Source organism: Kitasatospora sp. NPDC001261 (genome assembly GCF_042896795.1).
In the GTDB taxonomy this organism is placed as follows: Bacteria; Actinomycetota; Actinomycetes; order Streptomycetales; family Streptomycetaceae; genus Kitasatospora.
On the sequence record NZ_JBIAXP010000001.1, the window covers coordinates 130,220 to 185,755 of the forward strand.

The window sequence follows — 55,536 nt, forward strand, 5'->3', positions numbered from 1 at the left end:
GCCCACCCGGGGGGGGGGGGCCCCCCCGGGGCGCCCCCCCGGGGGGGGCCCCCGGCCCCCCCCCCCGGGGGGGGGGGCCGCCGCCCCCCGCCCCGCCCCGGCTTCGTACGTATCGGCCGAGCGGCTCAGAACCCGCCGGTCTGCTCGTCCCGGCGGCGCTGCCAGCGCTGCTCCACCCGGTCCATCATCCCGGCCTTGCGGCGCGGGGCGGCGGCCGGACGGGCTCCGGCGCCCTGGCCCGCGGGACCGCGGCGCCAGCCGGTCACGGCGAACACCGCGCACCCGAGCATCACCAGGAAGCCCACGACGCTGACCCAGATCTGATCCGGTACGACCATGCCGCCCATCAGCAGGCCGATGCCCACCACGAAGCCGGCGACGGCCAGGTAGACCCGCCGACGGGTGTAGGTGCGCAGCCCGGTTCCCTCAAGCGCAGACGCGAATTTGGGATCTTCGGCATACAGCGCTCGCTCCATCTGGTCGAGCAGTCGCTGCTCGTGCTCCGAGAGCGGCACGGAGTCCTCCTACTCGTCGGTCGCGGGTGCGACCGGTCCGCCCACCCCGGTCGGGGAGGCAAGTCCAATCAGCCTTGGGGCACACGGTCGGACGCCCGTGCGGGGGACCCGGCCCGTGTCGTCCATATGCCCCACGCGTCCGGCTGTCATGCTTTCCGGCTTTACCCAGATCATACGGTCCGTGGGCCCGTTACGGGGTGGTCTGCGCCGCGTGGGACGGGCCACTTCGAGCGGGGACGGCCGCATCGGAGTCAACGCGCCACGCCCCGGACAAGTGCCCGATCGGATGGAATCGTCCCGGACCTGGGGAGGTTTGCCGCCGGGCGGCACCGCCCGGCCGCCGCCGGGCCCGGAAACGGGCGGGCCGCCGAGGGGTCACGGCGCGGGAACCGGCGGGCCTCCGGGGCGCGAACCACCGCCGTACGGCGGGCAAAAAAAACCGTACGACGGCGGAGGCGCGCGTGATGGGGCGCGCGGGCCGGGAGGGGCGCCTCAGGCCAGGGTGGCCAGCAGGTGCAGCTGGGTCGCCACGGCGTGGAAGGCGGGCTGCGCGGCGGCGGCCTCCTCCAGCTTCAGCAGCGCGTCCAGCGCGCCCGGCTCGGTGTCCACCAGCACGCCGGGGACGAGGTCGGAGAAGACCCGTACGCCGTGCACCGACCGCACCCGCAGGCCCGCGGCCTCGGCCAGCCGGCCCAGCTCCTCGCCGGTGAAGCGGCGCGGCATCGGATCCTGCTCGCCCCAGCGGCCGTCGGCGGCGGACAGCACGGTGCGGGCCTCGGTGAAGTGGCCGGCCAGTGCGCGGGCCAGCACGGCGCCGTTGCGGTTGGCCGCCAGCAGGCTGACCACGCCGCCCTTGCGCAGGGCGCCCGCCAGGCTGCCGAGCGCCTCGGCCGGGTCGTCCACGACCTCCAGCACGCCGTGGCAGAGCACCGCGTCCACACTGCCGGGGGCGACCAGCTCGGGCAGGGTCTGGGTGTCGCCCTGGACGGCCCGCACCAGGTCCGTCACACCGGCCTCGGCGGCCCGGCGCTCCAGGGCGAACAGGGCGTCCGGGCTCGGGTCGACCACGGTGACGCGGTGGCCGAGCTTGGCGACCGGCACCGCGAAGTTCCCGGTGCCGCCGCCGGTGTCGACCACGTCGAGCACCGGCTGGTCCAGCTCGGCCGACCGCTTCTCCAGGGCCGCCCGGACCACCTCCCACACCACGGCGGTACGCAGGGCACTGCGGGGACGCGTCGGGTACAAGGTGGGACTCCTTGGCACGTGCAGTTCGATCAGGTTGCCTCCACCTTAGAGCCTGTCCCAGGGATCCTTGCCGGGCCCACGACGCCGTCCGACGGGAGCCGGGGCGGGGGCGGCGCGGCGTGCAGGCCGAGCAGGCGCTCGACCAGGCGCAGGAAGAGGGCGGAGTTGCGGACCAGGTCGTCGGCGTCGCGGGCCGAGGCGGCGCCCCTGATCCCGGCCTCGGCGGCGGCCCGGCGGCGGGCGCCGGCACCGTAGTAGACCGCCCACTCGGCGAGCTCCGGGGCCACCTCGGGCAGCACCTCCCAGGCGCTGCGGATGGCCTTGCGCCGGCGCGGGCTCTTCTCCGGGCGGCCGCGCACCGCCAGGACGGCCGCCACCGTGCGCAGCGCGGCCAGGTGGGCGGTGGCGTAGCGCTCCAGCGGGTCCTCCAGGGCGCGGGCCCGGGTGAGGGTGCGGTGGGCGTCGGCGAGCAGGTCGAGGGCGGCCGGCGGCGCGGCGACCCGGCGCAGCACGGGGTGGACGTCGGCTCCGGCGGAGCGACCGGCGGACGGGCCCGGGAGCTGCGGCGGGGCGGCGGAGTGGAGGCGGGCGGTGACGGGCTCAGGACGGCTGACGGTCATGGTCTCCCCCGTTCCGAGGCAGCGCGCGGACCGGGTGGTCCGTGCCCCTCCATCGTGAACGGCACCACTGACAATCCGGCCGGGCCGGCCGCGCCCCGGGCGGCTCCGGAAGGGCGTCCGGAAAAGGCGTAGCGGCGGCGGGCGCGGTCCTCCCCCGGTTCCGCGCCGCCGCCGTGCCGTCGCTCCGCCGCTCCCCCGTGGTCGGCGGTGGCGAGCTCCCCCCTCGCGGCCGGTCTCCCCCCGGCCCGCTCCGCCGCCCCGTGTCGGCGGTGCGGGGACCGTGACCAGCCCCGTGGCGGTCCGTCCGCCGCCTCCCCGGGCCGGTTCGGCCGGGGGACGGACGGATCCGCCGCCCGGGCGGGCCCGGCGCCCGACGCGCCGCCCTCCCGGGTGCCACCACTCTCCCGTCTCCGCAGGTCGGGGGCCATCCGCTGACGTACTCAACCGCGGATCTGAGTATTTGTACTCAGTGCGCCCCGGCCCGTCCCGGTCCGGCCGGCCGCCGGAACCGGCGGGTGCGTCCACGGCGTCCCGGGTGCCGGGTACGGTACGGCGGGGCCGGGCGGTACCGGCCCACCAGACGACCAGGGGACGCGATGACGAGGAGGGGGACGCGATGACGGTCCTGCCGCTGATCTTCACCAGCGGACTGGCCAGCGGCATCAACGCCTACGCGGTGGTGCTGCTGCTCGGCCTGCTGGGCAGGTTCGCCGACGCGGACTCGGTGCCGCAGGCGCTGGAGCGCACCGACGTGCTGGTCGTGGCCGCGGTGCTGTTCGCGCTGGAGGCGGTGGCCGACAAGATCCCGTACGTGGACAGCGTCTGGGACGTCGTGCACACGGTGATCCGGCCGGTCGCCGGCGCCACCGTCGGCGTGCTGATCGCGGGCAACGACCCCGGCTCGCTGAGCGAGGTCGCGGCCGGCGCGATGGGCGGCGCCTCGGCCCTGGTCAGCCACCTGGTGAAGGCCTCGCTGCGGATGGCCGTCAACACCTCCCCCGAGCCGGCCAGCAACATCGTGGTCAGCATGGCCGAGGACCTCTCGGTGGCCGGCCTGATCACCCTGGCGATCTTCCACCCCTGGCTGGCCGCCTCGGTCGCCGCCGTGGTCCTGGCCGCCGGGCTGCTGCTGGTCTGGCTGGCGGTCAGCCGGATCCGCGCCTTCCGGGCCCGCCGCCGCGAACGCCGGGCCGCCCGGGCGGCGGCGGGGAGCGCCTGAGACTGGTCCTAGGATCAGGTGCCATGGCAAAGATCGTCGTCATCGGCGCAGGAATGAGCGGGCTCGCGGCGGCCTCCCGGCTGGCGACCCTCGGCCACCGGGTGACGGTCTGCGAGGCGGGCGGCACCTACGGGGGCATGGTCGGGCGGTACGAGCGCGAGGGCTTCGCCTTCGACACCGGGCCCGGCCTGCTCACCCTCCCGGCGGTCTACCGCGACCTCGCGCTGAAGACCGGCAAGGAGCCCCTGGAGCAGCTGGTCGAGCTGGCCCCGGTCGACCCGGAGAGCCGGCACCTGTTCCCCGACGGCACCGCCGTCACCCTGCCGAACGCCTCCCGCGGCGGCGTCAGCCAGGCGCTGGACGCCGCCTTCGGGGCCGGCTCCGGCGCCCGCTGGAGCGCGGTGATGAACCACGGCCGGACGGTCTGGGAGGCCACCCGCCGCCCGCTGCTGGAGGAGCCGCTGCCGGCCGAGCGCGGCGTCCTGTCCCCGGCCGACCGGGCCCTGGTGGGCACCGACCCGTACCCCGTCCCGCCGCGCACCGGCCTGGCCCGGCTGCGCCGCGCGCGGCCGTGGTCCCTGGAGCACGTGGCCGCGCGCGAGCTCGACGGCCACCCCGGCCTGACCGCCCTGCTGTGCGAGCCCGCGCTGCGGTACGGCTTCACCTCGGCCATGGCACCCGCCGGGGCCACCGTCCTGCCGTACATGGAGCAGTCCTTCGGCGTCTGGTACGTCCGGGGCGGGCTGCGGGCCCTCGCGGACGCGGTGTTCCGGCGCTGCGAGCTGCGCAAGGTCGCGTTCCGCTTCGACACCCCGGTCACCCGGGTGGTCGTCGAGGGCGGTCGGGCGACCGGGGTCGAGACGGCGGACGGCCGGATCGACGCGGACCTGGTGGTCTCCGCGATGGACACCGACGCCTTCTACCGCCACGGCCTGGCCGAGTGGCCGGGGCTGCCGCCCGAGGAGTGGGAGCCGGTGGAGGTGCCCGGCCGCTTCAGCGTGCTGCTCGCCCTGCGCGGCCCCCGGCCCGAGGGCACCCCGCACCGTACGGTCGTCCACGCGGCCGACCCCGCCGCCGAGGCGAACGCCCTGACGCTCTCGGCGCCGCCCTGCGAGCGCCCCACCGTCCAGGTGCTGCGCCCGGACGACCCGGCGCTACGGCCTGACGACGACCACGAGAGCGTGGTGCTGACCGCGACCGTCCCGGCCCAGGACGAGGTCGACTGGACCGTCCCCGGGTTCGCCGACCGCTACGCCGACCGGCTGCTCGCCCACGTGGACGCGGCCGGCCTGGGCCTGCGCGAGCGGATCCTGTGGCGGGTCGTGCGCACCCCGGAGGACACCCGCCGGGAGACCGGCGCGCTGTTCGGCGCGGTCGCCCGCCCGGCCCTGGCCGGCTCCGCGGGCTCCTGGCTGAAGGCCGCCAACGAGTCCCCCGTCCCCGGCCTCTACCTGATCGGCGGCAACGCCCACCCCGGCGGCGGCCTCGCCCGCGTCGGCATGTCGGCCTGCATCACCGCCGGCCTGATCGGCCCGGCGTAACGGCCCGGTCGGGCCGGTCAGGGCCGGTCAGCCCTGCTGGTGCCAGGTGTTCTGCTGCTGGTAGCCGTGGTTCTGGTCGTACATCGGCTGCTGCGGGATGCCCTGGGTGTGCGGGTCGGGCTGGGGCTGCCACTGCTGGGGCTGCTGCTGGGCGGTCTGGTCCCAGGCCTGCTGGTGCTGCGGCTGCTGCTGGTAGCCCGCGTACGGGTCCTGCTGCTGGTGCTGCTGCGGGTAGCCGCCGTACGGGTCGGGCTGCTGCTGGGGGTAGCCGCCGTAGGTCTGCTGCTGGTCGTAGGCGTAGGCGGGCTGCTGCTGGGTCTGCCACTGCTGCTGGTCGTAGCCGGCCTGGTAGGCGGGGGCGTACGGGTCCTGGGGCTGCTGCTGGACCTGCGGCTGCTGCTGCTCGTAGTACCCGGGGGCGTAGACGCCGTCCTGGGCGAGCTCCTGCATCTCGAAGGCGGCGGTCTGCTCGACCTCCGGCACCTCGTCGGGCGCCGGGGAGGGCAGCGGGGTGGGCAGCGGCGCGGGGGCCGGGGTCTCCTCGACGGGGCTGACCTCGCCGACCCGCTTGCGGGCGACCGCGGCGGCCGCCACCGCGGCGGCGCCGCCGGTGAGGGCGCCGAGCAGCGGCACCTTGGCGAGCGGGCCGGGCAGGCTGCCGTCGGGCTTCCGCAGGGACCAGCCGGTCTGGTGGCCGCGCTTGACCGAGAGGGTGACGAAGGCCTGTCCGACCGCGAACAGCGCGGCGCCGGCCCCGATCACCACGACCGAGCCGAGGACCATCCCGGCGGCCACGCCCAGGAAGCCGGCCAGGGCCAGGACCCGCCAGTGCAGCGGTGCCCGGTTCTGCAGCAGCACCTCCGCGACCAGCCAGAGCGCCACCACCGCCAACGCGACGTACAGCAGCAGGTATCCGATGCCCATCCGCCCCGCTACCTCCAGTCGCGTACCCGCGCGTGTGCGCCGCGCGTGTGCGGCGACTGTACCGGTTCAACGGCCGGGGTACCGCATCGCGTTCCCGCCGCCCGGGCACCGGCCGCACACGACCGAGCCCGCCACCGTCGGTACGGTGACGGGCTCGTGAACACCCGGCGTCGGCGCGGCGGGAGCAGGCCCCCGCAGCGCCCGCTCAGCGCTGGTGCAGTCCCAGGTTCTGGTAGATCTCCAGCGTCGCCGTCGAGTGGTTCAGCGTGATGAAGTGCAGACCCGGCGCGCCCTCGGCGAGCAGGCGCTCGGCCATCGCGGTGGCGTGCTCCATGCCGATGGCCCGCAGCGCCGCCGGGTCGTCGATGGCCGCCCGCAGACGGGCCTCCAGGTCGACGGGGAAGGCCGAGCCGCTGAGCTGCGGGAAGCGCTCCAGCTGCTTGGCGTTGGTGACCGGCATGATCTCCGGGATGATCGGCGTCTCGCAGCCGGCGGCCGCCACCCGGTCGCGCAGCCGCAGGTAGTCGTCCACCTCGAAGAACATCTGGGTGATCGCGTAGTCGGCCCCGGAGCGGATCTTCGCCACGAAGTGCCGGATGTCCTCGTCCCAGTCGGTCGAGCGCGGGTGCATGTTCGGGGAGGCCGCGACGCCGACGCAGAAGTCGCCGATCCCCTTGATCAGCTCCACCAGCTCGTACGCGTAGGTGACGCCCTCGGGGTGCTTGACCCACTCGCCCATCGGGTCGCCGGGCGGGTCGCCCCGGACCGCGAGGACGTTGCGCACGCCCTGGTCGGCGTACTGGCCGATGATGTTGCGCAGCTCCGCGATCGAGTGGTCCACCGCGGTGAGGTGGGCGACCGGGGTCAGGGTGGTCTCGGTGGCGATCCGGCCGACCATGTTGACGGTGCGCTCGCGCGAGGAGCCGCCGGCGCCGTACGTCATGCAGACGAAGTTGGGGTCGAGCGGTTCGAGCCGGCGGATGGCGTCCCAGAGCTTCTGCTCGCCGGCCTCGGTGCGGGGCGGCATGAATTCGAAGGAGAAGGAGCGCTTGCCGGCCGCCAGGAGTTCGCGCACCGTCAGTGCGCGATCCGTTCTCGTGGAAGCGATTCCGAGTGCCATGCTGGCAGGCTATCCGGCGTTCGAAGGGGCCGGACAACCGTATTCCATCTATTGAGACAACTGATGGAAGACGTTCCGTTTCGCCCCGGAACGGCTCCGCCGCCCCTCCCCCGCACCCCGGGCCGAGCCGCTCGCACAGCCGTTCCCGGCCGCACCGCTACGCTTGCTGCACCCCAGAGAACCAGCGGAGCCCCATCGTGACCTCGTCCAGCACCCGGCCGGCCAGCCCCGGTTCGGCCCTCAGTGCGGCCACCAGTGCGGCCGGCAACGCGGCCGGCAGTGCGGCCAACCCCATGGACGTGGAGGACGTCCGCACCCGTGTCAACGCGGCGCTCGCCGCGTTCATGGACGGCCAGTCCGTGCTCCTCGACAAGATCTCGCCCCAGCTGGCCCCCGCCGCCGACGCGCTGCGCGACTTCCTGCTGGACGGCGGCAAGCGGCTGCGCCCGGGCTTCTGCTACTGGGGCTGGCGCGGCGCCGGCGGCCCGGCCGCGGGCGCGACCGGCGAGGCGATCGCCAACGCGGCCGCCGCCCTGGAGCTGCTCCAGGCCAGCGCCCTCGTCCACGACGACCTGATGGACCGCAGCGACACCCGCCGCGGCCTGCCCTCGGTCCACCGCCGCTTCGAGGCGCTGCACCGCGACAGCGGCTGGCGCGGCGACCGCGAGCAGTACGGCGCCTCGGCCGCGGTGCTGCTCGGCGACCTGCTGCTGATCTGGTGCGACGAGCTGTTCCTGCGCTCCGGCCTGGAGCCCGCCGCCGTGCTCGCCGCCAAGCCGGTGTTCGACCTGATGCGCACCGAGGTCATGCTCGGCCAGTACCTGGACGTGCTGGAGCCGGTGGCCGGCGACTCGACGGACGAGGGCGCGCTGGAGCGGGCGCAGACCGTCCTGCACTACAAGTCCGCGAAGTACACCATCGAGCGGCCGCTCCAGGTGGGCGCGCTGCTGGCCGGCGCCGGGCCGGAGCTGGTCGAGGCGTACGGGGCGTTCGGGCTGCCGCTGGGCGAGGCCTTCCAGCTGCGCGACGACCTGCTCGGCGTCTTCGGGGACCCGGCGGTCACCGGCAAGCCGGCCGGGGACGACCTGCGCGAGGGCAAGCGCACCCTGCTGGTCGCGCACGCGATGCGGGGCCTGCCGGCCGCCGACGCCCGGCACCTGGACGAGCGGCTGGGCGCGCCGGACCTGGCGGCCCCGGAGGTCGCCGAGCTGCGCGGGCTGGTCGCCCGCAGCGGGGCGCCGGAGCTGGTGGAGCGCCGGATCGAGGAGCTGATGCGGCAGTCGCTGGCCGCGCTGGAGGCGGCGCCGCTCGCCGACGAGCGGGCCCGTACGGTGCTGCTGGCACTGGCCGAGGCCGCCACCGTCCGCAAGTACTGAACGCACTGACGGGCGGCGACGGCCTCGGGCCGGTCCTACGGGTCCTGCCGGTCCTGCCGGTCCTGCGGGTCCTACCGGGATCCGGGACGCTCAGAGCGCGGCGCGCACCCGGCGGGACAGCTCGGCGGCGGCCGCCCGGGGGTCCGCCGCGGCCGTGATGGCCCGCACCACGACGACCCGGCGGGCACCGGCGGCGAGCACCTCGTCCAGGTTGCCGAGGTCGATCCCGCCGATCGCGAACCACGGCCGGTCGGTGTCCTGCTTCGCCGCGTACGAGACCAGGCCGAGGCCCGGGGCCGGGCGGCCCGGCTTGGTCGGGGTCGGCCAGACCGGGCCGGTGCAGAAGTAGTCCACCCCGGGCTCGGCGATCGCCGCGTCCACCTCGGACTCGGCGTGGCAGGAGCGGCCGATCAGCACGTCCTCGCCGAGGATCGCCCGGGCGGCCGGCACCGGCAGGTCGTCCTGGCCGAGGTGCAGCACGTCCGGCCGGGCCGCGTGGGCGACGTCGGCGCGGTCGTTGACGGCCAGCAGCTTGCCGTGCCGGCGGCAGGCGTCGGCGAAGACCTCCAGGGCCTCCAGCTCCTGCCTGGCCTCCAGGCCCTTGTCGCGCAGCTGGACGATGTCCACCCCGCCCGCCAGCGCCGCGTCCAGGAACTCGGCGAGGTCGCCCTGCTCCCGGCGGGCGTCGGTGCACAGGTACAGCCGGGCGTCGGCGAGCCCGGCGCGCGGCGTGTCCGCCGCCATCAGATCAGCATCGCCTGGGCGCGGCGCTTCACCTCGGTGCCGCGGTTCTCCCGCAGCGCCTGGATCGGGCTGCCGGGCAGCGACGGGTCCTCGGTGAAGAGCCACTCCAGGATCTCCGCGTCGTTGTACCCGCAGTCCCGCAGGACGGTCAGGGTGCCGGACAGGTGCTTGACCAGGCCCGGGCCGTCGATGAACGCGGCCGGGACCTGCAGCGACTTGTTGGGGCCGCGCCGGACGGCGATCAGGCCGCCGTTCTTGACCAGGTCACGCACCTCGGTGACCCGGACCCCCCACTGCTCCGAGATGTCGGGCAGGTACATCCAGTCGGTGACCAGGGATTCAATCTTGCTTTCGATCTCACTCACGCCACCAGACTGCCACCTCCGCGGCCCACCGCGCACCAGACCTGCCCCGCGCCTACCCCGCGACGGCCGCCTTCAGCGGTACCGCGGGGTCGGCCGCCCGGGCCGGGTCCAGCGCGGTGCCGCGCTCGATCAGCCGCCGCCCCTGGGCCAGGTCGCGCGGCCGGTCGACGGTCAGCAGCGCGCTCGGCACGCCGTCGCGCAGCCAGAGCACCGACCAGTCGGCGCCCCGCGGGTCGCCGCGCCGGACCAGCTCGTCGCCCTCGGCGTGCCGGCCGGCGTACTGGACCATCCGCCCGAACTGCTCGGACCAGAAGTACGGCACCGGGTCGTAGGCCGGCGCGTCCGCGCCCAGGACGGCGGCGGCCACCGCCTCGCCGGACCGCAGCGCGTGGTCCCAGTGCTGGACGGCCAGCCGGGCACCGGCCCGGGCCGAGGGGTAGCTGACGCAGTCGCCGGCCGCGAAGACGCCGGGCACCGAGGTGCGCAGCCGCCCGTCCACGACGACGGCGCCGGTCGCGTCCAGCTCGACCCCGGAGCCGGCCAGCCAGCCGGTCGCGGGGCGGGCCCCGATGCCGACCACCACCTCGTCGGCGGGCAGGTGCGAGCCGTCCGCCAGCAGCACCGCGCCGGGCTCGACGGCGGCCACGCCGACCCCGCAGCGCAGCTCGACCCCGGCCTCGGCGTACCAGGCGGCCATCGCCGAGCCGAGCTCCGTCGGCAGCGCGCCGGGCAGCGGCGCCGGGCCGGCCTCGACCACCGTCACCTCGCAGCCCGCCGCGCGGGCCGCGGTGGACACCTCGGCGCCGATCCAGCCCGCGCCGACCAGCACCAGCCGCAGCCCGGGGCGCAGCAGCGCGCGCAGCGCCAGGGCGTCGTCCAGGGTGTGCAGCAGGTGCGCCCGCTCGGCGCCGGGCAGGGCGCGCGGCACGGCGCCGGTGGCGATCACCAGCGAGCCGTACGGGAGGTCGCCGCCGTCGGTGTGCAGCACGCCGGGGGTGAGGCCGGTGGCGCGGCGGCCGGTGAGCAGCTCGATGCCGAGCTGCCCGTAGTCGATGTCCAGGGCGGTGGAGTCGGCCTTGCCGAGCAGCACGTCCTTGGAGAGCGGCGGCCGGTCGTACGGCGCGTGCGGCTCCTCGCCGACCAGCGTGATCCGCCCCTGCCGGCCGCCCTGCCGCAGCTTGAGGGCGCACTGCGCCCCGGCCAGCCCGGCTCCGACGACGACCACCCGATCCGTTCCGCTCAGCTCTGCCACGCCCGCCACTGTACTCAGCGCGACGCGGCGGCCTCCGGGCCGTCCGCCCCGCGTACGGGCCTTCGGCCGGGCCGACCCCCGGCGTTAAGGTGGGAGGACCACACGGGAGCCCGGCGGACCGGGCTGAGAGGCGGGCTGACACGGCCTGCGACCGTCCGAACCTGATCCGGGTCATACCGGCGAAGGGAGAAGAGCAGCCTTGTCACGCTTGCCATCAGGCACCCATGCCGACGTGCTGGTGATCGGCGGGGGCGTCATCGGCCTCGCCGTCGCCTGGCGCACCGCGCGGCGCGGGGCGCGGAACGTGATCGTGGTCGACCCCGCCCACGGCGGCGGGGCCGCCGGGGTCGCGGCCGGGATGCTCGCCCCGGTCACCGAGCTGCAGTACGGCGAGGAGCCGCTGCTGCGCCTCGGGATGGCCTCGAACGAGCGGTACGAGACCTTCGCCGCCGAACTCTCCGAGGCGAGCGGCGGCCTGGACACCGGCTACCGCCGCTGCGGCACGATCGCCGTCGCGCTGGACTCCGACGACCGCGAGGAACTGCGCGAGCTGTACGCCTTCCACCAGCGGCTGGGCCTGGACTCGACCTGGCTGACCGGCCGGGAGGCCCGCAGGCTGGAGCCGATGCTGGCCCCCGCCGTCCGCGGCGCCCTGCACGCCGCGGACGACCACCAGGTGGACCCCCGGCGCCTGCTCACCGCCCTGGTCGCCGCCTGCGGGCGCGCGGGCGTCCTGCTGCACCGCGCCGAGGCCGTCGAGCTGCTGGTCGAGGACGGCCGCGCGACCGGCGCCCGGCTGAGCACCGACGAGACGGTGACCGCCGACCAGGTCGTGCTCGCCGCCGGCCCGCACAGCCACCGGCTGCCCGGTCTGCCCGAGGGGGTGCTGCCCGCGATCCGCCCGGTGAAGGGACAGGTGCTGCGGCTGCACGTGCCGGAGGCCTACCGGCCGTTCCTCTCCCGCAACGTCCGCGCCGTGGTCCGCGGCCGACACCTGTACCTGGTCCCCCGGGAGAACGGCGAACTGGTCGTCGGAGCGACCACCGAGGAGCAGGGCTACGACACCACCGTCACCGCCGGCGGGGTGTACGAACTCCTGCGGTACGCCCACGAGTTGGTCCCGGGGATCACCGAACTCCCGCTGCGCGAGACCTCGGCCGGGCTGCGCCCCGGCTCGCCGGACAACGCCCCGCTGCTGGGCCCGACCCCGCTGCCCGGGCTGGTCGCCTCCACCGGCCACTACCGCAACGGCGTGCTGCTCACCCCGGTGACCGCCGACCTGGTCTCCGAGTACCTGGTCACCGGTGAAGTCCCCGAGCTCGCAAGGCCGTTCACCCCCGCCCGGTTCTCCTCCGAATCCCCCGTCGCGAAGGCCTCCGCATGACCGAGATCGCCCTGACCGAGAACGCCCCGAACGAGCACGCCGTGAACGAGGACGCCCCGGACCCGGTCGCCCCGGCCGAGATCGCCCTGACCGTCAACGGCGAGCCCCGCCGGGTGCCCGCCACGACCACCCTCGCCGAGCTGGTGGCCTCCGTCAGCGCCGCCAACACCGGCGTCGCCGCCGCGCTCAACGAGGCCGTGGTGCCGCGCGGTTCGTGGCCCGGGACGGCACTGGGCAGCGGCGACCGGATCGAGATCCTCACCGCCGTCCAGGGAGGCTGAACCATGGCCGACGATCTGCTGACCATCGCCGGGACGGCCTTCTCCTCCCGACTGATCATGGGCACCGGCGGCGCCCCCAGCCTGGAGGTCCTGGAGCGCGCCCTGCTCGCCTCCGGCACCGAGCTGACCACCGTCGCGATGCGCCGGGTCGACGCCACCACCCAGGGCTCCGTCCTGGACGTGCTGACCCGCAACGGCATCCGGGTGCTGCCCAACACGGCCGGCTGCTTCACCGCCGGCGAGGCCGTGCTGACCGCCCGGCTGGCCCGCGAGGCGCTCGGCACCGACTGGGTCAAGCTGGAGGTGATCGCCGACGAGCGCACCCTGCTGCCCGACCCGATCGAGCTGCTGGACGCCGCCGAGACGCTGGTCGACGACGGCTTCACCGTCCTGCCGTACACCAACGACGACCCGGTGCTGGCCCGCAAGCTGGAGGACGTCGGCTGCGCGGCCATCATGCCGCTGGGCTCGCCGATCGGTTCGGGCCTGGGCATCCGCAACCCGCACAACTTCCAGCTGATCGTGGAGGGCGCGGGCGTCCCGGTGATCCTGGACGCGGGCGCCGGCACCGCCTCCGACGTGGCGCTGGCGATGGAGCTGGGCTGCGCCGCGGTGATGCTCGCCTCCGCGGTGACCAGGGCTCAGGACCCGGTACTGATGGCCGAGGCGATGCGGCACGCCGCCGAGGCGGGCCGGCTCGCCCACCGGGCCGGCCGGATCCCGCGCCGCTTCCACGCCGAGGCCTCCTCCGCGATGGCCGGCCGGGCCGACCTGGACACCCGCGAGCACCCGGCGTTCTGAACCGTCGCGCATGTCACAAGCCGGTCCCGGAGGCGGTGTCCGCCGGGACCGGGCGGTCCCGCACCCTAGACTCTCCGAGTGGACATGGCACTGCACGACCCCCTGATCGGCGCCCTGCTCGACAACCGGTACCGGGTCGAGCAGCGGATCGCGACCGGCGGGATGTCCACCGTCTACCGGGGCACCGACACCCGGCTGGACCGGGTGGTCGCGCTCAAGGTGATGCACCCCTCGCTGGCCGGTGACGAGGGCTTCACCGCCCGCTTCATCCGCGAGGCCAAGGCGGTCGCCAGGCTCACCCACCCCAACGTGGTCAACGTCTTCGACCAGGGCGCGGACGGCGGCCACGTCTTCCTCGCCATGGAGTACGTGCCCGGCCGCACCCTGCGCGACCTGCTGCGCGACCGCGGCGCGCTGTCCGTCCGGGCCGCGCTGGACGTGCTGGAGCCGGTGCTCGCCGCGCTCGGCGCCGCCCACCGGGCCGGGCTGGTCCACCGCGACGTCAAGCCCGAGAACGTGCTGATCACCGAGGGCGGCCTGGTCAAGGTCGCCGACTTCGGCCTGGTCCGGGTGCTCGGCAGCGCCGACGGCGCGCCCACCTCGACCACCACCGCGACCGGCGGCACCGTCATGGGCACCGTCTCCTACCTGGCCCCCGAGCAGATCCTCCCGGACGCCCCCACCGACCAGCGGGTGGACGTCTACGCGTCCGGCATCCTGCTGTACGAGATGCTCACCGGCCGCCGCCCGCACACCGGCGACAACCCCGTCCAGGTCATGTACAAGCACCTGCACGAGGACGTCCCGGCCCCCTCGCTGGTCGCCCCCGCCGTCGGCCCCGAGCTGGACGCGATAGTGGCCGCCGCCTGCGCCCGGTCCGCCGGCGCCCGCCCGTACGACGCGGTCGAGCTGCTCGCCGCCCTCCAGCGGGTGCGCCGCACCCTCGCCCCGGCCGCGCTGGACGCCGAGCCGCCGGCCTCCACCCGCCCCAGCCCGCGCTACCCGACCAGCGAGCCGACCTCGGTGATCCAGCCGCTGCCGCGGCCCGCCGAGGCCCCGCCGACGGAGCGCACCAGCGTGCTGGACATGCCGCCGGAGCTGATGGACGAGCTGCTCGCCGAGCCGCGCCCGTACGACGAGCCGACCCCGGTGCACCGGCGCCGGCCCCGGCCGGGCCCGCTGCGCCGCCTCCCCCGCCGGACGCTGGTCTGGACGGCCGCGCTGGCCGCGCTGGTGCTGGCGATCGGCGGCGTCACCTACGGGATCTCCGAGGGGCTGTACGGCTCGGTGCCGGGCGTGCTCGGCAAGGACCGGGCCGAGGCGCAGCGGGTCCTGGACAAGGAGGGCCTGCACGGGAGGTTCGTCGAGGTGTTCAGCGAGTCCGTCCCGTCCGGGCAGGTGATCGCCACCGACCCCGGGGTGGGCGCGCGCACCCGCAAGAGCGACAGCGTCACCGTCACCCTCTCCAAGGGCCCCAAGCGGATCGCGGTGCCGGACCTCACCGGGAAGAGCGCCGCCGACGCCGCCGCGGCCCTGACCGGCGCCCAGCTGACCAGGGGCGGCGTGACCGAGACCTACGACGACACGGTGCCCGAGGGCTCGGTGATCAGCAGCTCGCCGGCGGCCGGGCAGCTGCTGCAGGAGAACAGCGCGGTGTCGCTGGTGGTCAGCAAGGGCATGGTGCCGGTCCCGAACGTCACCGGGATGGGCAAGGACGAGGCGCAGAAGGCGCTCCAGGCCGCGGGCTTCACCATGCAGACCAGCGGCTGGGACGTGTTCGGCGCGGTCACCTCCTCCGGCCAGAGCCCGGCGGCGGGCGAGCGGCGCCCGCAGCGCAGCGTGGTGACGGTCAAGTTCTCGCTGTTCTAGGCCCCGGGCGGGCTCAGCGCAGCGGCCCGTCGCCGGGCTCCTCCTGGTAGGAGTAGCGCTGCTCGCCCCAGGGGTCGGCGAGGTTGTGGTAGCCGCGCTCCTCCCAGAAGCCGCGCCGGTCGGCCCGCATGTACTCGACCGCGCGCACCCACTTGGGGCCCTTCCAGGCGTACAGCCGCGGCACCACCAGCCGGACCGGGAAGCCGTGTTCGGCGGTGAGCGCCTCGCCGTTGCGGTGGGTGGCGAGCAGCGTGCGCGGGTCGGCGAAGTCGGCGAGGCGCAGGTTGGCGCTGTAGCCGTACTCGGCCCAGACCATGACGTGGGTGACGCCCGGCGCCGGGGGCACCAGGTCGAGCACGGCGGCGGCCGACACGCCCGTCCACTCGTTGCCGAGCACCGAGAACTTGGTCACGCAGTGCAGGTCCCCGACGACGGTGCTGCGCGGCAGGGCGCCGAAGGCCTCGAAGTCCCAGCTGTGCTTCTCCGCCGAGGCGGTGGCGCCGAACACCTGGAGGTCCCAGGTCAGCGGCTTGAAGCGGGGCACCGGCCCGTAGTGCAGGGCGGGCCAGCCGCGCTGCGCGCGCTGTCCCGGGGGGAGCCTCGGGTCAGACGGCGGAAGCGGTTCGTGTTTCGACTGACCCATGGATCCATGGTGACAGACGGCGGACGAGCCTCGGCGCGCGCCCCTTTGCGCGGATCCGCGCCCCTGCCCGTACGGCCCAGCGGTCGGCCGCCCACCAGCACGTTTCACCATGAATCGGATATTCCGACACATGTCCTAGTGAGTGTGAACTTACTGGAATTTCCTCCCAAAGCGGTGCCAGGATGCGCAGCGCAGGACTCAGTACCGGACCCACCGCAGGACTTCACGCAGGACTCAGCGCAGGACACACGGCAGCACGAGTGCAGGAGGCATCACCATGCAGGGCGATCCCGAGGTCATCGAGTTCCTCAACGAGCAGCTCACCGCCGAGCTGACCGCGATCAACCAGTACTTCCTGCACGCCAAGATGCAGGAGAACTTCGGCTGGACGAAGCTCGCCAAGTACACCCGGCACGAGTCCTTCGACGAGATGAAGCACGCCGAGACGCTCACCGACCGGATCCTGTTCCTGGAGGGGCTGCCCAACTACCAGCGGCTGTTCCACGTCCGGATCGGCCAGACGGTCAAGGAGATGTTCGAGGCGGACCGCCAGATCGAGGTCGAGGCGATCGACCGGCTCAAGCGCGGGATCGTGGTGATGCGGGCCAAGAACGACGTCACCTCGGCGAACATCTTCGAGGACATCCTGGCCGACGAGGAGCACCACATCGACTACCTCGACACCCAGCTGGAGCTGCTGGAGAAGCTCGGCGAGGCGCTCTACCTCGCCACGGTGATCGAGCAGCCGGAGTCCTGAGGACGCGGCCCGCTCTGGCCACCCGGCCCGGTCAGGCCGCCCGGTTCGCCCGGGTCACCCGCAGCGGGACCACCGGGGCGGCCTCCGGGGCCGGAGCCGACGGCGCCGCCGGGTCCTCCGGGTCCGCGAGGCCGAGCTTCGCGGCCAGCCGGGCGGTCGGGCAGGGGCGGGCGCCGTGCTCGCCGAGCAGCGCCTGGATGCGCCGCACGCAGGACCCGCAGTCGGTGCCGGCCCGGCAGCCCTTCGCTATCTGGCGCGGGGTGTTGGCACCGCCGTCGATCGCCTTCTTCACCTGGTCCTCGGTGACCGCATGGCACATGCACACGTACATCGCGGTCTCTCCCGGGAGTGAAGCGGAGTGGATCTTGACTAAGGTCAGCCTTAGTTCACTGAGGCTTACCTTACCCGGCGAAACGGGTACGAAAAAGCCCCTCCGGGCTCGGGGACACCGAATCCGGAGGGGCCTTCGTCACATCGGACGGGCACCGGACCTACTGGCCGCGGTACATCTCCGCCACCAGGAACGCCAGGTCCAGCGACTGGCTGCGGTTGAGCCGCGGGTCGCAGGCCGTCTCGTAGCGCTGGTGCAGGTCGTCCACCAGGACCTCGTCGCCGCCGCCGACGCACTCGGTGACGTCGTCGCCGGTCAGCTCCACGTGGATGCCGCCCGGGTGGGTGCCGAGCGCGCGGTGCACCTCGAAGAAGCCCTTGACCTCGTCCAGGACGTCGTCGAAGCGGCGGGTCTTGTGCCCGCTGGAGGCCTCGAAGGTGTTGCCGTGCATCGGGTCGCAGATCCACACCGGCCGGGCGCCGGAGGCGGTGACCTTCTCCACCAGGGTGGGCAGGTGCTCGCGGATCTTGCCCGCGCCCATCCGGGTGATGAAGGTCAGGCGGCCGGGCTCGCGCTCCGGGTCCAGCTTCTCGATCAGGGCGAGCGCGTCGTCGACCGAGGTGGTCGGGCCGAGCTTGACGCCGATCGGGTTGCGGATCTTGGAGGCGAACTCGATGTGCGCGTGGTCCAGCTGCCGGGTGCGCTCGCCGATCCACACCATGTGGCCGGAGACGTCGTACAGCTCGCCGGTGCGCGAGTCCACGCGGGTCAGCGCGGTCTCGTAGTCCAGGACCAGCGCCTCGTGCGAGGAGAAGAACTCGACCGCCTTGAACTCCTCCGGCACCACGCCGCAGGCGCTCATGAACGCCAGGGCGTTGTCGATCTCCCGGGCGAGCTGCTCGTAGCGCTGGCCGGCCGGCGAGTTGCGGACGAAGTCCTGGTTCCAGGCGTGCACCTGGCGCAGGTCCGCGTAGCCACCGGTGGTGAAGGCGCGCACCAGGTTGAGCGTCGCGGCGGACGCGTTGTACATCCGCTTCAGGCGCTCGGGGTTCGGGATGCGGGACTCGGGGGTGAACTCGAAGCCGTTCACCGAGTCGCCCCGGTAGACCGGCAGGGTCACGCCGTCGCGGGTCTCGGTCGACTTGGAGCGCGGCTTGGAGTACTGGCCGGCGATGCGGCCGACCTTCACCACCGGCACCGAGGCCGCGTACGTCAGTACGGCGGCCATCTGGAGCAGCGTCTTCAGCTTGTTGCGGATGTGCTCCGCCGAAACGCCGTCGAAGGCCTCGGCACAGTCACCGCCCTGGAGGAGGAAGGCCTCCCCGCGCGCCACGGCTCCGAGCCGGGCGCGCAGCTGGTCGCACTCGCCGGCGAAGACGAGCGGCGGATAGGACGCGAGCTCGGCAAGGGTCTTGCGCAGAGCCTCTTGGTCCGGCCATTCAGGCTGCTGCGCCGCGGGCAGGGACTGCCAGGAGTGGGCAGCCCTCGATGTCTCAGTCGTAGCGGTCACACCGCCAAGGCTACGGGGTGGCAGGAGTGACTCGTGCCTATTGCCCGAGGAATGAGACACATCTCGGACAAAGACGTGATGCCCCTCACCCGCCCCGACGCATCCGCTAGTCTCGAACCATGCACGCGCCCCACAGCCACTCCTGGTGGTGGGCCTCCCCCCAGGGTGGCCCACAACTGGCGCGTTCCTAGACGAACACGACGGCCGCCCCTCGGGGCGGCCGTCGGCGTCTGAGCAGACGGCCCTCCGGGAGCGGACCTTGCACCGCCTCTCACCAGTCCACCCGGAAGGAAGCCGTTCCCGTGACCACCGCTGTCGACCTGCTCGCCCGTCTCACCGGCCCCGATGCCCCCGCGTTCGCCCTGCTGCACCGCCGCACGCCCCGGCTCAGCCCGGACACCGTCGAGGTGCTGCTGGGCACCGTCGACAGCTACGAGCACCTCGCCGACCTGCCCGTACGCAGCGGCCCACCGGCCGGCGGCGGCCCGGTGCACGACCTGCTCGCGCTCGTCCCGTACCGCCAGATCCGCGAGCGCGGCTTCGAGGCGCACGACGACGAGACCCCGCTCCAGGCCCTCTCGGTGACCGAGCAGCACGCCCTGCCGTTGGCCGAATTCACCTACGCCCTACCGAAGTTGCCGGTCTCACTTGCCGGTGGCGGGTTCGATGTGGACGACGACGCGTACGCCGCGATCGTCCGCCGGGTGATCCAGGACGAGATCGGGAACGGCGAGGGCGCCAACTTCGTCATCCGGCGCGACTTCCACGCGACGATGGAGGACTTCTCCCCCGAGCTCGCGCTGACGCTCTTCCGGCGGCTGCTGGAGCAGGAGCGCGGCGCGTACTGGACCTTCCTGGTGCACACCGGCGACCGGGTCCTGGTCGGCGCCTCCCCCGAGGTGCACGTCCGGCAGAGCGGCGGCACCGTCGTGATGAACCCGATCTCCGGCACCTACCGCTACCCGGCCGGCGGCTCCGACCTCGACTCGCTGCTCCAGTTCCTGCACGACCCCAAGGAGTTGGAGGAGCTCACCATGGTCGTGGACGAGGAGCTCAAGATGATGTGCACGGTCGGCGACCTCGGCGGCCAGGTGCTCGGGCCCCGGCTCAAGGAGATGGCCCACCTCGCCCACACCGAGTACGAGCTGCGCGGGCGCACCTCGCTGGACGTCCGCGACGTGCTCCGCGAGACGATGTTCGCGGCCACCGTCACGGGCAGCCCGGTCGAGAACGCCACCCGGGTGATCAAGCGCTACGAGCCCACCGGACGCGGCTACTACTCCGGCGCGCTCGCCCTGATCGGCCGCGCCGCCAGCGGCGGGCAGCTGCTGGACTCGCCGATCTGCATCCGCACCGCCGACATCGACCCGGCCACCGGCCGACTGGTCGTCCGGGTCGGCGCCACCCTGGTGCGCCACTCCGTCCCGGAGTCCGAGGTCGCCGAGACCCACGCCAAGGCCGCCGGCGTGCTCACCGCGATCGGCGCCCGGCCCGCGCCCACCCGGCTGCCCCACCCGACCGGGCCCCGGCTCGCCGACGACCACCGGGTGCAGGCCGCCCTGGACTCCCGCCGGGCCGACCTCGCGCCGTTCTGGCTGCGGATGCAGCAGCCGGCCGAGATCACCGAGGCCGAGCCGACCCTGGTCGTGGACGGCGAGGACACCTTCACCTCGATGCTCTCCCACCTGCTCGGCTCGCTCGGCCACCGGGTGACGGTGGCCCGCTACGACGAGCCGGGGCTGCGCGAGCGGGTCGCGGCGCACCGGGGCGCGCTGGTGCTCGGCCCCGGCCCGGGCGACCCGGCGCTCGCCGACGACCCCAAGATGGTGCTGCTGCGGCCGATCGTCGCGGACGCGCTGGCCGCCGTCCGCTCCGGCGCCCGCACCTCGCCGCTGCTCGCGGTCTGCCTGAGCCACCAGCTGCTGGCCGCCGAACTCGGGCTCCCGCTGGGCCGCAAGGCCGTCCCGTACCAGGGGGCGCAGGAGCGCATCGACCTGTTCGGCGCCAAGCGCACGGTCGGCTTCTACAACACCTTCACCGCGCGCTGCTCGGAGGCCGACGCGGCGCGGCTCCTCGGCGAGGGCGTCGAGGTCTCCCGGGACGCCGCCACCGGCGACGTGCACGCGCTGCGCGGGCACGGCTTCGCGGGGCTCCAGTTCCACCCGGAGTCGGTGCTCACCCGTGACGGGGTCGGCATCGTGGCGGGCCTGCTGCGCGAGGCGACGGCCGCGCTGCGCTGAGCCGGCGGCGCGGCCCCGGGCGGATGTGCCCCGCCCGGGGCCGCGCCGTTGAACCGGGCCGCGCCGTCGCACCAGGCCGCGCCGTCCGACGGGGCGGCGGCGCGGGGCCGGGCGGCGCTCAGATCTCGTCGTCCAGGCCCTGCTCGATGGCGTACCGGACCAGCTCCACCCGGTTGTGCAGCTGCAGCTTCCCGAGCGTGTTCTGCACGTGGTTCTGCACCGTCCGGTGCGACAGCACCAGCCGGTCGGCTATCTGCCGGTACGACAGTCCCTTGGCCACCAGCCGCAGCACCTCCGTCTCCCGGGCGGTCAGCTGCGGGGCGGCCGGTGCCGAGGCCGGGGCCGGCTCGGCGGCCAGCCGGCGGAACTCGCCGAGCACCAGGCCGGCCAGGCCCGGGGTGAACACCGCGTCGCCGACGGCCGTGCGGCGCACCGCGTCCAGCAGCTCCTCCCGCCCGGCCGACTTCACCAGGTAGCCGGTCGCGCCGGACTTCACCGCCTCCAGCACGTCCTGGTGCTCGCCGCTGGCCGACAGCACCAGCACCCGGACCGCCGGGTCGTGCGCGACCACCTGGCGGCACACCTCCGCGCCGGACAGGCTGGGCAGGTTGAGGTCCAGCACGACCACCTGCGGCGTGCAGGCACGGGCCCGGCGCACGGCCTCCTCGCCGTCGCCCGCGGTGGCCACCACGTCCAGTCCGGCCTCGGCGAGGTCGCGCGAGACGGCGTCCCGCCACATCGGGTGGTCGTCCACCACCATCACCCGCACCGGCCGGTCGGCGGTCGGCTGGTCGGTCATCGGCTGGTCGGTCATGGAGTGGCCTTCCTCGGGACGCGCAGTTCGACCTCGACGCCCTCCCCGGGCGCCGAGTACAGCTCGGCCGTGCCGCCGAGGTCCAGCAGCCGGCCGCGGATGGACTGGGAGACGCCGAGCCGGCCGGCCTGCTCCGCCTCGCCGAGCCGGCCGGGGGCGAAGCCGGGGCCGTCGTCGCGGATGCTGACCGTGACGGCCTCCGGCTCGTCCTCGACCAGGATCCAGGCCCGGGCCCGCTCCCCCGCGTGCTTGCGCACGTTGTCGACGGCGGCGCCGACCGCCGCCGCGAGCTCGCCCGCCGCCGCACCGGGCAGCGGCACCGGGGTGCCGGGGGCGGAGAGCGTGATCCGCTCGTCCGCGTACGGGCGCAGCAGCGCGGTGAGGTCGCGCGGGGCGTCCGGGTCCGGCGGCTCGGCGGCGTCGGACCGCGGCGCGCGCTGCTCCGGCAGCGGACCGCCCGTCATCAGGGCCCGCAGCGCGCGCTCCTGTTCACCGGCCAGCCGGCCGAGCTCGGCGAAGTCCGTACCGGAGCCCGTCCCGCCGCCCGGCTCCGTACCGCTCAGCTCCGCGCCGCGCCGCTGGACCAGGGCGAGCACCTGGAGCACGCCGTCGTGGATGTCCCGGGAGAGCCGCTCGCGCTCCCGGGTGGCCGCCTCGACCTGGAGCGCCCGGGTGAGGGTGGCCTCGCTGGCCCGGGCCAGCTCGATCACGTAGCCGATCGCGCAGCCGGCCACCATCAGCAGCACGATGTTGTGGATGTTGTCGCCGGTCGGCCCGCCGTGGCCGAGGATGTTGGCGACGCCGATCACCGAGCCCGAGGCCGCCGCCGGGCGCCAGCCGCCCTTCGCGGCGAAGCCCAGCACCGTGCCGGCCGCCCAGATGGTCGGCAGGGTGGGCGCGCCGTGGCTGATCCGGGCCGGGGAGTCGGTCATGCCGCTCATCACGATGCCGGTGACGGCGAGGGCGAGGTCGGTGCCCAGGACGAACCGGGTGCAGCGCTGCGGGTTGGCGAAGGCCCGGGTGCTGGCCAGGGTCCACAGGGTCAGCGCGCCGAGGAAGATCCAGCCGGCCACCGGGTGCAGGAAGTGCAGGTACGAGTTGAAGTACCGCAGCAGCGCGTAGCACAGGGCCAGCACCCGGAAGTAGGAGATCGCCTTCCAGAGCGGGAGTTCGACGGACATGCCGCCGGCCGCCACCGTGCCGCCGACCGCGCCGGCTCTGCCGCCGTCGTCCGTCATCCGCCCCGCCCCTCCCCGGGCCTGTCCGGGCGGCCGCTCGGAGCGGCCGCCCGGACGCCTACTCCGGCTTCTCCGGCTTCTCCGCGGTGCCCGCCCCGGCGGACTTCTCGGCCTCGGCCGCCTTCTCCGCCTCGGCGGCCCGCTCGGCCTTCTCCGCCTTCTCGGCCTCGGCCGCCTCCGCCTTCTCCGCCTTGGCGGCGGCCCGGCGCTCGGCGTCGGCCTTCTTCTTGTCCTCGGCGATCTGCCGCTTGGCGGCGGTCGCGTAGATGTCCACGTACTCCTGGCCGGAGAGCCGCATGATCTCGTACATCACCTCGTCCGTCACCGAACGGAGGATGAAGCGGTCGTTCTCCATGCCGTGGTAGCGGGAGAAGTCCAGCGGGCGGCCGATCCGGATGCCGGGGCGGATGCCGAAGTTGGGGACCACCTGGCCGGGCGGCTGCACCTTCTCGGTGTCGATCATGGCGACCGGGATCACCGGGGCGCCGGTGGCCAGCGCGACGCGGGCCAGGCCGCCGACCTTGCCGCGGTACAGCTTGCCGTCGGGCGAACGGGTGCCCTCGGGGTAGACGCCGAACAGCTCGCCCTCCTCCAGCACCGCGATGGCGCTGCGGATCGCGGCCTCGCCGGCGCCGCGCACGCCCGAGCGGTCCACCGGCAGCTGGCCGACGCCCTTGAAGAACGCGGCGGTCAGCCGGCCCTTGAGGCCCGGGGTGTTGAAGTACTCGGCCTTCGCGATGAAGGTGACCCGGCGCTTGATCAGCGCGGGGAAGAAGAACGAGTCCGAGAAGGACAGGTGGTTGCTCGCGATGATCGCCGCACCCTCGGTGGGGATGTTCTCCTCGCCCTCGATCCAGGGCCGGAAGAAGATCCGAAGCAGTGGCGCGACGATCATCTTCATCAGTCGGTAGAACAACCCGGGCCTCCTGTTATGCGGACCGGTCGATCCTAATGCCCCGCGGCCGCCCGCTGTGCCCGGCCCCGCCGAAGCGGCCGTACCCGGCCTGCTCGTAGGGGGTGTACGACCCGGCGCGGAGCGTGGGACGATGCGAATTCGCAGCACCTCCCCTCCAGCGTCCCCTCCCCCAGCGCCACCCGCCCGCGAAGGAGTCCGCCATGCCGTTGCTGCCCGGTGCCGAGCCGTACCGCCACCGCGGCGGACCGGTGGGGGTGCTGCTCTGCCACGGCTTCACCGGCTCGCCGCAGTCGCTGCGGCCGTGGGCCGACGAGCTGGCGGCGGCCGGTCACACCGTGTCGCTGCCGCTGCTGCCCGGGCACGGCACCCGCTGGCAGGACATGCAGCTCACCCGCTGGGAGGACTGGTACGCCGAGGTCGAGCGGGAGCTGCTGGCGCTCGCCGAGGAGTGCGAGCAGGTCTTCGTCTGCGCGCTGTCGATGGGCGGCGCGCTGGCGCTGCGGCTCGCGGCGCTGCACGGGCCGACGGTCTCCGGCCTGGTGCTGGTCAACCCGTCGGTGCGCTCGGACACCCCCGCGAGCGCGCTGCTGCCGGTGCTGCGCCACCTGGTCCCCAGCCTGCCCGGGGTCGCCAACGACATCGCCCGGGCCGGCGTGACCGAGGTCGGCTACGACCGCACCCCGCTGCACGCCGCCTGGTCGCTGAGCCTGCTGTGGCGGGAGGTCCAGCGGCTGCTGCCGGAGGTGACCCAGCCGGTGCTGCTCTTCCACAGCCCGCAGGACCACGTCGTCTCGCCGGCCAACTCGGAACTGGTGCTGGCCCGGATATCCTCGACGGACGTGACGGAGCGGCTGTGCCAGCGCAGCTTCCACGTCGCGACGCTGGACCACGACGCGGCGGAAATATTCGCGGCCGGCCAGGACTTCATCCGACGGCTGGCTCCCGCGCACGCGGCGGGCGTCACCCGGGTCGAATCCGACGATCACCATGGCTGAAGGGCCGGAAGTGCACGAGAGCAGCACGGCGGGCGGCGGGGACGAGACTCCCCGCGAGGACGGCGCGACCAAGGACGGCGGGACGAACGCGGCCGCCCCGGGCGGTGCGCCGACGGACCGTACCGGCCCGGACGGCACCCCGACGCCCCCGCCCGTCCAGGACGTCGCCGGGGGCTCCGCCGGGAACACCGCCGAGGGCGCCTCGGGGGAGGCCGCCGAACGCCGTCCGCGCCGCGCGCCCGAGCGCAGCCAGGCCGAGCAGGACGCGATCTTCGCCGCCCTGGTGGCCCAGTTCGACGACCCGGTCGACCTCAACAACCCGAACTGGCCCGAGGTCGAGAACCTCCGGGCGCAGAACGAGCTCAAGGGCGGCCACAAGGAGGGCGGCCCCGGCGGTCGCGGCGACCAGGACGACCTCTCCGACCTCGCCCCCCAGCCCCGCCCCCGCTCCGGCCGGCCGGTGATGCCGGCGGGCGGCGCGGGCCCGCGCGACTTCGAGCTGGCCGAGGAGACCGACGAGGGCCACTTCGTCCCGCCGGAGCCCCCGCCGCTGCCGCCCGCCGACGTGACCGCCAAGTTCGCCTGGCTGGCGGTGCTCGGCGGCCCGGCGCTGCTGCTGGTCGACGCGGTGGTCTGGCGGGAGATCTCCGGCTGGCCCGCCTGGGTGGGGATCACCGCCTTCCTCGGCGGCTTCGTCACCCTGGTCGCGCGGATGAAGGACCGTGACGAGGACGAGCCGGAGGACCCGGACCACGGCGCCGTGGTCTAGCCGTCCGTCCGGTCGCCTGTCCGGCAGTCCGGTCGGCCGGTCGGCAGTTCGAGGACGGCGAGCACCGGCAGGTGGTCGGTCGCGGCCCGCAGGTCGGCCTCGGTGACACCGGGCAGCCCGTGCGGCACCCCGCAGCCGAGGACGGTGATCCCGGGCGTGGCGAAGACGGCGTCGATCCGCTGGTAGGGGCGCTCCGGTACGGAGGTGAACTCGCCTCCCCAGGGCGCGGTCGGGTACCCGTCCTGGAGCCGGGAGGCCAGCAGCCGCCAGCCCGGCCCGTCCGGGTGCTCGTTGAAGTCCCCTGCCACGATGCCGAGTTCGGTGATCCCGAGCTGGTCGAGCAGCAGCTCGAACTGCCCGTACCGCTCCTCCTGGTCCAGGCTGAGGTGGCAGCTGGTGACGGTGAACGGCGCCGTGCCGGGCAGCCGCAGCAGCGCGCCGGCGAAGCCCCGGGCGTGCAGGCCGCGGGTCTTGGGCAGCAGCCGGTCGTGCACCCCCAGCAGCTCCACCGCGCCGGGCCGGCCGAGCAGCAGCGGGCCCGCGGCGGTGCGGCCGCCGCCGGCCAGGACGGCCGTCCCGGTGCTCCGGGCCAGCCAGGCGGCCTGGCCCTCGGGCCGCCAGTAGCGCGGGGACTCCTGGACGCAGACCAGGTCGGGCTCGCAGGCCCGGATCACCCGGGCCAGCGCCCGCCGGTCGTCGCGCAGCGAGCGGATGTTGTAGCTGAGCAGGCGCAGCCGGCCCGGGCCGGGCGGCGGCAGCGGCTCGGCCCGTACGGCGGTCGCGGCGGCGGGCCCGGGCTCGGCCTCGGCGGTCGTGGTCGCGGCGCTCATGGTCCTCCCCTGGGCGGTCACCGGAACGCTCCGACCGTACGCGGCCGGGCCGGGACGTGCGACGGCGGCGGCGCGTCCGGGAGCGGTCGGGGCCCGGTCGCACCGCCGCCGGCGGGCTCGAAGGGGTACGGCGGTTACGGGACGCGGGCGAGGTCCGCCGCGCCGACGATGCCGGCGGCGGAGCCCATCGAGGCCAGTACGACCTCGGCGCGCGGCCGGTGCACCCCGCCGGTCAGGTAGTGCTCGAAGGCCTTGGCGACCGGGTCGAGCAGCAGTCGGCCGGAGTCGGAGACGCCGCCGCCGAGCACGAAGACGGCCGGGTCGAACAGCGCGGCGAGGTCGGCCATGCCGCGGCCCAGCCAGTCGGACAGCTCGGCGTAGCACTCCAGGGCGAGCGGGTCGCCCTCCTCGGCGGCCTGGGTGATGTGGATGCCGCGGATGGTCTCGGCCACGCCGTCGTTGAGCTCCAGCATCCGGTGGCCGCGCTGCGGGTCGGCGGCGGCCTTCTCCCGGCCGTAGCGGCGCAGCGCGCGCCCGGAGCCGTACTGCTCCCAGCAGCCCTTGCCGCCGCAGCCGCAGGCCAGGCCGTCGGGGACCATGTTGAGGTGGCCGATCTCGCCGGCCACGCCGAAGCGGCCGCGGTGCAGCCGGCCGTCCAGGACGATGCCGCCGCCGATGCCGGTGCCGACGGTGATCAGCACCATGTCGTGGTGGTCGGCGGCCGCGCCGAAGCGGAACTCGGCCCAGGCCGCGCAGTTGGCGTCGTTCTCGACGACGGTGGACAGGCCGGTGAGCTCCTCGACCCGCCCGCGCAGCGGCTCGTTCTCCCAGTCGATGTTGGGGGCGAAGATCACCGTGGAGCGGTTGCTGTCGACGAAGCCGGGGGCGCCGACGCCCACCGCGGTGACGTCGGGGTGCTCCTCCTTGAGCTCGCGCACGGCCTGCGCGATGGCGTCGACCGCCCACTGCGGGTCGGCCGGGGTGGGCACCCTGGTCCGGGCCAGGATCGCGCCCGCCTCGTCGACCACGCCTGCCGCGATCTTGGTCCCGCCGACATCGACGCCGATGGTCAGAGCCATGTGTCCCTCAGCTATTCACTCGTTCCGCTGGACGGAACGCTACCGCCCAACCCGGCCCCCGTACACAGCCTCGCATACATTATCCGAAGACAACTCTGGGCCGACGCGGCCGGGATGCTTCAAAAGTCGTATCTAATCTCCTTCTTCGTGACGTACGAGAGCAGCGCGATCACCCTCCGGAAGTCACGGTTTCACTGCTTGGCGGACGGCCCGTCAGCCTCGTCAAAGCCGGAGCCACGGCCGCCGTCGCCGTCGCCGTCGCCGTCACCGTCGAGGTCGATCTTCTCCGTCGGCGCGCCCTGCCCGGCGGTCCAGCGGCTCTCGTGCCCGGCCACGGCGGCGCGGTAGGCGGCCAGCAGCTCACTGCCCGCGGCGGCGAGCCCGGTGCCGGCGGCGGCGAGGTGGGAGTAGACCTCCGGCTGCTGGGTGCGCAGCTTGTCGGCCAGCCCGGAGAGGGTGATCAGGGTGGTGGCGCTCGCCTCCTGGGCCTTGTCGCCGAGCGCACCGGCGAACCGGCGCACCTCGTCCACCAGCGGGCCCAGCTCCGGGCCGAACGGGTGCCCCTGGCCGCCCTGCTCGCCGTCCGGCCGGCCGCCGGGCTCGGTGCGGTCGTCGGTGCTGGTCATCGCGGGCGCCTCCTCAGCCGTGGCCGCACCCCGCGGCCCTCCGGCCCGACGCTACCCGACCGGCCGGGCCGCCCGGAAAGCCGCCGAACCCGGTCCAGGACCCGCCGGAGCCCCGACCGAATCCCGCCGGTCCCCCGCCGAACCCCCGTCAGCCCCGGGGCCAGAGCGCCGGGTCCGGCGCGAACCGCACCGAGAGCACGCCGTCGTGCAGCCCCGCCCCGGCCACCGTGCAGCGGCGCAGCGCGGACGGCAGGGTGAGCACCCGGCGGTGGGTGCCGACCCCGACGACCAGGTCGTCGCCCCGGCGGACCAGGTCCAGCTCGGAGCGGTCGGCGCCGGGCAGGTCGAGGTGCCAGACCAGCAGGCCCTCCTCGGCGAGCCGGTCCTCGACCGGCCAGGGCTCGGGGGCGAGCCGCTCGGGCCCGTCCCCGTCGCCGTAGAGCCGGTCGGCGACGGCCTCCAGGGTGGCGTCGTCCAGGCCGGCGACCAGCACCGGGGCGTCGGTCTCGGCGGCGAGCCCGGTCAGCTCCTCCTGCCGGCGGCGGGCCAGGGCGGCCAGCCACGGGTCGGGCGAGGAGGCGGCGGCCGCGGGCAGCGCGCCGTGCACCACCACGGCGTCCGGCCGGTGCCCGTGCAGGGCGAGCCCGGCCCGGACCCGGCGCAGCTCCGTGTACGGGTGGCCGTCCGCCCGGACGACCAGCCGGACGCTGGTGCCGGGGTCGGTGAGCGCGGCGCGGGACTCGGCCAGTGCCGCGGCGGCCTTGGTACGCCCCTCGTACAGCCAGTCGGCGGGCATCGGGACGCCGGCCAGCCCGGCCAGCAGCGGGCGCAGCGCCCGGGCGGCCTGCCGCTGCTCGGGGACGAGCCGGTCCAGGTAGCGGGCGAGCTGTTCGGGCAGGGCGAGGGCGGCGATCAGCTCGGCGGGCGGCGGGGCGAGCACGACCAGGACGTCCTGGTCGGCGGCGGGCAGGGCGCGCAGCAGGGCGAGCCGGGCGATGCCGGGGAGGGCGGTGAGCTCCTCGGGGTCGAGCTGTTCGGCGCCGAGCAGGTCGAGGGCGGGCTTGAGCCGGCCGGTGAGCGCGCCGACGGCGTAGCGGAAGGCGGCCTGCTCGTCGATCCGGGAGACGGTCAGGCCCGGTGCGTGGTGGAGCGGTTCGGGCTCCAGCCGGGTGCCGAGGGCGGAGTCCAGGGCACGGTGCGGGTCGTCGGCGGCCAGCAGCCAGGTGCGGTGGCCGCGCCGGGCGGCGTGCAGGGCGGTGGCGGCGGCCACCGTGGGTGCGCCAGCGTCGCCGCTGACCAGGATGGTGCGTGTCGCCGTCATGCCGTCCGGCCCCCGTTCGGTCGTGTCAGCCTTCGACGCGCTTCTTCAGACCGGCCAGGGCGCGGTCGATGATGACCTTCTCGGCCTTGCGCTTGATCATGCCGAGCATCGGGATCTTGACGTCCACGGCGAGCTGGTAGGTCACCTCGGTGCGGCCGCCGGCGAGCGGGGCGAGGGTGTAGGAGCCGTCCAGCGAGCGGAGCATCTGGCTGCGGACGAGGGTCCAGGAGACCTCGCGGTCGCCATCCCAGGTGTAGGCGAGGACGTGCTCGTCGCGGATGGCGCCGGCGTCGAGCAGCAGCCGGACCTCGGCGGCGCGGCCGTCCTCGCCGGTGCCGAGGACCTCGATCTCCTTGACCTCGCCGGTCCAGGCCGGGTAGGCGGCGAAGTCGGCGATCACCGCCATGACCGTGGCCGGGGTCGCGTCGATGGTGATGCTCGACCTGGTGTGCTCCGCCATGGAATGGCCCTCCGCCTCGTCCATCTGCCTGCCGGTCCGGCCGGGGCGCGCTCGGCCCGGTCCGCCCGGAGCAGGCTATCGCGCCCGGTGGGCGGCGCGGCGGCGCGGGGCGGCAGAGGTGCGGGCGGGCGCCGGGCGGGCGGGCATGTTACCGGCCGGTCGCCCTGCGCTGTCGTAGGGTGCCATTCGAACGACCCGGTCACGGCCAGGTCGGACCCGGCCGGGTGTGACACTTCGAACACCGGAGCCGACCCCCCTGGTCGAAGCTGCCTACCGGGCAGTAACGTCCTGCCGTCCCGCAGCGTCGCGAACGAGGAGCAGTCTTGCTCGACTTCAGCCTTCCGGCCCTCTACCAGGTACCGAGCGGCGGCAACCTCGCCGACCCGGTGCACCGGAACGCCGAGGAGCACCCGGACGTCGCCGTGCTCAGCCGCAAGGTGGACGGCCACTGGCAGGAGTTGACGTCGGTCCAGTTCCTGGCCGAGGTGCACGCCGCCGCGAAGGGCCTGATCGCCGCGGGCATCGAGCCCGGCGACCGGGTGGCCGTCATGTCCCGCACCCGCTACGAGTGGACGCTGCTGGACTTCGCGATCTGGACGGCCGGCGCGATCGTCGTGCCGGTGTACGAGACCTCCTCCGCCGAGCAGGTCGAGTGGATCCTCGGCGACTCCGGCGCGGTCGCCGTGATCACCGAGACCGACCAGCACGTCGGGGTGGTCGCCGAGGTCCGCGACCGGCTGCCCGGGCTGGAGCACACCTGGCAGATCGACGGCGGGGCGATCGCCGCGCTGGCCACCGCCGGGCAGGACGTCCCGGACGCGACCGTCCACGAGCGCCGCCGGACCGCCGGCCCCGACGACATCGCCACCATCGTCTACACCTCGGGCACCACCGGCCGCCCGAAGGGCTGCCAGCTGACCCACGGCAACTTCCTGGCCGAGTGCGGCAACGTGGTCGAGCGCCTGGCCCCGCTGTTCCACACCGGCGAGAGCTCCGTGCTGCTCTTCCTGCCGCTGGCCCACGTGTTCGCCCGGATCGTCGAGATCGCCCCGATCATGGCGCCGATCAAGCTCGGCCACGTCTCCGACGTCCGGAACGTCACCGCCGAGCTGGCCTCCTTCAAGCCGACCCTGATCCTGGGCGTGCCCAGAGTGTTCGAGAAGGTCTACAACACCGCCCGCGCCAAGGCCCAGGCCGACGGCAAGGGCAAGATCTTCGACAAGGCCGCCGACACCGCGATCGCCTACAGCCGGGCGCTGGACGCGGGCGGCGCGGGCCTGGTCCTGCGGCTCAAGCACGCCGTCTTCGACAAGCTGGTCTACAGCAAGCTGCGCGCCGCGCTCGGCGGCCGGGCCACCCACGCCATCTCCGGCGGCGCCCCGCTCGGCGAGCGCCTGGGCCACTTCTACCGCGGCATCGGCTTCACCGTCCTGGAGGGCTACGGCCTGACGGAGACCTGCGCCGCCACCGCCTTCAACGAGTGCGCCAAGCCGAAGATCGGCACGGTCGGCCAGCCGACGCCCGGCTGCTCCGTCCGGATCGCCGAGGACGGCGAGGTCCTCCTCAAGGGCCCGCACATCTCCACCGGCTACTGGAACAACCCGCAGGCCACCGCGGACGCCTTCAAGGACGGCTGGTTCGCCACCGGGGACCTCGGCTCGCTGGACTCCGAGGGCTACCTGACGATCACCGGCCGCAAGAAGGAGATCATCGTCACGGCCGGCGGCAAGAACGTCGCCCCGGCCGTGATCGAGGACCGGATCCGGGCCCACGCCCTGGTCGGCGAGGTCATGGTGGTCGGCGACCGCAAGCCCTTCATCGCCTGCCTGATCACCGTCGACCCGGACTTCTTCCCGAAGTGGAAGGAGCTCAACGGCAAGCCCGCCGACGCCACCGTCGCCGACCTCGCCGCCGACCCGGACCTGCTGGCCGCCCTCCAGAGCGCGGTGGACGACGGCAACGCGGCCGTCTCGCACGCCGAGGCGGTCAAGAAGTTCCGCCTGCTGGACACCGAGTTCTCCGAGGAGAGCGGCCACCTGACGCCTTCGCTCAAGCTCAAGCGCAACGTCGTGCTGAAGGACTACGCCGCCGAGATCGAGGCCCTGTACCGGAAGTAGGGCCGCACCGGTACGCCGAAGGGCCCCGGGGGGACTCCCCGGGGCCCTTCGGCGTACCCGCGTCAGCCGGCCAGCAGCGAGGTCAGCCGCCCGGCCAGCAGGTCCCAGCGCCAGGAGCGCTCCACCCAGCGCCGCCCGGCCTCGCCCATCCGCCGCCGCAGCTCCTCGTCGCGCAGCAGCCGTACGATCCGCTCGGCCGCCGCCGGGGCCGAGCCGCCGGGCACCACGTACCCGGTCTCGCCCTCCAGCACCGCGTCCGGCGCGCCGCCGGAGTCCCCCGCGACCACCGGCAGGCCGGTCGCCGAGGCCTCCAGGTAGACGATGCCCAGGCCCTCGACGTCCAGCCCCCCGCGCCGGGTGCGGCACGGCATCGCGAAGACGTCCCCGGCCCCGTAGTGGGCGGGCAGCTCCTCCCACGGCACCGAGCCGGTGAACCGCACCGAGTCCCGGACGCCCGTGGCGTCCGCGAGCTTCTCCAGGTCCGCCCGGTACGGGCCGCCGCCGACGATCAGCAGCACCGCGTCCGGCACGTCGGCGAGGATCTGCGGCATCGCCTCGATCAGGGTGTCCTGGCCCTTGCGGGGCACCAGCCGGGAGACGCAGACCACCACCGGCCGGTCCGCCAGCCCGAGCCGGCGGCGCACCTCGGCGCCCCCGGAGCCCGGGTGGAAGGTCGTCTCGTCCACGCCCGGCGGCAGCTGGACCATCCGGGCCGCGGCCTGCGGCCCGACCGCGGCGGCGATCCGGGAGCGGGTGTACTCGCCCAGGTAGGTCAGCACGTCGGTGCCCGCGCCGATCCGGCGCAGCAGCTGCCGGGAGACCGGCAGCTGGGCCCAGGCGGCCTCGTGCCCGTGGGTCATGCCGAGCAGCCGCCCGGCGCCGGCCCGGCGCAGCGCGGGCGCCATCAGCCCGAGCGGGGCGGCGGCGCCGAACCAGACCGAGTCGCACTTCTCCGCGCGCAGGATCTCGGCGGCCCGCCGGGTGACCCGCGGTGTGGGAACCATCACCTTCGTCCGGTCCCGGATCACCGGGAACGGCTGCTCGGCGTCGAACCGGGCCACCTCGGTGCCGTCCCGCCAGGTCGAGGCGTAGACCACGACACTGCCTGCGGGCTGACGCACGGCCATGTTGTGCACGAAGGCCTGGATGCCACCGGGGCGGGGCGGGAAGTCGTTGGTGACGATCAAGGTTCTGTGCATCAGGCCACGGCTCGCTCGGTCGGGGGGTGCGCGGTGTACCGCTGGGTGATCCGTACGATAGGTCAACACCATGACCCACCGGGAACGGAACCGCGCACGGCAACCGTTTGACCCCCGGGTCAGTCCTAGTACCTAGGCCGTCGTCCAGCACGCGGCCCGGGCGTCCGTCGGTACGACGCCTCCGGTGGGGACGTCCGAGACGAACGAGGGAGCGCAGTGGAATTGGCCCCGGCCACCGAGCCCGGCTCTTCGCGCGGCCGCCTCGGCCGCCCGCTCGGGGCGCTCGCCGCGCTCGGCGCGACCTGGGTCGCCACCCGCGCCCTGCTGGTGCTGCTGGCGACGGGTGTGCTGAAGGCGCCCGGCGGCGACGTCACGGCGGACGTCTGGATGATCTACCACGCCTGGTACGGCGTGCTCCAGACCGGCACCTTCCCGTTCGACGACGTGACCTGGCAGTACCCGCCGGGCGCCGCCCTGGTGATCCTGCTGCCGGGCCTGCTGCCCTGGTCGTACCTGGTCTCGTTCTGGGTGATCTGCGGGATCGCCGACGCCGCCGCGGCCGCGCTGCTGGTGCGCACCGGCCTGCGCCGGGGCCGGGCGCTGACCGGCGCCTGGATGTGGGTGGTGGGCGTCCCGCTGCTCGGCCCGATGATCTACAACCGCTTCGACGTCATCGTCACCGCGGTCGCCCTGGCCGGCCTGCTGGCGCTGATCCGCCGCCCGGCGGTCGGCGGGCTGCTGCTGGGCCTGGGCGGCATCGTCAAGATCTGGCCGCTGATCGGCCTGATCGGCACCCCCTCCGGCCGCCGCACCCGCCGCTCCTGGACGCTGGCGGCGGCCACCGCCGTCTCGATCGGCTTCCTGCTGACGGCCGGGATGAACGGCGCCTTCGAGTTCCTGGCGTTCCAGAAGGACCGCGGCATCGAGGTGGAGTCGCTCGGCGCGCTGCCGCTGCACTTCGCCCGGATCGCCGACGCCTGGGACGGCAAGGTCACCATGAACTACGGCTCCCCCGAGATGCTCGGGCCGTGGGTCGACGTGATCAGCAAGGTCATGATGGCCGGCACCCTGCTGGGCTTCGCCTGGCTGCTGCTGTGGCGCTACACCTCCAAGCGCCGCAGCGCGGCCACCATGTACGACGCCGCGCTGTGCGCGCTGCTGATCTTCGTGGTGACCAGCCGGGTGATCAGCCCGCAGTACCTGGTCTGGCTGGTCGGCGTCGCGGCGGTCTGCCTGACCGTGCGCAACAGCAGCCAGCGGCCGGTGGCGGTGCTGATCCTGCTCGCCTGCCCGCTGACCCTGGTCGAGTTCCCGACCATGTTCACCCAGGTCCTGGCCAGCGAGCCGGCGGCGGTCGCCGTCCTGGCCGCGCGCAACCTGCTGCTGCTGGCCGCCGCCGTGCTCTCCTGCGTGCGGCTCTGGCGCTCCACCCGCGGCGAGGCGCCGCTGCCGCCGACCGTGGTGCTGGACCGCGAGCCCGCCGCGCTGCCGTCCGGCGGCTACCCGGTGCGCCCGGGCATCGCCTACGAGCAGGACCTGCTGGACGGCATCGACCACCCGGGCACCCCGGCCGAACAGCGCCGCTGACCTGCCCTCCCCGGCCGGTCAGCCCTTCAGCGCCGCCACCTGCTCCAGCCAGAGCCGGGTGAACTCCGCCAGGCCGACGCCCAGTTCGCGGCGCATCAGCCGGTCGGTGCGGCGCTCCCGGTCCTCGCCCTGCCCGTCGGCCGCGCCGATCGCCCGGTAGAAGGCGACCAGCCGCTGCGGCCCGTGGGTGCGGCCGATCAGCTCGCAGGCCAGCCAGGACTGCTCGTAGGCCTGGGCGATGCCGGTGGCCCCGGCGGCGAAGTCCCGGTCGGCGGGCAGCGCGGCGGGCAGCTTCCCGGCGGCCACGTCCCGGGCCAGCTCGGGCGCGATCTGCTGCGGGCCGCGGCCCGAGTCCCGGTACGCCGTCCAGTCGGCGACGCCCTCGGAGAGCCACAGCGGGGTCCAGGCCCGGGTGTCGGCCCTGGTCGCGACGTGGGTGGCCTCGTGGGTGACCACCACCTGGCGGCCGAAGCCGCTGAGCCGCCCGTACGCCTCCGGGTTGACCAGCACCCGGTCCGCCGGGGTGTGCCAGGGCGCGCCGGGGGCGGCCACGGTGACCGCCGCCATGCCCGTCCAGCCGGCCGGGTCACCCTCCAGCAGCCGGGCGAACTGCTCCTCGGTGGCCGGCCGCTCCAGCAGCAGCCGCTCCGGCCAGGCACCGCCCCAGACCTCGGTGACGGCGGGCACCGCCCGGTCCCCCACCGCGACCAGCTCGGCCTGGTCGGGTCCCGCGGCCGGCCCGACCACCAGGCAGTGGGCGCCCGGCGAGGACCGGAGCGGCCCGAAGTCCCACGGCGCGGGCGGCCCGGACGCGCTCTCCTCGCGCTCGACCCGCCAGCCGTCCCCGGCCCGTACCAGCCCGATCCGGCGCGGGTACACCACCGGGTGCTCGTCGTAACCGGCGATCCGCACCGCCAGGTCGGCGGCGGCGGTCACCCGCTCCCCGCCGGCGGCGCCGAGCACCAGGTTGCGGTACCCGGCCTCGGCCACCGGCAGCCCGGCCCAGGGCGGGGCCGAGCGCGCCCGCTCCGCCAGCGCGGCGGCCACCTCGGCGCGCCGGTCCACCGGCCGCGCCGCGGGCGCCGGCGGGGCGGCCGACGGCAGCGACAGCTGGGCCAGCCCGCCGGCCGCGAGCAGCAGCGCGCCCCGCCGGGACAGCACGCGGCGGGGGCGACGTATGGCGGCGGGTCCGGCGGGGCCGGACGGCGGGGCGCTCAGAGCCGGACCACCCCGGAGACCGGCATGGCGGTGACGCTCTCGTAGCGGACCCTGGCGCCCGGGCGTGGGGCGTGCACGATCACGCCGCCGCCGGCGTACATGCCGACGTGGTGCATGTCCCGGTAGAAGATCACCAGGTCTCCCGGTCGCGCTTCGGACAGGCTGATCCGCTGCCCGGCGTACGCCTGGGCCTGCGAGGTGCGCGGCAGGGTCACTCCGGCCTGCCGCCAGCTGTAGTACATCAGACCGGAGCAGTCGAACGCGTGCGGGCCGGTGGCCCCGTAGACGTACGGGGAGCCGATCATCCGCACCGCGGCGGCCAGCGCGGCCGCCCCGCGCTCGGAGGCGGGCGGGGCGGTGCCGAGGTCCAGCCGGTCGGTGCCCCGGGTGGCGCGCTGCTCGGCGTCCCGGGCGTCCTGGACCGCCAGCCGGGCCCGCTCGACGGCGCCCAGGCCGTTCAGCAGCTTCTGCGCCCCGGCCAGCCGCTGCTGGACCTGCTGCTTGCTGTCGGCGAGCGAACGCCGGGTCCGGTCCAGCTCGGCGAGCTTGTCGGCCGCCTCGGTACGGCGCTGGTCGAGCCGGCGCTGGCGGGTGATCAGCTCGTGCAGGGTCTCCTGCTGGCGCACGGCGGCCTGGCCCTGGGTGCGGGCGCGGGCCAGGTAGCCCTCCGGGTCGGGCGAGAGGATGAGCTGGGCGGTCTGGGTCATCCCGCCGCCGCGGTACTCGGCCCCGGCCACCATCGCCAGGTCGCCGCGCAGCCCGTTGAGCTGGTCCTGGGCGAGGGCGATCTCGCCCTGGAGGATCGTGGTCTCGCCCTGGAGCCGCCGCTGGGCCTCCTGCGCGGCGTTGAACCTCTCGGACGCCTGCTCGGCCTCGTCGTACAGCTGCTCGACCTGCGTCTTGACGTCCTGACGGTCGCCCGGGTCGGGGCTGGCGGGGGCCGCCTGGGCGCTGCCTCCGGTGGCCGCGCCCAACGCGGTGGCGGCGGCCGCGGTCAGCACCAGCGCCCGGGTGAGCAGTTGGGAACGGCGGTGCACGGGCATGGCGGCAGCGGCTCCAATCCTGCGGCGCGGCCCCCGCCGCCGCACCGGGACGGGCGGCCGTCGAGCGGGAGTCCGGTGGCAGACGTTAGCGAGTCCGGGCAAGCGAGTCCAAACCCCTCCCAACCCGAATATTCACTCACCAATCGGACATCAGATCGAGCCGCCGGAAAAGCCGCAGGCCCGGCCTCCCCTGGGGGAGACCGGGCCTGGAGACGTCCGAGCGGGGATCAGACCCGCACGATGCCGGTCAGCGGCATGTTGGTGACCGCCTCGTAGCGCACCGACGCGCCCGGCTTGGGGGCGTGCAGCACCTGGCCGTTGCCGGCGTAGATGCCGACGTGGTGGGCGTCGGTGTAGAAGATCAGCAGGTCGCCGGGCTGGGCCTTGGAGAGGTCCGTCCCGAGCCGGGTGCCGGCCGAGGCCTGCGCCTGCGAGGTGCGCGGCAGCGACACGCCGGCCTGGTTGTACGCCCAGACCATCAGACCGGAGCAGTCGAAGGAGCCCGGGCCGGTGGCGCCCCAGACGTACGGGCTGCCGATCTTGGAGGCGGCGGCGGACAGCGCGGCGGCACCGCGCGAACTGCCGGGGGCCACGTTCACCGGAGCGGTGGTCGTGGGGGCCGAGAGGCTGCCGCGGCTGTTGTCGCGGGAGGCGCGGTCGGCCTGCTGCTGCTGGGCCTGGGCGGCGTCGGCCTTGACCTTGGCCTCGGCGGCGGCCTTCTCCTCGGCCTGGCGCAGCGCCTGGCGGTCCTGCTCGGTCAGCGTGTTGAGCAGGTCCTGGGCCGCCTTCAGCTTGCCCTGGACCTCGTCCTTGGAGGCCTTCAGCTGCTGGGTGGTCGACTCCAGCTCGGCGAGCTTGCCCTGGGCCTCGTTGCGGTCCTGGTCGAGCTTGCGCTGCTGCTCCTGGAGCTCCTTCAGCTGACCCTTCTGGGTGCTGCCGGCCTGGTTCAGCGCGTCGGCCTGGCTGAGGAAGCTGTCCGGGCTGGAGGAGAACATCAGCTGGACGGTGGGGGATATCCCCCCGTTGCGGTACTGCTCGCCGGCGATCTCGGCGAGGCCGCCCTGGAGCTCGGTGACCTGGGCCTGCTGACGGGCCACCTGGTCCTGCAGGCCGGAGACCTGCTTCTCCAGGTCCTGCTGCTTGGCCTGGGCGGCGTTGTAGTTCTCGGTCGCGACCTCGGCCTGCTCGTTGAGCTGGTCGACCTGCCCCTTGACCTGTTCCTTGGTCGGCTGCGGGTCCGCGTGGGCACCCTGCGCGGAGAGGACGACGGCTGCGGCGGCGACGCCGGTCAGGATCGAGACCCGGGCGCGGCCGGCGGGCTTGGGACGACGATGGGACGCCACGAAGGCGGACTCCTTCTTCCTACGGCCGCCTACCGGGTGAGCTGACGGGTTCGGGCCGGAAGCATGCCCTACGACGCCTCACGGCCGTTCCACCGGCCGACCTGGCGCCGATTCACCCCGGAGGAACGTGGTTCCCCGGCTCCGCTCCGCAGCGCCCCCTACCACTGGGCTCCCCTGTCGGACAGTCGCTTCGACCTGTCCCGCTGCCTTGCGAACTCGACGGTAACCACCGCCGCCACCCTGGCTGGGCGATCGACAGTGCGGTGGTTCGGAGCATGACCCTAGTAACTGAACCGTGATCGGTTCAAATCCTTGTCAGAAAAAAGACAGAAGATTACCCAAGTTCCTTTGTGAAAATGACCGATGGTGACCATTGACGCACACAAGGCTGATCGGTTCTCACCATGTGGTCGTCGAGGGGCCGGAAACCCGAAACGCCACCCCGGACGGGGGTGGCGCTTTTCACAGGCCCCCGCGGGAGCCCCTCGGGCGTGTCGGTCCGTCAGACCCGGCGGATGGTGTTGATCGACATCGCGTCGGCCTTCATCACCTTCACCACGTCACCGGTGTGCGGCGCGTGGACCACCATGCCGTTGCCGATGTACATCCCGACGTGGTGCATGTCGGGGCCGTAGATCACCAGGTCGCCCGGCTGGGCCTGGTCCAGCGAGGGGATCCGGGTGCCGTAGTGGCCCTGCTCCTGCGAGGTGCGCGGCAGCGAGACGCCCGCCTGCCCGTACGCCCAGACCATCAGGCCCGAGCAGTCGAAGGTGGTCGACCCGGTGGCGCCCCACACGTACGGCGAGCCCTGCTTGCTCATCGCCTTGGCCAGCGCCGTGGCCGCGTAGCCGCTGGCTGGCGGCAGGCTGCCGAGGTCGACCCGGTCGCTGCCGCGCGAGGCGCGGTCGTCCTGCGCCTGCTGGGCCCGCAGCGCCGCGCGGTCGGCGGAGCTCAGCGAGTTCAGCAGGTCCTGGGCGGCCTTCAGCTTGGTGTTGACGTCCGACTTGGCCTGGTTCAGGTCCTTGGTGGTGGTGTCCAGCGAGGCGAGCACGGCGGCCGCCTCGGTCTTCTCCTGGTCCAGCCGGCGCTGCTGGTCCAGCAGCCCCTTGAGCGCCTCGGCCTGACTGGTGCTGGCCTGCTGGACGGTGGAGGCCTTGTCCAGGTAGCCGGACGGGTCCGAGGAGAGCATCAGCTGGACGGACGGGTCGATGCCGCCGCTGCGGTACTGCTCGCCCGCCACCTCGGCGAGGCCGCCCTGGAGCTGGGTCATCTGCTCCTGGCCGCGGGCCACCTGGTCCTGCAGCTGGTCGGCCTGCTTGCGCAGCTGGTCGGCCCGCTCCTTGGCGCCGTTGTACTTCTCGGCCGCCTGCTCCTGCTCCTCCTGGAGCTGGTCGATCTGCGCCTTGACGTCCGTCTTGTTCGGCTGCGGCGCGGCGTGCGCGGCCACCTGGGCGGAGAGGGCGACCGCGGTCGCAGCGGCCGCGGTGAGCACGGAGATCCGTGCGCGGCTCGGCTGCTTGGGACGGCGGTGGGAGGCCAAGGGACCGGCTCCTTCTTCCAACGGGCTCACCTGATGGGATGAGATTCCGGAAAATAGGTTTGACGCCAGACCCTAGTGAAGATCTATCCGTTTTGCCACTCCCCCGAAGGCGTGAACTCCGGTCCCCACACTGACTTCACCGGACTCGCACAATGCTCCGAAACAGGCCCTGACCAGGCATCATGCGAACCTCCCCGGGTTCAGGGCCGGGCCAGCCGGTTCAGCAGCAGCACCGACGCCACGGGGCGCGCGCCCGCCTTCCGCACGCCCTCCGCGACCTCCCGGTCGGTGGACACCACCACCACCGGACGGCCCTGCGGCTCGGCCCGCACCAGACGGCGGATCAGCTCGTCGGCCGTCTCCCCGGTCCGGCTGAACCGCACCCGGACCCCGCGCGGTGGCGCCATGATCACCGGGACGTCCAGGTCCTGCCCGTCGAACACGCAGGTGACCTCCGCCTGGGTCCGCTGGGCCAGCATCGCCAGCCCGCCCAGCAGCCGGATCCGCTGCTGCTCCAGCGGCAGCGTCGGATAACCGGTCTTGGTCACGTTGTAGCCGTCCACCACCAGGTGCACCTGGGGGATCGCCAGCAGCTGGTCCAGCAGCGCCGGATCGTCCTCGGCCAGCCCGCGCCGGGCCACGTCGTGCGGCGAGGCCGCCCCCGGCACCACCGCCTCCACCAGGTCCGCCGGGCGGATCTGGGCGACCGGCAGCGCCAGCTCCCGCTGGAGCCCCTGGGCCGACTGCAGCACGGTGTCCAGCAGCAGCCGCAGCCGCATGTCCTCGACGCTGCGCCCCTCGCGGGCCGAACGGCGGCCCTGCTCGGCCGCGTTCTCCAGCTCCAGGACCCGGTGCCGGAGCCGGCGCGCCTCGCTCTCGGCCGCGCCGCGCTCGGCCGCGGCCTGCGCCTTCAGCACGTCCAGCTCGCCGGCCACCCGGCGGGTCTCGGCCTGCGCCCGGCGGGTGTCGCTCTCCAGCGACCGCACCCTCTTGCGCAGCGACTCGGCCTCCCTGCGGACGCCGTCGGACTCGGCCCGCTGCCGGTCCGCGTCCGCCCGCGCGGAGGCCCGCACCTCGGCCAGCTCGGCCTGCAGCTTCTCCACCAGCCGGACCGCCTCCGCGGCCGCGTCCTCGGCACCGGCCCGCTCGGCCTCCTCGCCGGCCTCGGCCACCAGCCGGCTCCAGCCCGTCGAACGCACCAGGTAGGCGGCGGCCGCGACGTCCATCGGATCGGCCGCGCTCGGGACGGTGCCCGACTCCAGCGCCTTCACCAGGTCCGGCTGCCCGAGACGCAGCCGCTCCGCTATCCGCACCCGGAAGGCCGGCTCCGCCTCCAGCGCCGCCGCCAGCGCGGTGGCCGCGTACTTGGCCCGCCGCGCCGGGGTGAACTTGACGTACTGACGCAGGCTCTGCGGGAGCTCGGCCGGCGGCACCCCGCCGAGCGCGTCCGAGGCCAGGCCGACCACCCGACGGCGCACGCCCTCGGGCAGCGGCCGGTCGAGCTTCTCGACGGCGCGCTCCGCCGCGGACCCGGAGGCGCCGTCCGCCGCCCCGGCAGCCTCGGCCGGGGCCTCGGCCGCAGCGGGCTGAAGCCCCTGGGCTGCGCCGGGCTCCTTCGCTGCGTCCACCACGTCCTCGGCTCCGATCCTGGTCCAGCGGGGCACGGCCGCGGCCGCCCCCCGTCGGCACGCTCCGTGCGTCCTGTTCTGTATTGTCCCGTGCGGCGCGGGCGGGTGCGCCGCGCACCCACCCCGCCGCCGCGGCGGGGATCAGCCCTGGTCGGCGGGGGCCTGCGTCTCCTCGGCGCCCGGACGGGCCACCAGCTCGACCTGGTCCACGGCGTTGCACCAGCGGCAGCGCACCGACTCGACGGTCTCGCTCAGCACCTCGGTCTCCTCGACCTTGGACTCGCCGGCCAGGTCGAAGTGCAGGAACTCGGTCACCCGCGCGGTGCGGGTCACGTCGAAGCGGGTGAGGTTGCCGCACAGGGTGCAGCGCCAGCGCGTCTCGGCGGTCAGAGCGGGGACGGTCATCGGGGGTCCTCTCGGGTGGTCCCTGGGTGGGGCAGGCGCTCCCCCCGGAGCCCCGGCGTCGGCGGCGGGAGGCGGGAATGCCCGCCCCAAGCCTATTGCCTGGGGCAACCGTCGCGACCACCGGTTGCCTGAACACCCGGGCTAGTCCACCTGCCGTAAACCGTCGTGTCACCTGCGGCGCCCGGAGGGATGCTTGGCCGCATGGCGCTCGCGGTCCCCGACCACACCGCCGCCCGGGGCGGCCGCCCGGCGGCGACCGCCCCCGTGGTCAGCTACGCCCTGATCGCCCTCAACACCCTGGTCTTCCTGCTCGGCCCGGCCGCGGGGCTCAACCCGCTGTACGGCACCGGCCAGGCCCGGGTCTGCGCGGAGCAGCGGTACGAGCAGCGCTGGGGCGCCGTCCCGGCCGAGGTGCTGGCCGGACGGCCGCTGACCGCCGAACAGCTCGCCGAGGCCCCCGACCCGGTCCCCGGCTGCCCGGCCGCCCCGACCCCGGGCAAGCGCCCGGCGCTGTCCGTCCTCACCGGGCTCTTCCTGCACGCCGGCTGGCTGCACCTGCTCGGGAACCTGCTCTTCCTCCAGGTCTTCGGCCCCACCGTCGAACGGCGGCTGGGCCGGGCCCGGTACGCCGTCTTCTACCTGGCCGCCGGCAGCCTGACCACGTACGGCTTCGCGCTCGCCGAGGCGCACTCGCCGAACTCCACCCGGGTGCTCATCGGGGCCTCCGGGGCGATCGCCGCCGCCCTCGGCGCCTACCTGCGCCTCCACCCCCGGGCCCGGGTGACCACCCTCGTCCCGCTGCTGTTCTTCCTGCCGCTGCGCTTCCCGGCCTGGCTGGTGCTCGGCCTCTGGTTCGTCCTGCAGTGGTGGTCGGTGCACGCGGCCGGCCCCGGGGTGGCGTACCTGGTCCACGTGATCGGCTTCTCGGCCGGGTTCCTCTACGCCTGCACCGTGGTCCGCCACCCCCCGCGACGACCGGGCTGACGCCCGATACGCTGGCGGCACCCCACAAAGGAGCCCGAACTGTGATCACCGCCATCGTCCTGATCAAGACCAGTGTCGACCGCATCCCGGAGATCGCCGAATCCATCGCCGCCATCGACGGCGTGAGCGAGGTCTACTCGGTGACGGGGGGCTACAACCTGGTGGCGATGGTGCGGGTGCGCCGGCACGACGACCTGGCCGAGGTCATCCCGGGCCGGCTCAACAAGGTCCCGGGCGTGGCCCACACCGAGACCCAGATCGCCTTCCGCACCTACTCCCAGCACGACCTGGAGGCCGCCTTCGCCCTCGGCCTGGACGAGTAGCGGTCAGCCCTCGGCGCGCCGGCCCCGCTCGACCTGCACGGTGGCGACGCAGCGCCCGCCCTCGTTGCGGTAGTTCCACGCCGCACCCTCCGTGACCAGCTCCCGGACGGCGGTCAGGAAGCGGTCGACGTGCTCGTCCGGCGTCCCGGCGCCGAAGCTCACCCGGATCGCGTTCAGGCTGCGCTCGCCCGGCAGCGACGGCTCGGGCGCACCACACTCGGACGGTGCCTCGTCCTCGTCGCCCAGCAGCGTGCGCACCAGCGGGTGGGCGCAGAACAGGCCGTCGCGCACCCCGATGCCGTACTCGGCGGACAGCGCGGCGGAGAAGTGCGAGCTGTTCCAGTCCCGGACGACGAAGGACAGCACGCCCACCCGGGCGGAGCCCTCGCCGAACAGGTTCAGCACCTTGACCTGCGGGATCTCGGCCAGCCCTGCCGTCAGCCGGGCGATCAGCTGCTGCTCGCGGGCCTCCAGCCCGTCGAAGCCGGCCTCGGTCAGCGCCCGGCAGGCCGAGGCGATCGCGTAGGCGCCGATGACGTTCGGCGAGCCGGCCTCGTGCCGGGCCGGGCCGGTGTGCCACTGCACGGCCACCGAGCCGTCGGCCTCCCGGGCCACCGTCCGGGTCGCCCCGCCGCCGGCCAGGTACGGCTCGGCCGCGTCCAGCCAGTCCGCCCGGCCGGCCAGCACCCCGGCGCCGAACGGCGCGTAGATCTTGTGGCCGGAGAAGGCGATCCAGTCGACGTCCAGCTCGCGCACCGAGACCCGGTGGTGCGGCGCCAGCTGGGCGGCGTCCAGCACCACCCGGGCGCCGTGCCGGTGCGCGGTCGCGGTCAGCTCGGCGACCGGCCACAGCTCGCCGGTCACGTTGGAGGCGCCGGTGACGCAGAGCAGCTTGGGGCCCTCGGGCGCCTCGGCGAGCGCGGCGTCCAGCGCGGCCACCGCCTCGGCCCGCGAGCGCGGCGCCCGCAGGTAGGTGACGTCCAGTCCGGCGTGCGCCCAGGGCAGCAGCGAGGCGTGGTGCTCGGTCTCGAAGGCGAACACCCGGGTGCCGGCCGGGACGGCGGAGGCCAGCAGGTTGAGCGAGTCGGTGGTGGCCCGGGTGAAGACCACCTGGTCTCCCTCGCGCAGGTCGAGGAACTCGCCGACGGTGCGGCGGCTCTGCTCGAACAGGTCGGTGGACAGCTGGGAGAGGTACCCGGCCCCGCGGTGGACGCTGCCGTAGTACGGCGCGTAGGCGGCGACGTCGTCCCACACCCGCTGGAGCGCCGGCGAGCTCGCCGCGTAGTCGAGCGCCGCGTAGCCGACCTTCTCACCGCTGGCGAGCGGGACCTGGACGTCGGCGCCGAGGACGGCGAGCGGGGTGCGGATTTCGGTGGCCAGAGACATGGGGATGCACTCCTTCTGGGGCAAGGGACCCCGGGAGTGCTAGTCGTCGGGCGTCCGCGCTTGTCGCACGGACGGCTTGCCGTGACGACCCGGTCCTCACCCAGGGCACCCCGCCACGGACGGAGGGTTGCCGGACAGCCAGCTGGGGCTTGGCGCTGTCACTCATGACCTGGCGAAGACTCTAGGCCTGGTCCACCGGGTGGTCAAACGGGCATCCAGCATCCGGACAGCACGGGAGCCCGCACCGGCGTACCGGCACGGGCTCCCCAACTGCCGCCTCAGGCCCGGCTGGTGGCCTCCGACCAGCGCCGCAGCAGGTCCTGCGCGGCACCGGAGTCGATCGCCTTCGCGGCCCGCTCCATGCCGGCCGCCAACTGCTCGGTGAGCGGCGCGTCGCCCAGCTCCAGCGCGACCAGCGCCGCCGCCGTGTTCAGCAGGACGGCGTCCCGCACCGGCCCGTGCTCGCCGGCCAGCAGCCGCCGCGCGACCTCGGCGTTGTACGAGGCGTCCGCCCCGCGCAGCGCCTCGATGCCGACCAGCTCGATGCCCACGTCCCGCGGGTCGAAGGTGGACTCGGTGACGACCCCGTCGCGCACCAGCCAGACCTGCGAGGTGGTGGTGATGGTCAGCTCGTCCAGCCCGTCGTCGCCGCGGAAGACCAGCGCGGTGGCGCCCCGCCGGGCCAGCACCCCGGCGATCAGCCCGGACAGCCGGGTGTCGAAGCAGCCGATGGCGTGCGCGGTGACCTTGGCCGGGTTGGTCAGCGGACCGAGGATGTTGAAGGCGGTCGGCACCCCGAGGTCGCGCCGCGCGGTGGCGGCGTGCCGCATCGAGGGGTGGAACTTCGCCGCGAAGCAGAAGGTCAGCCCGACCTCCTCGGCCACCTCGGCGACCCGCCGGGGGGAGAGGTCCAGCGCCACCCCGAGCTTCTCCAGCACGTCCGAGGAGCCGCTGGTCGAGGAGGCCGACCGGTTGCCGTGCTTGACCACCTTGGCGCCGGCGGCCGCCGCGACGATCGCCGACATGGTGGAGATGTTGACGGTCTTCGCCCGGTCCCCGCCGGTGCCGACGATGTCCACCGCCGGGCCGGGGATCTCCAGCGGTTCGGCGTGCGCGTACATCGCGTCGACCAGGCCGGCGATCTCCTCGACCGACTCGCCCTTGGCCCGCAGCGCGATCATGAACCCGGCCACCTGGACGGGGGACGCCTCGCCGCTCATGATCCGGTCCATCGCCCACGCGGTGGACGAGCGGTCGAGGTCCTCCCCCTGCAACAGTGCCGCCAGGAGGTCCGGCCAGGTGCGGACCACCTGCGCGGGGTCGCTACCGCCGTTCGCAGGGTTCACGTTCACCATGGCTGACTCCAGCTGTTGTCGGTTCCCCGCTCCGGGGACGTCCGTACGGATGGAGCCAGCCTATCGAGCGGAGCGCCCGCTTCTACCCCTGTCTTTCCTACTCCTGGCGCGGATTTCAGCGGACGGCCGGAGTCCGCTTCGCCAGCCGGTCCCGCAGCAGGGTGGCGACCGCCCCGGCCAGCGCCACCGGCTCCACCGGACGGGAGATCGCGGCGTCGGCCCGGCTCCAGGCGGCCAGCCAGGAGTCCTGCGGCCGGCCGATCAGCACCAGGACCGGCGGGCAGCCGTAGATCTCGTCCTTGAGCTGGCGCCCGAGGCCCAGCCCGCCGGCCGGAACGGCCTCGCCGTCCAGCACGCAGAGGTCCACTCCCCCCTTCTCCAGTGCCTTGAGCACCGCGGGGGTGGTCGCGCACTCCAGGTAGGACAGTTCCGGAAGGTCCTCGGCAGGGCGGCGGCCGAGCGCCGTCAGCACCTGCTCGCGGGTGTTGCGGTCGTCGCTGTAGACGAGGACGGTGAGCGTCTCATCGGTCGTGTACGCCATGGGCCCTGCTCCCTCAAGTGTGATCCGGACCACGTTCGCCTGATCCGGATGCTACTCCCGATCACCCTCCGCCGAGTCCCCCTCGCGCACGTTCCTCCTCAAGCCACCGCGCCCTGGACTCACCCGCCTGGAGGACGGCCCGTCACCCGACCCCACCCGGTCCACCCGTACGGCTCACCCGGGCGCCTTCCCCCCTACCTCCCGCGGCTACTCCGACCGTGCACCGGCGCGCCGGGCAACGGGGTCCAGGCTCCTCCGAGGAACCATCAGAAAAGGGACACGCCGCTGCTCACCCCCCGTACGGACACCCCGTCGCCCCCCAAGCGGGCATACCGCACGCACCGGACACTCCGAGGGACACCCCCCGACGTGAAGACGGAATAAGGGACCGACATAATGTCCGTCGTGGCGACAGCAACAGCAGTAGAAACCGGGCACGCGCACGGATCGGTCAACCGGCCGAACATGGTCAGCGTCGGAACGATCGTCTGGCTCAGTTCCGAGTTGATGTTCTTCGCGGCCCTCTTCGCGATGTACTTCACGCTCCGCTCCGTCAAGGGGCCGGAGTTCTGGACCGAGAAGGCCCACGCCCTCAACGTGCCCTTCTCCTCGGTCAACACCACGATCCTGGTGCTCTCCTCGCTGACCTGTCAGCTCGGCGTGTTCGCCGCCGAGCGCGGAGACGTGAAGAAGCTCCGGGCGTGGTTCATCCTCACGTTCGCCATGGGCGCGGTCTTCATCGGCGGCCAGGTCTTCGAGTACACCGAGCTGGTCAAGAAGGACGGCCTGTCGCTGTCCTCCGACCCGTACGGCACGGTGTTCTACCTGACCACCGGCTTCCACGGGCTGCACGTGACGGGTGGTCTGATCGCCTTCCTGCTGGTCCTGGGACGGACGTACGCAGCCAAGCGCTTCACGCACGAGCAGGCCACCGCCGCGATCGTCGTGTCGTACTACTGGCACTTCGTCGACGTCGTGTGGATCGGCCTGTTCGCGACCATCTACCTGATCAAGTAACCAGCTGATCAGGTCGCTGGCCACCGGCTGCGGCCCCCGCCCTCACCGGCGACGGGCCGCTTCTGCCGGTGCCGACGCTCCCACCGACCGACCGCGCGCGCAGCCCTAGACAGGCAGCCTCGTGCCGGCCAGACCGGCCGCCGGGTGCACCCACCAGTCGACCAGATCCTGACACCGGGGTTATTCCGTGAAAAAGCTCTCCGCACGACGGCGCCACCCATTGGCGGCGCTGGTCGTCCTACTTCTCGCCCTGGCGGCAACCGGGGGGCTGTACGCCGCGTTCGCGCCCGCCGACAAGGCGCAGGCCGACGTCGCCGCGCAGTCGCTCGCGATCGATGAGGGCAAGAAGCTCTTCGCCGTGGGCTGCTCCTCCTGCCACGGCCTGAACGGCCAGGGCAGCAGTGACGGTCCGAGCCTGGTCGGCGTCGGCTCCGCCGCTGTCGACTTCCAGGTCGGCACCGGCCGCATGCCGGCCCAGCAGCCCGGCGCCCAGGTCCCGCGCAAGAAGAACATCTACTCGCAGGCGGAGATCGACCAGCTCGCCGCCTTCGTCGCCTCCCTCGGTCCCGGCCCGGTGACCCCGACGGAGGAGCAGTTCACCTCGACCAACCCCGAGGACGTCTCCAAGGGTGGCGAGCTGTTCCGCACCAACTGCGCCCAGTGCCACAACTTCGCCGGCCAGGGTGGTGCCCTGACCAAGGGCAAGTACGCCCCCTCGCTGGAGGGCGTGGACGCCAAGCACATCTACGAGGCCATGCAGACCGGCCCGCAGAACATGCCGTCGTTCCCGGACACCACCATGCCCGAGGAGCAGAAGAAGCAGATCGTGGCCTTCGTCCGCCACACCACCAACGATGAGCCCAACCCCGGCGGTCTCACCCTGGGCAGCCTCGGTCCGGTGACCGAGGGTCTGTTCGGCTGGATCTTCGGCCTCGGCACGCTCATCGCGGTCGCGATCTGGGTCGCCGCCCACACCACCAAGGCCAAGAAGTCATGAGCCACGACATGTCAGAAGAGAAGCTCCCGGAGCCGCACGGCTCCGCCGGCGAGGTGGCCGACCACGGCAGCCCGTTCGCCGACCCGGGCCTGCCGGCCCACGAGCCCCGTCGCACCGACATCGACGAGAAGGCCGCGTCGCGTGCCGAGCGCCAGGTCTCGCTGATGTTCGTGGTCTCGATGCTCGCCACCGTCGGGTTCATCGCCTCGTACGTGGCCATCGACCCGGACAAGATCGTCTACATCTTCCCGCTCGGTCACGTCAGCGCGCTGAACTTCGCGCTCGGCCTGACCCTGGGCGTCGCGCTGTTCATGATCGGCGCGGGTGCGGTCCACTGGGCCCGCACGCTGATGTCGGACGTCGAGCTGCCCGCCGAGCGTCACCCGATCGAGGCCTCCGACGAGGTCCGCAACGACGTCATCGAGCAGTTCAAGACCGGTGCCGCCGAGTCCGGCTTCGGCCGCCGCAAGATGATCCGCAACACCCTGATCGGCTCCATGGCGCTGGTCCCGCTCTCCGGCGTGGTCCTGCTCCGTGACCTTGGCCCGCTTCCCGAGAAGAAGCTCAAGGAGACCGGTTGGAAGGAGGCGACCGAGACCAAGCCGCTGCAGCTCATCAACATGAACACCATGCAGCCGATGAAGCCCGAGGACATCATCGTCGGCTCGCTCACGTTCGCCATGCCGGAGGGCCTGTCCACGCACAGCGAGGACTTCCAGCAGCGGATCGCCAAGGACGCCCTGATGCTGGTCCGCATCGCGCCCGAGGACATCAAGGACGACAAGTCCAAGGAGCTGGGTTTCGAGGGCATCCTCGCCTACTCCAAGATCTGCACCCACGTCGGCTGCCCGATCAGCCTGTACGAGCAGCAGACCCACCACGCGCTCTGCCCCTGCCACCAGTCGACCTTCGACCTGGCGGACGGCGCCCGCGTGATCTTCGGCCCGGCCGGCCACCCGCTGCCGCAGCTGAAGATCATCACTGACGAGAAGGGCAACCTGGTCGCCACCGGCGACTTCGCGGAGCCCGTCGGCCCGAGCTACTGGGAGCGTGCTCGATGAGTAGCGCGAGCAGCACCACGACCGGTGCCGCCAAGCCCTCCAGCACGCGTGAAAAGCCCGCCAACAAGTGGGAAGCCGCGGCTGACTGGACTGACGGCCGGCTGGGGATCTACTCCCTCGCCAAGGCCAACCTGCGGAAGATCTTCCCGGACCACTGGTCCTTCATGCTGGGCGAGATCTGCCTCTACACCTTCGTCATCATCATCCTGACCGGTGTCTACCTGACGCTGTTCTTCAAGCCCTCGATGGCCGAGGTCGTCTACGACGGCTCGTACGTGCCGCTCAAGGGCATCCCGATGTCGGAGGCCTACGCCTCCACGGTGGACATCAGCTTCGAGGTCCGCGGCGGTCTGCTGATCCGGCAGATCCACCACTGGGCCGCCCTGGTCTTCGTGGCCGCGATGCTCGTCCACATGATGCGCGTGTTCTTCACCGGCGCGTTCCGCAAGCCGCGTGAGATCAACTGGGTCTTCGGCTTCCTGCTGCTGATCCTGGGCATGTTCGACGGCTTCTTCGGCTACTCCCTGCCGGACGACCTGCTGTCGGGCACCGGTATCCGCTTCATGGAAGGCGCGATCCTCGCCGTCCCGCTGATCGGCACCTACGTCCAGATGTTCCTGTTCGGGGGCGAGTTCCCCGGCCACGACATCGTGCCGCGGTTCTTCACCATCCACGTGCTGCTGATCCCGGGCATCATGCTCGGCCTGCTGGTGGCCCACCTGATCCTGGTCTTCTACCACAAGCACACCCAGTGGGCGGGCCCGGGCAAGACCGAGAAGAACGTCGTCGGCATGCCGCTGATGCCGGTCTACATGGCCAAGGCCGGTGGCTTCTTCTTCCTGGTGTTCGGCCTCATCGCCGTCATCTCGGCGATCGCCACGATCAACCCGATCTGGGCGTACGGCCCGTACCGTCCCGACCAGGTGTCCACGGACGCCCAGCCCGACTGGTACATGGGCTTCTCCGAGGGCCTGATCCGGATCATGCCCGGCTGGGAGATCAGCGTCTGGGGCGGCCACACCCTCAACCTGGGTGTCATGGTCCCGCTGGCGATCTTCCCGCTGGTCCTGGTCTCGATCGCGGCCTACCCGTTCATCGAGGGCTGGATCACCGGCGACAAGCGCGAGCACCACATCCTGGACCGCCCGCGCAACGCCCCGGTCCGCACCGCCCTGGGCGCCGCCTGGATCAGCCTCTACCTGATCCTGCTGATGGCCGGTGGCAACGACCTGTTCGCCACCCACCTGCACCTGTCGATCAACTCGGTCACCTACTTCGTCCGCGTCGGCTTCTTCGTCGTCCCGGTCGTCGTCTTCATCATCACCAAGCGCTGGTGCCTCGGCCTCCAGCGCCGTGACAAGGAGAAGGTGCTGCACGGCCGCGAGTCGGGCGTCATCAAGCGCCTGCCGCACGGCGAGTTCGTCGAGGTGCACACCCAGCTGCCGCAGAAGGACCTGTACAAGCTCACCGCGCACGACCAGAACCAGCCGGTCGAGCTGCCGGCCCAGACGGACGAGAACGGCGTGGCCCGCAAGGCCGGCGTCGTCACCCGCACCCGGGCCAAGCTCTCCCGCGGCTTCTACGGCGAGGGCAGCCAGATCCCCAAGCCGACCGCCGAGGAGCACCACGAGATCACCAGCGGCCACGGCCACCACTGATCCCGTAGGCACCACCGCGTCACCCCGAGGGCCGCTGACCAGAGTTCTGGTCGGCGGCCCTCGGGCTTTCCCGTACCCGCCGCCCCGCGTCCTCAGGAGCCCCCGTGCAGCTGTCCGTCGACCCCGCCTCGGCCACTCCCCCGTACGAGCAGATCCGCGCCCAGATCGCCGACCGGGCCCGCTCCGGCGAGCTGCCGACCGGGCTGCGGCTGCCCACCGTCCGCGCCCTGGCCGAGGAGCTGGGGCTGGCGGCCGGCACCGTCGCCCGGGCCTACCGCGAACTGGAGGCGGACGGCGTGGTGGAGACCCACGGCCGGCGCGGCACGCTGATCGCCGCCACCGGGGACGCCGCGCACCGGCTGGCCGCCGAGGCCGCCGCCGAATACGCCGCCCGGGCGAGCCGCCTGGGCGTCTCCCGCGCGGAGGCCCTGGCCGCCGTGGACACCGCCCTGCGGCTGGCCTACCCGCAGGGCTGAGCGCCCCCCGGAGGGGGCCTCAGGGGGTCTCAGAGCTCGGGGCGGACCATCCCGGCGGCGGGGGCCTGGGAGGCCGGTGCGGTGGTGCTGACGGGCTGTCCGGAGGCACTGTGCTTGACCCAGTCCGTCCAGGCGATGTTCCAGTCCCCGAAGCCGTTGCCGAAGGGCTCCATCCGGCCGCCACGGCTGTTCACCACCGTCACCAGGTCCCCCACCCGGGTGTGCTGGAAGAACCACTCGGCGTTGCCGGTGCTCATGCCGGTACAGCCGTGGCTGACGTTCTCGACGCCCTGCGAGCCGACCGACCAGGGCGCCGCGTGGACGTACTCGCCGCTCCAGGTCACCCGGGTGGCCCACAGCACGTCGAGGTCGTAGGACTCCGTGCTGCCCGGCGCTATCCCGATCGTCTCGCCGTTCATCCGGACCGACCGCTCCTGGCCGAGCACCACCTTGACGCCGTTGCGGGTGTCGAAGCCGGGCTTGCCGGTGGTGACCGGGATGGTCCGCAGCGCCTCGCCGTCACGCTTCAGGGTGAGCTCGTGGGCGGCCGCGTCGATCACCGACTCCACCCGCTCGCCGATCCGCAGCTTCAGCGAGCTGCGGTCACCGCCGTACAGGCCGTCGGCGATCCGGCTGCCGGTGCCGTCGAAGGCCAGCGAGACGGTCGTCCCGGCCGGCCAGTAGTCCTCCGGACGGAAGTGCAGGTTCTTGTCGTCCACCCAGTACCAGGCGCCGGTGACGGCGGGCTGGGAGCCGACGGTCAGGGCGCGCTCGACCTCCTGGCGGGCCTGCGGGTCCTTCACCGCCTCGGAGAGCTCCACGGTGAGCGGCTGGCCCACCCCGTAGACGCCGCTGCCGGAGGAGTCCGGGCCGAGCTTGGCGGTGAGCAGGCGTTCGGCGGCGAGGGTGCTGAAGCTCGCGGTGGTGTCGCCGCGGCCGCCCTTGCCGTCGTCGGCGGAGATCCGCACCGTGTACGCGGTGGCGGCCTTCAGCCGGCCGGTGGTCTGCCAGCTGCGCTGGTCCTCGGCGAGCTTCCCGGCGACCACCCGGCCGTCCGGGCCGACCACGGTGACGTCGGTGAGCCGGCTGTCCTGGACGGCCGTCACGGTGACCGGCTGGGAGGGGTCGGCCTTGGCGTCCGCCGAGAGGTGGACCAGCGGGGCCGCGTCGACCCGGTGCGGTCCGACGGGCGCCTCGTCCCCGGCCGTGCAGCCGGCCAGCGGGGCCAGCACGGCGAGGGCCAGCGAGATGCCGCCGAGAGCTGCGATTCCGCGCCTGTCGGCCATGGCCGCCTCCGAAGGTTTCGCACGATTGATCAGATCGTAGGAACGCCCCCGGTGAAGCGACATCCGAGGGACATCCGGTTCACCCAGCTGAGTGAGGCCGTCATCCCGGGGACGCAGCGGCGTCCGGGAACGCGGCAGGGCCGGTCCCCCCGTACGGGAGGACCGGCCCTGGTGCACGAGCGCGAACCCTACTGGTTCTGGTTCTCGCCGCGGTAGAACTCGAAGACCCATCCGAAGATGCCGATCATGATGATCGGGGCGGCCCAGAACATCAGCCACCAGCCGAAGATCACGCCCAGGAAGGCGAGCGCGCCACCGAGCGCCAGCGAGAGCGGCTGCCAGCTGTGCGGGGCGAAGAAGCCCAGCTCGCCGGAGTCGTCCGCGACCTCGGCCTCGGGGTTGTCACCCGCGCCGCTGTCCACCCGGCGGGCGGTGAAGGCGAGGTAGTACCCGATGAAGGCGCACAGCGCGAAGGCCAGGAACAGCGCCGTGGTACCGGCGGCCTCCAGACCCGGGCCGTTGGTGTCGGAGTTGGTCCACAGGCCGTAGGTGATGGCCATGGCCAGCACGAAGACCGACAGGCCCAGGAAGATCTTTCCCTGTTCCTTCATCAGGCGTCGCCCTCCTTGTTGCCCTTGCCCAGCTTCGGGGCGTCGTACTTCGCCGGGGTCACGCCGGCGAGGTGCTTGGCCGGCTCACCGTGGTTCTCCAGGTAGTCCAGCGCGGCGATCTCCGGGTGGTGGAGGTCGAAGGCCGGGGATTCGGAGCGGATCCGCGGGAGGGTGAGGAAGTTGTGCCGCGGCGGCGGGCAGGAGGTCGCCCACTCCAGCGAGCGGCCGAAGCCCCACGGGTCGTCCACGGTGACCTTCTCGCCGTACTTGGCGGTCTTCCAGACGTTGTAGAGGAACGGCAGGATCGACAGGCCGAGCACGAAGGAGCCGATGGTCGAGACGGTGTTCAGGGTGGTGAAGCCGTCCGAGGCCAGGTAGTCGGCGTAGCGGCGGGGCATGCCCTCCGCGCCGAGCCAGTGCTGCACCAGGAAGGTGGTGTGGAAGCCGAAGAACAGCGTCCAGAAGGTGATCTTGCCGAGGCGCTCGTCCAGCATCTTGCCGGTCATCTTCGGCCACCAGAAGTGGAAGCCGGCGAACATCGCGAACACGACGGTGCCGAAGACCACGTAGTGGAAGTGGGCGACGACGAAGTACGAGTCCGAGACGTGGAAGTCGATCGGCGGGGAGGCCAGCAGGACACCGGTCAGACCACCGAAGAGGAAGGTGACCAGGAAGCCGACCGTCCAGAGCATCGGGGTCTCGAAGCTCAGCGAGCCCTTCCACATGGTGCCGACCCAGTTGAAGAACTTCACACCGGTCGGGACCGCGATCAGGAAGGTCATGAACGAGAAGAACGGCAGCAGTACCTGCCCGGTGACGTACATGTGGTGCGCCCACACCGTCACCGACAGACCGGCGATCGCGATGGTGGCCGCGATCAGGCCGGAGTAGCCGAACATCGGCTTGCGGCTGAAGACCGGGATGATCTCCGACACGATGCCGAAGAACGGCAGCGCGATGATGTACACCTCGGGGTGGCCGAAGAACCAGAACAGGTGCTGCCAGAGCATCGCCCCGCCGTTGGCCGGGTCGAAGACGTGGGCACCGAACTTGCGGTCCGCCTCCAGGGCGAACAGCGCGGCGGCCAGCACCGGGAAGGCCAGCAGGACCAGCACCGAGGTCAGCAGGACGTTCCAGACGAAGATCGACATCCGGAACATCGTCATGCCCGGAGCGCGCATGCAGATGATCGTGGTGATGAAGTTGACCGCACCGAGGATCGTGCCGAAGCCGGAGAAGGCCAGACCCATGATCCACATGTCGCCGCCGACGCCGGGCGAGTGCACCGCGTCGGACAGCGGGGAGTAGGCGAACCAACCGAAGTCGGCGGCGCCGTTCGGGGTCACGAAGCCGGCCACCGCGATGGTCGAGCCGAAGAGGTACAGCCAGTACGCGAACATGTTCAGACGCGGGAACGCCACGTCCGGTGCGCCGATCTGGAGCGGCATGATCCAGTTCGCGAAGCCGGCGAAGAGCGGCGTCGCGAACATCAGCAGCATGATCGTGCCGTGCATCGTGAACGCCTGGTTGAACTGCTCGTTCGACAGGATCTGGGTCCCGGGACGAGCCAGCTCGGCACGCATGACCAGGGCGAGGATGCCACCGATCAGGAAGAAGGCGAACGACGTGCCCAGGTACAGGGTGCCGATCGTCTTGTGGTCGGTGGTGGTCAGCCACTTGATGATGGTGGAACCCGGCTTCCGGGTCCGCTGCGCCCCGACCGTGACGGCATCGGCGCCCCCGCCGGCCGCGGCGGGCTCGTTGAGGATGGTCACTTCTCTTCACTTCCCATGCCGATGAGGCCGGAGGGCACCCAGCCGTTCTGGCCCTTGGCGCGAAGCTCGGCCAGGTGCTTGTCGTAGTCGGCGCGGTCGACGACCTTGACGTTGAACAGCATGCGCGAGTGGTCGACGCCGCAGAGCTCGGCGCACTTGCCCATGTACTCGCCCTTGACGGTCGGCGTGACCTCGAACTTG

The 55,536-nt window shown here is 73.4% G+C and carries 53 protein-coding genes and 3 riboswitches (1 of these 56 running past the window's edge); of the genes, 20 read left to right on the top strand and 33 right to left on the bottom strand.

Annotated elements, in window-relative coordinates; translation table 11 throughout:
- Positions 1-125: 125 nt before the first annotated feature.
- From ACFY4B_RS00605 to ACFY4B_RS00615, 3 genes are all read right to left on the bottom strand, one after another.
- Positions 126-515 carry a DUF3040 domain-containing protein gene (locus ACFY4B_RS00605; RefSeq protein ID WP_074000911.1) on the bottom strand — a complete coding sequence of 130 codons (390 nt, stop codon included), beginning with the start codon at positions 513-515 and terminating at the stop codon, positions 126-128.
- A gap of 492 nt (positions 516-1,007) precedes the next feature.
- The gene (locus ACFY4B_RS00610; protein ID WP_387966127.1) at positions 1,008-1,760 is read right to left on the bottom strand and encodes a methyltransferase domain-containing protein; all 753 of its coding nucleotides are present in this window, start codon (positions 1,758-1,760) and stop codon (positions 1,008-1,010) included.
- A 29-nt stretch (positions 1,761-1,789) separates the two neighbouring features.
- Positions 1,790-2,380: an SAV_6107 family HEPN domain-containing protein gene (locus ACFY4B_RS00615; protein ID WP_387966128.1), complete on the bottom strand. Its 591-nt coding sequence runs from the start codon at positions 2,378-2,380 to the stop codon at positions 1,790-1,792.
- Between the two features lie 616 nt (positions 2,381-2,996).
- On the opposite strand from ACFY4B_RS00615, the gene ACFY4B_RS00620 reads away from it, so the two are divergent.
- Both ACFY4B_RS00620 and ACFY4B_RS00625 read left to right on the top strand, forming a co-directional pair.
- Positions 2,997-3,599 (top strand): DUF4126 domain-containing protein, encoded by a 603-nt coding sequence (locus tag ACFY4B_RS00620; RefSeq protein ID WP_049651930.1) that lies wholly within the window; start codon positions 2,997-2,999, stop codon positions 3,597-3,599.
- A gap of 23 nt (positions 3,600-3,622) precedes the next feature.
- Positions 3,623-5,140 (top strand): phytoene desaturase family protein, encoded by a 1,518-nt coding sequence (locus ACFY4B_RS00625; protein ID WP_387966129.1) that lies wholly within the window; start codon positions 3,623-3,625, stop codon positions 5,138-5,140.
- 27 nt (positions 5,141-5,167) lie between these two features.
- On the opposite strand, the gene ACFY4B_RS00630 is transcribed toward ACFY4B_RS00625, so the two are convergent.
- Together ACFY4B_RS00630 and metF are read right to left on the bottom strand one after the other, a co-directional pair.
- A complete protein-coding gene (locus ACFY4B_RS00630) occupies positions 5,168-6,064 on the bottom strand; it encodes a hypothetical protein (protein ID WP_387966130.1) in 897 nt (298 codons plus the stop codon).
- A gap of 205 nt (positions 6,065-6,269) precedes the next feature.
- Complete coding sequence (metF, locus tag ACFY4B_RS00635; RefSeq protein ID WP_049651933.1) at positions 6,270-7,184, bottom strand: methylenetetrahydrofolate reductase [NAD(P)H]; 915 nt, start codon at positions 7,182-7,184, stop codon at positions 6,270-6,272.
- A gap of 197 nt (positions 7,185-7,381) precedes the next feature.
- Between metF and ACFY4B_RS00640 the strand changes: the two genes are divergently transcribed.
- Entirely contained in the window at positions 7,382-8,560 is a 1,179-nt protein-coding gene (locus tag ACFY4B_RS00640; protein WP_241852720.1) for a polyprenyl synthetase family protein, read from the top strand.
- Positions 8,561-8,650: 90 nt separating this feature from the next.
- Here the strand turns inward: ACFY4B_RS00640 and thiE are convergent, their stop codons facing one another.
- The 3 genes from thiE to ACFY4B_RS00655 are packed head-to-tail and all read right to left on the bottom strand — an operon-like array spanning position 8,651 to position 10,930.
- Positions 8,651-9,304, bottom strand: a complete 654-nt coding sequence (gene thiE, locus ACFY4B_RS00645) for a thiamine phosphate synthase (RefSeq protein ID WP_049651934.1) — start codon at positions 9,302-9,304, stop codon at positions 8,651-8,653.
- Entirely contained in the window at positions 9,304-9,669 is a 366-nt protein-coding gene (locus tag ACFY4B_RS00650) for an Rv2175c family DNA-binding protein (RefSeq protein ID WP_049651935.1), read from the bottom strand. The genes thiE and ACFY4B_RS00650 overlap by 1 nt, the downstream gene beginning before the upstream one ends.
- A gap of 52 nt (positions 9,670-9,721) precedes the next feature.
- On the bottom strand, positions 9,722-10,930 hold the full coding sequence (locus ACFY4B_RS00655; protein ID WP_387819653.1) for an NAD(P)/FAD-dependent oxidoreductase: 1,209 nt from the start codon (positions 10,928-10,930) through the stop codon (positions 9,722-9,724).
- An 83-nt stretch (positions 10,931-11,013) separates the two neighbouring features.
- Positions 11,014-11,126, top strand: a riboswitch (TPP riboswitch).
- A gap of 3 nt (positions 11,127-11,129) precedes the next feature.
- On the opposite strand from ACFY4B_RS00655, the gene thiO reads away from it, so the two are divergent.
- The 4 genes from thiO to pknB all read left to right on the top strand — a co-directional run bounded on the left by thiO (position 11,130) and on the right by pknB (position 15,256).
- Positions 11,130-12,305, top strand: coding sequence for a glycine oxidase ThiO (gene thiO, locus ACFY4B_RS00660; RefSeq protein ID WP_387966131.1), 1,176 nt, complete (start codon positions 11,130-11,132; stop codon positions 12,303-12,305).
- Positions 12,302-12,586: a sulfur carrier protein ThiS gene (gene thiS, locus ACFY4B_RS00665; RefSeq protein WP_387966132.1), complete on the top strand. Its 285-nt coding sequence runs from the start codon at positions 12,302-12,304 to the stop codon at positions 12,584-12,586. Before thiO ends, thiS begins: the two co-directional genes overlap by 4 nt.
- A gap of 3 nt (positions 12,587-12,589) precedes the next feature.
- The gene (locus ACFY4B_RS00670; protein WP_049655375.1) at positions 12,590-13,387 is read left to right on the top strand and encodes a thiazole synthase; all 798 of its coding nucleotides are present in this window, start codon (positions 12,590-12,592) and stop codon (positions 13,385-13,387) included.
- 84 nt (positions 13,388-13,471) lie between these two features.
- Positions 13,472-15,256, top strand: a complete 1,785-nt coding sequence (gene pknB / locus ACFY4B_RS00675) for a Stk1 family PASTA domain-containing Ser/Thr kinase (protein ID WP_053112234.1) — start codon at positions 13,472-13,474, stop codon at positions 15,254-15,256.
- Between the two features lie 13 nt (positions 15,257-15,269).
- On the opposite strand, the gene ACFY4B_RS00680 is transcribed toward pknB, so the two are convergent.
- Positions 15,270-15,899, bottom strand: a complete 630-nt coding sequence (locus tag ACFY4B_RS00680; RefSeq protein WP_375877453.1) for a molybdopterin-dependent oxidoreductase — start codon at positions 15,897-15,899, stop codon at positions 15,270-15,272.
- Positions 15,900-16,176: 277 nt separating this feature from the next.
- On the opposite strand from ACFY4B_RS00680, the gene bfr reads away from it, so the two are divergent.
- Positions 16,177-16,656 carry a bacterioferritin gene (gene bfr / locus ACFY4B_RS00685; RefSeq protein WP_049655380.1) on the top strand — a complete coding sequence of 160 codons (480 nt, stop codon included), beginning with the start codon at positions 16,177-16,179 and terminating at the stop codon, positions 16,654-16,656.
- Positions 16,657-16,687: 31 nt separating this feature from the next.
- Here bfr and ACFY4B_RS00690 read toward each other — a convergent pair whose 3' ends face one another.
- Both ACFY4B_RS00690 and ACFY4B_RS00695 read right to left on the bottom strand, forming a co-directional pair.
- Complete coding sequence (locus tag ACFY4B_RS00690) at positions 16,688-16,987, bottom strand: bacterioferritin-associated ferredoxin (RefSeq protein ID WP_117487450.1); 300 nt, start codon at positions 16,985-16,987, stop codon at positions 16,688-16,690.
- A 160-nt stretch (positions 16,988-17,147) separates the two neighbouring features.
- On the bottom strand, positions 17,148-18,497 hold the full coding sequence (locus ACFY4B_RS00695) for a class II 3-deoxy-7-phosphoheptulonate synthase (protein WP_049655382.1): 1,350 nt from the start codon (positions 18,495-18,497) through the stop codon (positions 17,148-17,150).
- A 302-nt stretch (positions 18,498-18,799) separates the two neighbouring features.
- Between ACFY4B_RS00695 and ACFY4B_RS00700 the strand changes: the two genes are divergently transcribed.
- The gene (locus tag ACFY4B_RS00700) at positions 18,800-20,737 is read left to right on the top strand and encodes an anthranilate synthase family protein (RefSeq protein ID WP_380743432.1); all 1,938 of its coding nucleotides are present in this window, start codon (positions 18,800-18,802) and stop codon (positions 20,735-20,737) included.
- Positions 20,738-20,855: 118 nt separating this feature from the next.
- Here the strand turns inward: ACFY4B_RS00700 and ACFY4B_RS00705 are convergent, their stop codons facing one another.
- The 3 genes from ACFY4B_RS00705 to ACFY4B_RS00715 are packed head-to-tail and all read right to left on the bottom strand — an operon-like array spanning position 20,856 to position 23,705.
- The gene (locus ACFY4B_RS00705) at positions 20,856-21,551 is read right to left on the bottom strand and encodes a response regulator (protein WP_369808377.1); all 696 of its coding nucleotides are present in this window, start codon (positions 21,549-21,551) and stop codon (positions 20,856-20,858) included.
- Positions 21,548-22,789, bottom strand: a complete 1,242-nt coding sequence (macS, locus tag ACFY4B_RS00710) for a MacS family sensor histidine kinase (protein WP_387819661.1) — start codon at positions 22,787-22,789, stop codon at positions 21,548-21,550. The genes ACFY4B_RS00705 and macS overlap by 4 nt, the downstream gene beginning before the upstream one ends.
- Before the next feature lie 58 nt (positions 22,790-22,847).
- Entirely contained in the window at positions 22,848-23,705 is an 858-nt protein-coding gene (locus tag ACFY4B_RS00715; RefSeq protein ID WP_074000901.1) for a 1-acyl-sn-glycerol-3-phosphate acyltransferase, read from the bottom strand.
- A 200-nt stretch (positions 23,706-23,905) separates the two neighbouring features.
- Here ACFY4B_RS00715 and ACFY4B_RS00720 point away from each other — a divergent pair, with 200 nt between their 5' ends.
- A complete protein-coding gene (locus ACFY4B_RS00720; protein WP_387966133.1) occupies positions 23,906-24,700 on the top strand; it encodes an alpha/beta hydrolase in 795 nt (264 codons plus the stop codon).
- 10 nt (positions 24,701-24,710) lie between these two features.
- A complete protein-coding gene (locus ACFY4B_RS00725; RefSeq protein WP_387966134.1) occupies positions 24,711-25,469 on the top strand; it encodes a hypothetical protein in 759 nt (252 codons plus the stop codon).
- On the opposite strand, the gene ACFY4B_RS00730 is transcribed toward ACFY4B_RS00725, so the two are convergent.
- From ACFY4B_RS00730 to ACFY4B_RS00750, 5 genes are all read right to left on the bottom strand, one after another.
- Entirely contained in the window at positions 25,466-26,299 is an 834-nt protein-coding gene (locus tag ACFY4B_RS00730; protein WP_387966135.1) for an endonuclease/exonuclease/phosphatase family protein, read from the bottom strand. The genes ACFY4B_RS00725 and ACFY4B_RS00730 overlap by 4 nt on opposite strands.
- 134 nt (positions 26,300-26,433) lie before the next feature.
- Positions 26,434-27,378, bottom strand: coding sequence for an ROK family glucokinase (locus tag ACFY4B_RS00735; RefSeq protein WP_387966136.1), 945 nt, complete (start codon positions 27,376-27,378; stop codon positions 26,434-26,436).
- A gap of 191 nt (positions 27,379-27,569) precedes the next feature.
- Positions 27,570-28,004, bottom strand: coding sequence for a DUF5304 family protein (locus tag ACFY4B_RS00740; RefSeq protein WP_387966137.1), 435 nt, complete (start codon positions 28,002-28,004; stop codon positions 27,570-27,572).
- A 148-nt stretch (positions 28,005-28,152) separates the two neighbouring features.
- The gene (locus tag ACFY4B_RS00745) at positions 28,153-29,325 is read right to left on the bottom strand and encodes an ArsA family ATPase (protein WP_387966138.1); all 1,173 of its coding nucleotides are present in this window, start codon (positions 29,323-29,325) and stop codon (positions 28,153-28,155) included.
- A gap of 25 nt (positions 29,326-29,350) precedes the next feature.
- Complete coding sequence (locus tag ACFY4B_RS00750; RefSeq protein ID WP_049657553.1) at positions 29,351-29,785, bottom strand: SRPBCC family protein; 435 nt, start codon at positions 29,783-29,785, stop codon at positions 29,351-29,353.
- A 323-nt stretch (positions 29,786-30,108) separates the two neighbouring features.
- Here ACFY4B_RS00750 and ACFY4B_RS00755 point away from each other — a divergent pair, with 323 nt between their 5' ends.
- A complete protein-coding gene (locus ACFY4B_RS00755; protein ID WP_117487455.1) occupies positions 30,109-31,902 on the top strand; it encodes a long-chain fatty acid--CoA ligase in 1,794 nt (597 codons plus the stop codon).
- A 62-nt stretch (positions 31,903-31,964) separates the two neighbouring features.
- Here ACFY4B_RS00755 and ACFY4B_RS00760 read toward each other — a convergent pair whose 3' ends face one another.
- The gene (locus ACFY4B_RS00760; RefSeq protein WP_049657557.1) at positions 31,965-33,101 is read right to left on the bottom strand and encodes a glycosyltransferase family 4 protein; all 1,137 of its coding nucleotides are present in this window, start codon (positions 33,099-33,101) and stop codon (positions 31,965-31,967) included.
- Positions 33,102-33,317: 216 nt separating this feature from the next.
- Here ACFY4B_RS00760 and ACFY4B_RS00765 point away from each other — a divergent pair, with 216 nt between their 5' ends.
- The gene (locus ACFY4B_RS00765) at positions 33,318-34,688 is read left to right on the top strand and encodes a glycosyltransferase 87 family protein (RefSeq protein WP_387966139.1); all 1,371 of its coding nucleotides are present in this window, start codon (positions 33,318-33,320) and stop codon (positions 34,686-34,688) included.
- Positions 34,689-34,706: 18 nt separating this feature from the next.
- Here the strand turns inward: ACFY4B_RS00765 and ACFY4B_RS00770 are convergent, their stop codons facing one another.
- From ACFY4B_RS00770 to ACFY4B_RS00795, 6 genes are all read right to left on the bottom strand, one after another.
- Entirely contained in the window at positions 34,707-35,849 is a 1,143-nt protein-coding gene (locus ACFY4B_RS00770; RefSeq protein WP_387966140.1) for a hypothetical protein, read from the bottom strand.
- A 53-nt stretch (positions 35,850-35,902) separates the two neighbouring features.
- A complete protein-coding gene (locus tag ACFY4B_RS00775; RefSeq protein WP_049651827.1) occupies positions 35,903-36,949 on the bottom strand; it encodes a C40 family peptidase in 1,047 nt (348 codons plus the stop codon).
- Positions 36,950-37,176: 227 nt separating this feature from the next.
- Positions 37,177-38,292 carry an NlpC/P60 family protein gene (locus tag ACFY4B_RS00780; protein WP_387966141.1) on the bottom strand — a complete coding sequence of 372 codons (1,116 nt, stop codon included), beginning with the start codon at positions 38,290-38,292 and terminating at the stop codon, positions 37,177-37,179.
- Between the two features lie 10 nt (positions 38,293-38,302).
- Positions 38,303-38,456, bottom strand: a riboswitch (cyclic di-AMP (ydaO/yuaA leader).
- A gap of 338 nt (positions 38,457-38,794) precedes the next feature.
- Positions 38,795-39,832, bottom strand: coding sequence for a C40 family peptidase (locus ACFY4B_RS00785; RefSeq protein WP_049651829.1), 1,038 nt, complete (start codon positions 39,830-39,832; stop codon positions 38,795-38,797).
- Between the two features lie 200 nt (positions 39,833-40,032).
- Positions 40,033-41,460, bottom strand: coding sequence for an NYN domain-containing protein (locus ACFY4B_RS00790; protein WP_387966299.1), 1,428 nt, complete (start codon positions 41,458-41,460; stop codon positions 40,033-40,035).
- Positions 41,461-41,601: 141 nt separating this feature from the next.
- The gene (locus ACFY4B_RS00795) at positions 41,602-41,865 is read right to left on the bottom strand and encodes a hypothetical protein (RefSeq protein ID WP_049651830.1); all 264 of its coding nucleotides are present in this window, start codon (positions 41,863-41,865) and stop codon (positions 41,602-41,604) included.
- 201 nt (positions 41,866-42,066) lie between these two features.
- Here ACFY4B_RS00795 and ACFY4B_RS00800 point away from each other — a divergent pair, with 201 nt between their 5' ends.
- Complete coding sequence (locus ACFY4B_RS00800) at positions 42,067-42,849, top strand: rhomboid family intramembrane serine protease (protein WP_049651831.1); 783 nt, start codon at positions 42,067-42,069, stop codon at positions 42,847-42,849.
- Between the two features lie 41 nt (positions 42,850-42,890).
- Positions 42,891-43,172 (top strand): Lrp/AsnC family transcriptional regulator, encoded by a 282-nt coding sequence (locus ACFY4B_RS00805; protein ID WP_049651832.1) that lies wholly within the window; start codon positions 42,891-42,893, stop codon positions 43,170-43,172.
- Between the two features lie 3 nt (positions 43,173-43,175).
- Here the strand turns inward: ACFY4B_RS00805 and ACFY4B_RS00810 are convergent, their stop codons facing one another.
- The 3 genes from ACFY4B_RS00810 to ACFY4B_RS00820 form a co-directional block, all read right to left on the bottom strand.
- Positions 43,176-44,558 carry an aminotransferase class V-fold PLP-dependent enzyme gene (locus tag ACFY4B_RS00810; RefSeq protein ID WP_049651833.1) on the bottom strand — a complete coding sequence of 461 codons (1,383 nt, stop codon included), beginning with the start codon at positions 44,556-44,558 and terminating at the stop codon, positions 43,176-43,178.
- A 51-nt stretch (positions 44,559-44,609) separates the two neighbouring features.
- Positions 44,610-44,728: riboswitch (SAM riboswitch) on the bottom strand.
- A 108-nt stretch (positions 44,729-44,836) separates the two neighbouring features.
- On the bottom strand, positions 44,837-45,913 hold the full coding sequence (gene trpD, locus ACFY4B_RS00815; protein ID WP_107086441.1) for an anthranilate phosphoribosyltransferase: 1,077 nt from the start codon (positions 45,911-45,913) through the stop codon (positions 44,837-44,839).
- A 115-nt stretch (positions 45,914-46,028) separates the two neighbouring features.
- On the bottom strand, positions 46,029-46,454 hold the full coding sequence (locus tag ACFY4B_RS00820) for a hypothetical protein (RefSeq protein WP_049651834.1): 426 nt from the start codon (positions 46,452-46,454) through the stop codon (positions 46,029-46,031).
- Positions 46,455-46,850: 396 nt separating this feature from the next.
- Here ACFY4B_RS00820 and ACFY4B_RS00825 point away from each other — a divergent pair, with 396 nt between their 5' ends.
- The 5 genes from ACFY4B_RS00825 (at position 46,851) to ACFY4B_RS00845 (ending at position 51,663) form a co-directional block, all read left to right on the top strand.
- Positions 46,851-47,471 carry a heme-copper oxidase subunit III gene (locus tag ACFY4B_RS00825; RefSeq protein WP_049651835.1) on the top strand — a complete coding sequence of 207 codons (621 nt, stop codon included), beginning with the start codon at positions 46,851-46,853 and terminating at the stop codon, positions 47,469-47,471.
- 187 nt (positions 47,472-47,658) lie between these two features.
- Complete coding sequence (locus ACFY4B_RS00830; protein WP_049651836.1) at positions 47,659-48,468, top strand: c-type cytochrome; 810 nt, start codon at positions 47,659-47,661, stop codon at positions 48,466-48,468.
- Between the two features lie 8 nt (positions 48,469-48,476).
- The gene (locus ACFY4B_RS00835) at positions 48,477-49,529 is read left to right on the top strand and encodes a ubiquinol-cytochrome c reductase iron-sulfur subunit (RefSeq protein WP_049651837.1); all 1,053 of its coding nucleotides are present in this window, start codon (positions 48,477-48,479) and stop codon (positions 49,527-49,529) included.
- Positions 49,526-51,187, top strand: coding sequence for a ubiquinol-cytochrome c reductase cytochrome b subunit (locus tag ACFY4B_RS00840; RefSeq protein WP_074000891.1), 1,662 nt, complete (start codon positions 49,526-49,528; stop codon positions 51,185-51,187). Before ACFY4B_RS00835 ends, ACFY4B_RS00840 begins: the two co-directional genes overlap by 4 nt.
- Positions 51,188-51,291: 104 nt before the next feature.
- Positions 51,292-51,663, top strand: a complete 372-nt coding sequence (locus tag ACFY4B_RS00845) for a GntR family transcriptional regulator (protein WP_074000890.1) — start codon at positions 51,292-51,294, stop codon at positions 51,661-51,663.
- Between the two features lie 29 nt (positions 51,664-51,692).
- On the opposite strand, the gene ACFY4B_RS00850 is transcribed toward ACFY4B_RS00845, so the two are convergent.
- The 4 genes from ACFY4B_RS00850 to coxB all read right to left on the bottom strand — a co-directional run.
- On the bottom strand, positions 51,693-52,949 hold the full coding sequence (locus ACFY4B_RS00850) for an Ig-like domain-containing protein (protein WP_117487459.1): 1,257 nt from the start codon (positions 52,947-52,949) through the stop codon (positions 51,693-51,695).
- A 188-nt stretch (positions 52,950-53,137) separates the two neighbouring features.
- Positions 53,138-53,560, bottom strand: coding sequence for a cytochrome c oxidase subunit 4 (locus ACFY4B_RS00855; RefSeq protein WP_049651840.1), 423 nt, complete (start codon positions 53,558-53,560; stop codon positions 53,138-53,140).
- Positions 53,560-55,335, bottom strand: coding sequence for a cytochrome c oxidase subunit I (ctaD, locus tag ACFY4B_RS00860; RefSeq protein ID WP_074000888.1), 1,776 nt, complete (start codon positions 55,333-55,335; stop codon positions 53,560-53,562). The genes ACFY4B_RS00855 and ctaD overlap by 1 nt, the downstream gene beginning before the upstream one ends.
- Positions 55,332-55,536: the 3' portion of a cytochrome c oxidase subunit II gene (coxB, locus tag ACFY4B_RS00865; RefSeq protein ID WP_387966142.1), read on the bottom strand. 650 nt of this gene lie beyond the right edge of the window; only the last 205 of its 855 coding nucleotides appear in the window; its start codon lies beyond the right edge, outside the window; it ends in the stop codon at positions 55,332-55,334. Before coxB ends, ctaD begins: the two co-directional genes overlap by 4 nt.

Bases quoted from the DNA above. Each gene is read 5' to 3' on its own strand.
- ACFY4B_RS00615 (WP_387966128.1), bottom strand. From the start codon at position 2,380: ATGACCGTCAGCCGTCCTGAGCCCGTCACCGCCCGCCTCCACTCCGCC.
- ACFY4B_RS00620 (WP_049651930.1), top strand. From the start codon at position 2,997: ATGACGGTCCTGCCGCTGATCTTCACCAGCGGACTGGCCAGCGGCATC.
- ACFY4B_RS00625 (WP_387966129.1), top strand. From the start codon at position 3,623: ATGGCAAAGATCGTCGTCATCGGCGCAGGAATGAGCGGGCTCGCGGCG.
- ACFY4B_RS00630 (WP_387966130.1), bottom strand. From the start codon at position 6,064: ATGGGCATCGGATACCTGCTGCTGTACGTCGCGTTGGCGGTGGTGGCG.
- metF (WP_049651933.1), bottom strand. From the start codon at position 7,184: ATGGCACTCGGAATCGCTTCCACGAGAACGGATCGCGCACTGACGGTG.
- thiE (WP_049651934.1), bottom strand. From the start codon at position 9,304: ATGGCGGCGGACACGCCGCGCGCCGGGCTCGCCGACGCCCGGCTGTAC.
- thiS (WP_387966132.1), top strand. From the start codon at position 12,302: ATGACCGAGATCGCCCTGACCGAGAACGCCCCGAACGAGCACGCCGTG.
- ACFY4B_RS00670 (WP_049655375.1), top strand. From the start codon at position 12,590: ATGGCCGACGATCTGCTGACCATCGCCGGGACGGCCTTCTCCTCCCGA.
- pknB (WP_053112234.1), top strand. From the start codon at position 13,472: ATGGCACTGCACGACCCCCTGATCGGCGCCCTGCTCGACAACCGGTAC.
- ACFY4B_RS00680 (WP_375877453.1), bottom strand. From the start codon at position 15,899: ATGGGTCAGTCGAAACACGAACCGCTTCCGCCGTCTGACCCGAGGCTC.
- bfr (WP_049655380.1), top strand. From the start codon at position 16,177: ATGCAGGGCGATCCCGAGGTCATCGAGTTCCTCAACGAGCAGCTCACC.
- ACFY4B_RS00690 (WP_117487450.1), bottom strand. From the start codon at position 16,987: ATGTACGTGTGCATGTGCCATGCGGTCACCGAGGACCAGGTGAAGAAG.
- ACFY4B_RS00705 (WP_369808377.1), bottom strand. From the start codon at position 21,551: ATGACCGACCAGCCGATGACCGACCAGCCGACCGCCGACCGGCCGGTG.
- macS (WP_387819661.1), bottom strand. From the start codon at position 22,789: ATGACGGACGACGGCGGCAGAGCCGGCGCGGTCGGCGGCACGGTGGCG.
- ACFY4B_RS00720 (WP_387966133.1), top strand. From the start codon at position 23,906: ATGCCGTTGCTGCCCGGTGCCGAGCCGTACCGCCACCGCGGCGGACCG.
- ACFY4B_RS00730 (WP_387966135.1), bottom strand. From the start codon at position 26,299: ATGAGCGCCGCGACCACGACCGCCGAGGCCGAGCCCGGGCCCGCCGCC.
- ACFY4B_RS00735 (WP_387966136.1), bottom strand. From the start codon at position 27,378: ATGGCTCTGACCATCGGCGTCGATGTCGGCGGGACCAAGATCGCGGCA.
- ACFY4B_RS00740 (WP_387966137.1), bottom strand. From the start codon at position 28,004: ATGACCAGCACCGACGACCGCACCGAGCCCGGCGGCCGGCCGGACGGC.
- ACFY4B_RS00745 (WP_387966138.1), bottom strand. From the start codon at position 29,325: ATGACGGCGACACGCACCATCCTGGTCAGCGGCGACGCTGGCGCACCC.
- ACFY4B_RS00750 (WP_049657553.1), bottom strand. From the start codon at position 29,785: ATGGCGGAGCACACCAGGTCGAGCATCACCATCGACGCGACCCCGGCC.
- ACFY4B_RS00760 (WP_049657557.1), bottom strand. From the start codon at position 33,101: ATGCACAGAACCTTGATCGTCACCAACGACTTCCCGCCCCGCCCCGGT.
- ACFY4B_RS00775 (WP_049651827.1), bottom strand. From the start codon at position 36,949: ATGCCCGTGCACCGCCGTTCCCAACTGCTCACCCGGGCGCTGGTGCTG.
- ACFY4B_RS00795 (WP_049651830.1), bottom strand. From the start codon at position 41,865: ATGACCGTCCCCGCTCTGACCGCCGAGACGCGCTGGCGCTGCACCCTG.
- ACFY4B_RS00800 (WP_049651831.1), top strand. From the start codon at position 42,067: ATGGCGCTCGCGGTCCCCGACCACACCGCCGCCCGGGGCGGCCGCCCG.
- ACFY4B_RS00810 (WP_049651833.1), bottom strand. From the start codon at position 44,558: ATGTCTCTGGCCACCGAAATCCGCACCCCGCTCGCCGTCCTCGGCGCC.
- trpD (WP_107086441.1), bottom strand. From the start codon at position 45,913: ATGGTGAACGTGAACCCTGCGAACGGCGGTAGCGACCCCGCGCAGGTG.
- ACFY4B_RS00820 (WP_049651834.1), bottom strand. From the start codon at position 46,454: ATGGCGTACACGACCGATGAGACGCTCACCGTCCTCGTCTACAGCGAC.
- ACFY4B_RS00825 (WP_049651835.1), top strand. From the start codon at position 46,851: ATGTCCGTCGTGGCGACAGCAACAGCAGTAGAAACCGGGCACGCGCAC.
- ACFY4B_RS00835 (WP_049651837.1), top strand. From the start codon at position 48,477: ATGTCAGAAGAGAAGCTCCCGGAGCCGCACGGCTCCGCCGGCGAGGTG.
- ACFY4B_RS00840 (WP_074000891.1), top strand. From the start codon at position 49,526: ATGAGTAGCGCGAGCAGCACCACGACCGGTGCCGCCAAGCCCTCCAGC.
- ACFY4B_RS00850 (WP_117487459.1), bottom strand. From the start codon at position 52,949: ATGGCCGACAGGCGCGGAATCGCAGCTCTCGGCGGCATCTCGCTGGCC.
- ACFY4B_RS00855 (WP_049651840.1), bottom strand. From the start codon at position 53,560: ATGAAGGAACAGGGAAAGATCTTCCTGGGCCTGTCGGTCTTCGTGCTG.